This is a genomic window from Streptomyces sp. NBC_01497, assembly GCF_036250695.1.
Classification (GTDB): Bacteria; Actinomycetota; Actinomycetes; order Streptomycetales; family Streptomycetaceae; genus Streptomyces.
The window spans coordinates 5,872,539-5,928,469 of sequence record NZ_CP109427.1; the positions used below are offsets into that span (position 1 = coordinate 5,872,539).

The window sequence follows — 55,931 nt, forward strand, 5'->3', positions numbered from 1 at the left end:
GATCGGTGATGCCATGGGCCTGGACGACGAGGAGTTCGAGCAGACCCGCGCCAGTCTGCGCCGGCTCACGCGGAACGTCGCGGCGCACACGCGCTCACGCGACTGACCGGCCGGCCCCCGGCCTGCCCCATCCGGCACGGGGCGGTACGGACGCGCCCGAGCCGCCCTGCCGCCGAGCGGGGCACGTGGGAACCCCGGCGCGAAAGCGTGGGGCGCCCGGTGCGTCCGGCATGCCCGTGCACGCGGTCCGGTGGACCCGGTGGACCCGGTGGACCCGGCGGTCCGTGAGCGCCGGGCACGCCTCCCCTCAGGCGGTCCGCAGCTCCCCGAGCACCGCTTCCGTCAGCGGCGGCCAGACCTCGACGGCCCAGGGCCCGAAGTCGCGGTCCGTCAGTGCCACGCACGCGGCGCCCGCGTCCGGGTCCACCCACAGGAACGTGCCCGACTGGCCGAAGTGGCCGAAGGTGCGCGGCGACGACGAGGCGCCCGTCCAGTGCGGGGTCTTGGTGCCCCTGATCTCGAAACCGAGACCCCAGTCGTTGTGCCTCTGGTTGCCGTAGCCGGGCAGCACCCCGGACAGGCCGGGGAACTGCACCGTCATCGCCTCCGCGACCGTGCGCGGGTCGAGCAGCCGGGGTGCCTGGAGCTCCGCCGCGAACCGCGTCAGGTCGTCCACCGTGGAGACCGCGTCGCGCGCGGGAGAGCCGTTGCCCAGGAGAGTCGTCGCCGCCATGCCGAGCGGTTCGAGCACCGCCTCGCGCAGGTAGTCCGGGAAGGCGATCTCCGTGGCCTTCGCCACATGCTCGCCGAGGGCCTCGAAGCCGGCGTTGGAGTAGACGCGCCGGGTGCCGGGCGCGGACAGCGCCCGCCGCTCGTCCGGTGCGAGGCCGCTCGCGTGCGCCAGCAGGTGACGGACCGTGGCGCCGTCGGGGCCGGCCGGCTCGTCGAGCTCGATCGCCCCCTCCTCGTACGCCACGAGGACCGCGTACGCGGCGAGCGGCTTGGTCACCGAGGCGAGCGGGAAACGCCGGTCGCCCTGCCCGTGCGCCCCGGCCACGCTGCCGTCGGCGCGCACCACGGCGGCTGCGGCGTGCGGCACCGGCCACTTCTCGATCTGCTGCAAGGATTCCAGGCGCTCCATGCCCGCGACCCTAGTTCAGCGCCGGATCAGAGCAGCAGCCGCATGGCGGGGGCCCGCGTCGGCACGAAACCGAGCGAGGCGTAGAGCGGGGCGCCCTCGTCCGAGGCGTGCAGGTCGATCTTGGGCACTCCGCGCTCCCGGTACCAGCCGAGCAGCGCCTCCATGCAGGCGCGGGAATAGCCGCGCCGCCGCATCGCCGGGTCCGTCGCGACGCTGAACACATGGCCGCTCAGCCCCGCGTCGTTGCCGGGCGAGCCGAGCCGGTGCTCCACCGTGCCCACCACACAGGCCGCCAGTACGCCCGGCCGCCGTGGCGTGTCCACGACGAACGCGGTCAGGTCGCCGCCCGGCACGGCCAGCGCGCCGCGCAGGATGGCGACGCTCGCCGGCTGCCAGGAGTCGTCGCCGTGGGCGGTGTTCAGGGAGTCCAGCATGATCGCGCGGAGCCGTACGAGCTCCTCGGCGTCGGTGGGTACCGCCGCGCGCACGACGGGTGCTCGGCCTGACGCGGTCTGCGTGATCCGGTCCATGGCGCGCAGGGTAGGACGGAAGGGACCGGCGCGGTAGCGGATATCGCTTGCTTAGAGCGCACTCCAAGGAATTAGCGTGTCGGTCATGACGCTGACCGAGAGCACGCCGATAGGAGCCGACCGCACGGACAGCTGCGCCTCGGGGGCCCTCGGGCATCCGCGCCCCGAGGGCGCTGACCAGTACACGATCAGTGAGGTGGTCTCCTTCACCGGGCTCAGCGCGCACACGCTGCGGTGGTACGAGCGGATCGGGCTCATGCCGCACGTCGACCGGTCGCACACGGGCCAGCGCCGCTTCAGCAACCGCGACCTCGACTGGCTCGCCTTCGTCGGCAAACTCCGGCTCACCGGCATGCCCGTGGCGGACATGGTCCGCTACGCCGAGCTGGTCCGCGCGGGCGACGCCACGTTCGGGGAGCGCCGGGAACTGCTCGTGCGCACCCGCCGTGACGTCCTCGCGAGGGTCGTGGAGCTCCAGGACACCGTCGCGGTACTCGACTACAAGATCGGTTTCTACGCGGACGCCCACGAGGCGTCGGAGAGGTACTGACCCACCGATGAGCGACACCTCACAGCCCACCCGGATACGCCTGGGCGCCGAAGGCCCCGAAGTCGGCCCCCAGGGCTTCGGCGCCATGGGCATCAGCTTCGCCTACGGCCCCAGCGACCTGGACGAGTCCCGCGCCACACTGGAGCGGGCACTCGAACTCGGGGTGACCCTGTACGACACGGCCGCCGCCTACGCGGACGGCGAGAACGAGAAGTTCCTCGCGCCGTTCTTCGCCGCCCACCGCGACGAGGTCACGGTGGCCACGAAGTTCGGTCTCGGCATCGACCCCGAGGACCGCACGAAACGCCTCATCGACAACGACCCCGCGTACATCAGGCGCAGCGCCGAGGAGAGCCTGACGCGGCTCGGCGTCGAGACGATCGACCTCTACTACATGCACCGGCGGGACGTGCGGTTCCCGATCGAGGAGACCGTGGGGGTGATGGCGGAGCTGGTGCGCGAGGGCAAGGTCAGGCATCTCGGTCTGAGCGAGGTCACCGCCGGCGAACTGCGCGCCGCACACGCCGTGCACCCGATCGCCGCACTGCAGTCGGAGTGGTCGCTGTTCAGCCGGGACATCGAAGCCAACGTCGTCCCGGCGGCGGCGGAACTCGGTGTCGGTCTCGTGCCGTACTCCCCGCTCGGCCGCGGTTTCCTGACCGGCTCCTTCGTGAGCGCGGACACCGAGCTCGGCGAGGGCGACTTCCGGCGCCAGCAGCCCCGCTTCACCGGCGACAACGCGGCCGCCAACGCGGCCCTGCTGGAGCCCGTACGCGCCATCGCCCAAGGGCACGGCGCGAGCCTCGCCCAGGTGGCGCTCGCCTGGGTGCAGCAGCGGGCGGGTGCGCACGGCGTCGCCGTCGTGCCCATTCCCGGAACCCGCCGCCGCGCGCGGGTCGAGGAGAACGTGGCCGCCACGCGCGTCGTCCTGACGCCCGCCGAACTCGACGTCCTGGAGCCCATCGCCTCGCGCGTCGCGGGCGGGCGCTACGCCGACATGGCCTTCACCTCGGCGGGTCGCGAGTAGCACGCTCCACCCGGCGGGCCCGGGGGCGAGGGGGCCGAAGACGGCCGACGGGGCTGCCGCACCGGGCGTCCGCCGGCCCACCCGGCGCCGCACGCGCGGCACCGGGGCCGTGGTCACAGCTCCGCGAGCAACTCGGCCTTCTTGGACGTGAACTCCTCGTCCGTCACCAGGCCCGCCCGGTGCAGTTCGCCGAGCTGCCGGATGCGGTCGGCGACGGAGCGCGCCGGGTCGGCCGTCCCGGTGCCCACGACGGCGGGCGCCGGGGCGTGGGCGCGGGCCGCGTGGCCGCCGCGCACCGCCGCGAGGACCGCCGCCGCGAACGGCAGCGACTCGTGCACCGGGCCGTAGCCGACACCGAACACCACGGCCGCCGGGTCGGCGTCGGGCTGCGGGAGGCGCTCCGGGTCCTCGCCGGCGAGCCGGCCGGGGACGGCGACGTGGCCGGTCGCGGGAGCCGGGGCGCGGCGCACCAGCCGCAGGTAACCGTCGGGGCCCTCGGGGGAGCGCCACTCGACGCCCTGGAGGTCGCCGACGCGGAACGTCTGGTCGCCGGCCTTCCACTTCGCGGTCGACGCCCCCGTCCACGACCACCTGAACGACACCTGCCGGCCGTCGAACGCGGCCCTGCCGTCGTACGCCTTGAAGCCGAGCGGTGGCCCGGGCGCGGCCACGAGGTGGTGTTCGGTGGGCTCGGCCCGGACTCCGGCGCCGGACGCGGGGCCCGACACGGCAGCGGGCAGCAGACGCCGCAACTCCTGCGCGTAGTACTCGGCGAGCGTCTCCCGCCCGGCGGGCAGCACCAGCCGGTAGGGGTCGCAGCCCTCTTTGAGCTGGCCGGCCGCCACGTCCATCAGCGGATCGGCGCCCGGGCGCACCGTCGCGTGCAGGACCACCGTGCCGCGTCTGCCGGGGGAGACCGTCACCGATGCCAGCGCTTCGTGGGGGACGCGCCGTTCGCGCAGCACCTGGAACAACTTGGGTGTCCGTATGCCCCGTCCGAAGCGGATGAGCACGGAGTCGCCCTCGAACTCCCAGGTGGCGTGGATACCGGCCAGTACATCACCCATGTGCCACATGTTAGGCGGCGTTCGCCCGCACGTCTCCAGGCGAAGCACGGAAATCTACGCGCGTCGGGCGGCCCGGGGGGCGTGGATTCCGCCGTGGCAGACCGAATTGTCCCCCGCGCATGCCACGGCGTCGAAGTCACCGACGCCGATGTCGGCGAAGTTGTCCAGGCTCGCGGTGCCCGGCTGGAAGTAACCGGCGTGCCCCTGCGCGCCGGCCGCGGACACGACGCGCGCGCCGAAGGACGGGGACACCGGGTCGGCTCCGTGACCGAGACCGACGACGTCCACGTACGGGATGTCCTGGATCCAGTCGCCGGTGTCCCGCATCGCCCAGACGCGCGCCCGTGTGCGCAGCCCCCGTGCGCTGGCCACCCGCATGCCCGGGCTGCCGGCGACGGCCACGTCGGTGACCCGCTTCGGCAGGTTCCTCGCGGCGACACCGCACACCACGGAGCCGTAGCTGTGGCAGAACAGCGCGACGGGCGCGGTGCCGGGCAGGGCGTGCGTCAGGGCCGCGAGGCGTACGGCTCCGGCCTTGGCGAGTGTCCCTATGACGGCGTCCATGCCGAGGCCGGCGGGCGCGGTGTAGTCGGCCCACGCGATCACGGCCGTGCTGGTCGCGGGAGAGGCGGCGCGCTCCGCCGTGTACAGCGAGGAGCCCATGCCGGCCGGTGCGCTGTACCACTTGCCGGTCTTCTGGAACGTCAGTGTGTTGGTGTCCACGCCCGGCACGACGACGGAGATGCGCCGCGCGTGGGAGAGGTCCCCGAAGACCTCGGCCACCCGGCCGCTGCCCGAGGGGTCGAAGGCGAGGAAGTTGCGACCGGGCTCCAGCATCGAGTCGTACTGCTGCACCGTCTTCTCCGCCAGGTCCCGTCCGTCGGGCGAGAGGTCCGCGTCGTGCGCCCGGTGGCGCTCGGCGGCGGCCTCCTGGCGCAGCGAGAGCCGGTTGGCCCGGTAGCGCAGGTTCACGGGCGCGCCGTTGAGGTTGCCGATCACCAGGGGGTACCGGTCGGCGAGCCGTGAGCGCTCCTTGGCGGTGAGCGAGCCGAAGAACGCGGCGAGCCGGCGGGGCGAGGAGCGGGAGCTCGGCAAGTGCCGGTGCCCGATCGACCCCTTGCGCCAGGACGCGGCGGCGGCCTTGAGCGGATCGGCCGTGCCCAGGCCTCGTTGCACGGCCGTCCAGCCCGTGGTCGCGAGCATCACGAAGACCACGGCGAGGGCCAGAAGCATCCGCCACGTCATGAGCGCGGGCGAGGAGGCGAAAGGAATCACTGACTGTCCACCCTAAAAAGCACGTCGCCGGCGACACCCGAACGGGTGAGACAGGTCACGTGCCGATCACGTACAGGTCACATCTTGAGTCAGGCTAACCGACGGACATGTCATCGGGACACAGGTGCCGGTCCATCCGTGCGGCTGTCCGTGCGGCCGTCCCCGGTCGCCCACTCGCCACCCAGCGACGGGGCCAGGGCGTCAAGGTATGTCTGGGTGAGCGCCAGCAGGGATTCGATGCTGGTCTCGTGGCCCGGCGTGCCCCACACCCGGCCGGCCATCCGCAGCACCCCGCAGACGGCGGCGACGGCGGCACGCGGCCGCGGATCCCGTTCGACGTCCAGCGCCTCGCGCTCGGCGATGATCCGTACGATCTCCTCCTCCGTCTCACTCCCGCGCCGCATATGCGCCGAGAGCAGTGCCGGAGTCGATTCGATCATCTGATAGGCCTTCATGACCAGCTCCACGGAGGCGATGTCCTCGATCGTCCCGCTCGCGCTCTCCCAGCCGGCGCTGACGGCCCTGCGCATCGCGAGGACCGGGTCCTCGTCCGCGGGACGCAGCCGCAGCTGCTCGACGAACTGCCCTTCCACCAGCGAGACGATCCCGAAGGCGACGTCCTCCTTGCTCGCGAAGTAGCGGAAGAAGGTGCGCTGGGAGACCTCCACGGCGTCCGCGATCTCGTCCACCGTCGTCGCCTCGTACCCCTGGGAGGTGAAGAGCTCAAGGGCCACGCGCATCAGGTCGTCCCGGGTGCGCTGCTTCTTGCGCGCGCGCAGGCCCGTCGGCCGTTCCGTCGCTGTGTCGTGCCCGACGCTCACTGGGGGGTCCTCGCTCTGTTCCTGGTGTGTCCGTGGTCGTGGGGCGTGTCCGCGGGGCCGTGCCTCCCACGTTTCGCAGGTCACGCTCTCTCTCCACCGTAGACCGGGCGCTTGTGAGCTACGTGACAGTTACCGACTTGTGAATTGGTTTGTCAACTGTCAGTCGCTGACATTAGCGTAAGCGGTATGACAAGTCAGACCACCGTCGATCAGGCGCCCCCGACGACGGCACCGTCCAAGAAGGGGCTGCGCGGCCACCCCTGGCTCACGCTCATCGCCGTGGCCGTCGGCGTGATGATGGTGGCCCTCGACGGCACCATCGTCGCGATCGCGAACCCCGCCATCCAGAAAGACCTCGGCGCCTCGTTCGCCGACGTGCAGTGGATAACCAACGGCTATTTCCTGGCACTTGCGGTGGCACTGATCACCGCGGGCAAACTCGGTGACCGCTTCGGCCACCGCCAGACCTTCCTCATCGGCGTCGTCGGCTTCGCCGCCGCGTCCGGCGCCATCGGACTGTCGCACACCATCGCCCTGGTGGTCACCCTGCGGGTGTTCCAGGGGCTGTTCGGCGCTCTGCTGATGCCGGCCGCCCTCGGCCTGCTGCGCGCCACGTTCCCCGCCGAGAAGCTGAACGCGGCGCTCGGCATCTGGGGCATGGTCATCGGCGCCTCCACCGCGGGCGGTCCGATCCTCGGCGGTGTGCTCGTCGAGCACATCAGCTGGCAGTCCGTGTTCTTCATCAACGTGCCGGTCGGCGTCGTCGCGCTGGTGCTCGGCGCCTTCATCCTGCTCGACCACCGCGCTCAGAACGCGCCCCGGTCCTTCGACATCCTCGGGATCCTGCTGCTGTCCGCGGCCATGTTCTGCCTGGTCTGGGCGCTCATCAAGGCCCCCACCTGGGGCTGGGGCGCCGGTACGACCTGGACGTTCATCGGGATATCGATCCTGTGCTTCATCGCCTTCGCCCTCTGGGAGAACCGGGTCGCGGAACCCCTGATCCCGATGACCCTGTTCAAGTCCGTCCCCGTCTCCGCGGGTGTGGTGCTGATGGCGCTCATGGCCATCGCCTTCCTGGGCGGGCTGTTCTTCGTCACCTTCTACCTGCAGAACGTGCACGGCATGAGCCCGGTCGACGCGGGCCTGCACCTCCTGCCGCTGACCGGCATGATGATCGTCGCCTCGCCGGTCGCGGGCATCCTGATCACCAAGGTCGGCCCGCGCGTCCCGCTCGCGGGCGGCATGATCTTCACGACGCTCGCGATGCTCGGGATGTCCCGCCTGGACGTGGGGACCGGCACCGCCACCATGTCGCTCTGGTTCGCCATGCTCGGCCTGGGTCTCGCGCCGGTCATGGTCGGCGCGACGGAGGTCATCGTCGGCAACTCGCCCATGGAGCTGTCCGGTGTGGCGGGCGGTCTCCAGCAGGCCGCCATGCAGATCGGCGGCAGCCTCGGTACGGCGGTGCTCGGCGCGGTCATGGCCTCGCGTGTCTCCAGCGAACTGCCGGGCAAGTGGACGGGCGCGGGCCTGCCGCCCCTGAAGCCCGGTCAGATCGGGCAGGTGTCCGAGGCTGTCCAGGTCGGTACGGCCCCGGTGCCCAAGGGCACACCGGCCGGGATCGCCGAGAAGATCACGACCGTCGCGCACGACACCTTCATGTCGGGCATGACGCTGGCGTGCCTGGTGGCCGCCGCGGTGGGCTTCGTGGCGATCTTCGTCGCGCTGTTGACGAAGCGCGGCGAGAACGCGGACGCCGCGGCCGGAGCGGCACACATCTGACGTCAACGCACGGCTGACGTACCGTCAATTATCGAACGGGGAAGGCCCTGCCGGATCGTTTCGGCGGGGCCTTTTGCCTGTTCGGGGGGCCGGACCGGGGAGGCTGTCCGTACGACGCCGCGGCGAGTGCCGGGAGCGCGGACCGCGGTGCCGCGACCATGACAAAGACGATCACGGGGGTAATCGAGATGCGACGTGTGACGACGGCTGCGGTCGCCTTGCTGGCGGCGGTGGTGCCCCTCGCGGTGGCGGCACCCGCGGGGGCCGCCACCGCTCCGCTGCGGGGCGGCGACTGTGCGGCGGGCGAACTGTGCCTGTGGCCGGAGGAGGACTTCGGCGGCGCGAGGAGCACGTACGAACTGACGGGGGTGGGGATCGAGGACTGCGTCGCCCTGCCGGCCGGCGGATCGGCCCTCTCCCTGGCCAACCGCCTGGGACGGCCCGTGACGGCGTACCAGTCGGCGACGTGCGCGGACACCGGCGAGTTCGAGACGTACCCGGGCCACGGCACCTGGGCCCCCCGGGCGCCCTACCGGATCCGGGCCTTCAAGATCTGGGAGCACTGACCGCCGCCCCGGCGGCCGCCCCCTCCGGGGCGGTGGGCCGGGCCGTGTCTCACGGCCGGGGAACATGCGCGCGCCGAAGGGGGGTACGCGAACGGTCGAAGGTCCGAACAGGCCGGCAATTCCAGGAGGATGAGGAATCATGGCGGGCTTCGGCAGCAGTACCCGCACGCGCATGAGCCCCCGCTCACGCGGCCGGATGGGGCCGCGGAACGGGCCGGACCGCGCGACGTTCGGGATCATCGGGATCATCTGCGCGATCGCGGGGTTCTTCGTCCTCGGGATCGTGCTCGGCCCGATCGCACTGATCACCGGCTGGCTCTCCATGAACCGCCAGTGGTCCAACCGCCACATCCCGGCGGTGATCGCCGTGGTGCTGGGCGCCATCGACACGGTGCTGGCACTGATCACCCTGTTCTGACCCGGGCGGCAGCAGGGGGACAGCGGTCCTGCCGCCGTCCCCCACCGCCTCCCGCTCCGGCCGCCGTGGCGCGTTCGTGAGGCCGCGGGTGGACTCCCGCGAGCCCGACCGCGGTGGAACACCCGCTGGGGCAGCGCCGGTTCGGCGTCCTCGGAACACCACGCCGAGCCGGCCGGACCCCCGCGCGGTGTGCGCCATGACAACGGAGCGGGGCCGGCACCCTCAGGTGCCGGCCCCGCTCCGTTGGGCCGTGCCCGGCCCCGCGTCCTACGCGTCGCCGCCCGCCGCGCCCGGATCGGCCGCCGCCACGTCGAGCAACTGGTAGCGGTCCAGGGCCTGCTTGAGCGCGGACCGGTCGACCTTGCCCTCCTTCGCCAGCTCCGTCAGGACCGCCAGCACGATCGAGTGCGCGTCGATGTGGAAGAAGCGCCGGGCGGCGCCCCGGGTGTCGGCGAAGCCGAAGCCGTCCGCCCCCAGCGACTGGTACGTGCCGGGGACCCACCGCGCGATCTGGTCCGGCACCGCCCGCATCCAGTCCGACACCGCCACGAACGGCCCCCGCGCGTCGGCGAGCTTGCGCGTCACGTACGGCGTGCGCTGCTCCTCCTCCGGGTGCAGCAGGTTGTACTCCTCCGTGGCCACCGCGTCGCGCCGCAACTCGGTCCAGGAGGTCGCGGACCAGACGTCGGCCTGTACGTTCCACTCGTCGCCGAGGATCCGCTGCGCCTCCTCCGCCCACGGCAGCGCCACGCCCGACGCCATGATCTGGGCCGGGATCTCGCCCTTGTCGCCGGCGCGGAAGCGGTGGATGCCCTTGAGGATGCCCTCGACGTCGACATCCTCCGGCTCCGCCGGGTGCTGGACCGGCTCGTTGTAGACCGTGAGGTAGTAGAAGACGTTCGGGTCCTCGCCCGCGGTGGGCTCCCCGTACATCCTGCGCAGGCCGTCCCGCACGATGTGCGCGATCTCGAAGCCGTAACCCGGGTCGTAGGCGACGCAGCCCGGGTTGGTCGACGCCAGCAGGTGCGAGTGGCCGTCCGCGTGCTGGAGCCCCTCACCGGTCAGGGTGGTGCGCCCCGCGGTCGCACCCAGGACGAATCCGCGCGCCATCTGGTCGGCCATCTGCCAGAACTGGTCGCCGGTGCGCTGGAAGCCGAACATCGAGTAGAAGACGTAGACCGGGATCAGCGGCTCGCCGTGCGTCGCGTACGCCGAGCCCGCCGCGATCGCCGACGCCGTGCAGCCCGCCTCCGTGATGCCGTCGTGCAGCAGCTGGCCGGTCTTCGACTCCTTGTAGGACAACAGGAGTTCGCGGTCCACCGACTCGTACTGCTGGCCCTGCGGGTTGTAGATCTTGGCGCTCGGGAAGAACGAGTCCATACCGAACGTGCGGTACTCGTCCGGCGCGATCAGCACGAAGCGCCTGCCGATCTCCTTGTCGCGCATCAGGTCCTTGAGCAGCCGGACGAACGCCATCGTCGTCGCGATCGACTGCTGCCCGGACCCCTTCCTGACCGTCGCGTACGCCGTGTCGCCCGGCAGCGTCAGCGGCTTCGCCCGCACCACCCGCGTCGGCACGTAGCCGCCCAGCGAGCTGCGGCGGTCGTGCATGTACTGGATCTCCTCCGAGTCGCGGCCCGGGTGGTAGTACGGCGGCAGGCCGCTCTCCAGCTCCTTGTCCGCGATGGGCAGGTGCAGCCGGTCCCGGAACCGCTTGAGGTCGTCGACCGTCAGCTTCTTCATCTGGTGCGTGGCGTTGCGGCCCTCGAAGTTCGGGCCGAGCGTCCACCCCTTGACGGTCTGCGCGAGGATCACCGTCGGCTGCCCGCGGTGCGCCTTGGCCGCCGCGTACGCCGCGTACACCTTGCGGTGGTCGTGGCCGCCGCGTCCGAGGTGCAGGATCTGCTCGTCGCTCATGTTCTCGACCATGGCGCGCAGCCGGTGGTCGTCCCCGAAGAAGTGGTCCCTGATGTACGCGCCGGTCTCCGTCGCATACGTCTGGAACTGCCCGTCCGGCGTGGTGTTGAGCCGGTTGACCAGTACACCGTCGCGGTCCTGCGCGAGCAGCGGGTCCCAGGTGCGGTCCCACACCAGCTTGATCACGTTCCAGCCGGCGCCGCGGAACACCGACTCCAGCTCCTGGATGATCTTGCCGTTGCCACGGACCGGGCCGTCGAGCCGCTGGAGGTTGCAGTTGACGACGAACGTCAGGTTGTCCAGGCCCTCGCGGGAGGCGAGTGTCAGCTGCCCGAGGGACTCGACCTCGTCCATCTCACCGTCGCCGAGGTACGCCCACACATGCGATTCCGACGTGTCGGCGATGCCGCGCGCGTGCATGTAGCGGTTCATCCGCGCCTGGTAGATCGCGCCGAGCGGGCCGAGCCCCATCGACACCGTCGGGAACTCCCAGAAGTCCGGCATCAGCCGGGGGTGCGGGTAGCTCGAAAGGCCGTTGGGCGCTTTGGACTTCTCCTGGCGGAAGCCGTCGAGCTGAGCCTCGCTGAGCCGGTCGAGGAGGAAGGCCCGGGCGTAGATGCCGGGCGAGGCGTGGCCCTGGAAGTAGATCTGGTCGCCGCCCCGGTGGTCGTCCTTGCCGCGGAAGAAGTGGTTGAAGCCCACGTCGTACAGGGACGCCGACGAGGCGAAGGTGGCGATGTGGCCGCCCACGCCGATGCCGGGGCGCTGCGCCCGCGAGACCATCACCGCGGCGTTCCAGCGCGTCGCGTTCAGGACCTTGCGCTCGATCTCCTCGTTGCCGGGGAAGAACGGCTCGTCCTTGGTGGCGATGGTGTTGACGTAGTCCGTGCTGCGCATCTCCGGTACGGCGACGCGCTTCTCCCGCGCGCGCTCGATCAGCCGGAGCATCAGATACCGGGCGCGCTCGCGGCCCCGCTCGTCCACGGCGGCGTCGAGCGAGTCGAGCCACTCCTGGGTCTCTTCGGGGTCGAAGTCCGGGACCTGACTGGGAAGGCCGCCAATGATGATCGGGGTGCGATCTGATCCGGAAGCCACGCTTTTCCCTCGCTGTCTGTTCTGTCTGGGGGGTTCATGCGTCGCACCCATCGTGTACCGCGACGCACGCGGACGTCACCTCTACCGAGAGGTAACCGCCGGCGTCGAGCCGCCGTGCCGCGGGGCGCGGCGACGCGTCGCCGGGCCCGTCGCGGACGCCGTGCCGCGACGCGCGCGGTGCGCGAGTACCGTGCCCGTACGGCCCGGGCGGCGTACGCACACCGTCCTCGGGTCGCGCCGGCCCTTGGCCGCCGGTTCGCCGGGCATGGCGCGAGCCACGCCCGGCGGGGACCCCCTCTTACGGCGGTTCCTACCCGAATGGCGTAGCCGCACGGCATACCATGGCAAACATGGAGAAAAGAAGCTCCGGCCGTTACAGAGGGTCGCTGCCCGACCGCCCGGGAACGCGGGGAAGAGGCCCGGAACGTCACCGTTTCGGCGGTCTCGACCGCCGGGTACTTGCGCGATCCGTCGCGTCCGTGTGGACTACGGCCAATGCTTCGCGTGCGCGCGAAGCAGAAGCAGTTACCGAAACATGATCAGGAGGCAATCCGTGAGCGCGACCGCGGACCACGCGGAGGAGCGGACCAACCAGGCGGCTCGTCTGGGGTTCGAGCCCGGACAGGTGGTCCAGGAGATCGGTTACGACGAAGACGTCGAGCCGGAACTCCGTGAGTCCATTGAGGCCGTCACCGGCCAGAACCTCGTCGACGAGGAGTACGACGACGTTGCCGACGCCGTCCTCCTCTGGTTCAGGGACGAGGACGGCGACCTTACGGACGCGCTGGTTGACGCCATCGGTCTGATCGAGGACGGCGGCGTGATCTGGCTGCTGACGCCCAAGACCGGGCGCGACGGCTACGTCGAGCCGAGCGACATCAACGAGGCCGCCCAGACGGCGGGCCTGTCGCAGACCAGGAGTGTCAACGCAGGCAAGGACTGGACCGGCAGCCGGCTCGTGACGCCCAAGACGGCGAAGACCAAGCGCTGAACCCGTGACCCCGGCCCGGCCCCGTGGCGCTCCGTCGAGCGGGGGCCGGGACGGGGGGGACATGTCCCCCCGCCGTCGACGTGTACGGCGGGGGTTCACCCGTCCAGGCGTATGCGCCGATCCGTGCGTAGGCTGGTCGGTGTGCGGGCGGCCGGCGGGCAGAGGCCGCCCTCCGTGAAAGGACACGCCTCATGGCCGTCATGGTCGGCGCCACGGCGCCTGATCTCACCCTCCAGGACCAGAACGGCAGGACCGTTCGGCTCTCGGACTTCCGGGGACCCGACGGGCGCAACGTGGTCCTGGTCTTCTATCCGCATGCCTTCAGCGGTACCTGCACGGGCGAACTCCAGGAGCTCCGCGACCGTGCGGACGCCTTCGCCGAGCGGGGCGCCCAGCTACTCGGCTGCTCCGTCGACTCGGTCTACTCCCAGCGTGCCTTCGCCGACAGCGAGGGCATCGGCTTCCCGCTGCTGGCCGATTTCTGGCCGCACGGCGAGGTGGCCCGCGCGTACGGAGTGCTCGACGAGCAGCGGGGCCGGCCGGTGCGCGGCACGTTCGTGATCGACACGGCGGGCGTCGTGCGCTGGAGCGTCGTCAACCCGGTCCACGAGGCCCGGGACAGCGGTGCGTATCTGAAGGCCCTCGACGAGCTCTGACGAGCCCCTCCCCGTGTGTGTGGGGCATACACGCGTTCCGTGTGCATGGAACGCGTCAGGGCTCGCGCCGTCGGCCGGCGAAATCGCGCGGGTGACGGGAACCGGTCACTAGGATCCAAACGTTGATCCGAATGGCAACGCACCAGGGGGCGCGAGGCCCGCGGCAGCTGCCGCTGACCACGGCCGCCGGCCCCGACAACCAATGGGAGGACTCGTGGGAGTCAGCCTCAGCAAGGGCGGAAACGTCTCGCTGACCAAGGCCGCGCCCAACCTGACCGCGGTGACCGTGGGTCTGGGCTGGGACATCCGTACGACGACAGGGCAGGACTTCGACCTCGACGCCAGCGCGCTGCTGACGAACGCCGAGGGCAAGGTCACCCAGGACGCGAACTTCGTCTTCTTCAACAACCTCAAGAGCCCCGACGGCTCCGTCGAGCACACCGGTGACAACCTCACCGGTGAGGGCGAGGGCGACGACGAGCAGATCAAGGTCAGCCTGACCGCGGTCCCCGCCGACATCGAGAAGATCGTCTTCCCGGTCTCCATCTACGACGCGGAGACCCGCCAGCAGTCGTTCGGCCAGGTGCGCAACGCGTTCATCCGCGTGGTCAACCAGGCGGACAACAACGAACTGGCGCGGTACGACCTGACCGAGGACGCCTCGACGGAGACCGCGATGGTCTTCGGCGAGCTCTACCGCAGCGGCGCGGAGTGGAAGTTCCGCGCCATCGGCCAGGGGTACGCGTCGGGCCTGCGCGGCATCGCGCAGGACTTCGGCGTCAACGTCTGACCGTCGCCGGACCGGCGTCACCCGTTCCACCAGGCACGACAGCTCTCCGTCCGGCGTCGCACCTCATCCGTGCGGCGCCGGACGTGCTCTCGGCGGATACGGCGGAGGCCGCCCGTGCCACGGCCCGGTAACCGATTCGGGTCGAAGTGGCGTGAAGTGCATGAAGGACACCCCGATGGGCAGGACGTCAACGCGTCCTGCCCGCACGGGCGGCGCGCCCGTACCGGCCGTGCCGCCGCGCCACGGCAGCCCCGCACTGCCGTCTCGTACGCACCACCGGCACCACCCGTAGCACCGGCACCACCCGCACCACCCGCACTGCCTGTTTCACCGCATCGCAGCGGATCACTCTCGGGGAGGACAACACCATGGGCGTCACACTCGCCAAGGGAGGCAATGTCTCCCTCTCCAAAGCCGCACCGAACCTCACGCAGGTGCTCGTCGGGCTCGGCTGGGATGCCCGCTCCACCACCGGAGCGGACTTCGACCTCGACGCCAGCGCGCTGATGTGCCGCGAGGGCCGGGTCATGGGGGACGAGTTCTTCATCTTCTACAACAACCTCACAAGCCCCGAAGGTTCGGTCGAGCACACCGGTGACAACCTCACCGGTGAGGGCGAGGGCGACGACGAGACGCTGCTCGTGGACCTGTCCAAGGTGCCCGAGTCCTGCGACAAGATCGTCTTCCCGGTGTCGATCCACGACGCCGATAATCGCCGCCAGACCTTCGGCCAGGTCAGCAACGCGTACATCCGCGTCGCCAATCAGGCGGACGGCCAGGAACTGGCCCGCTACGACCTGAGCGAGGACGCCTCCACGGAGACGGCGATGCTCTTCGGCGAGCTGTACCGGCACGGTGGCGAATGGAAGTTCCGCGCGGTCGGCCAGGGGTACGCGTCGGGCCTTCGGGGCATCGCCCTAGACTTCGGGGTCAACGTTGCGTAAAGCAGTGCTCTGCACGGGGGAAAACCCGTATCACCGGATGGGGTAGCAGTGATCCTGAAAACCTTTCGCTGGCCGATGGTCATCACGGTCCTGGCGCTGGCCGCCACGGCCGTGTTCTGGGGGTGGGAGGCTTTCGGCGTCGTCCTGATCCTGTCGGTCCTGGAGATCTCGCTTTCCTTCGACAACGCGGTCGTCAACGCCGGTGTGCTGAAGAAGCTCAATGCCTTCTGGCAGAAGATCTTCCTCACCATCGGCGTGCTGATCGCCGTGTTCGGTATGCGCCTGGTCTTCCCCGTGCTGATCGTCGCCATCACGGCCAAGGTGAACCCCGTCGAGGCGGTGCGGCTGGCGGTCAACGACCCCAGCCGGTATGAGTCGCTGGTCACGGACGCGCACCCCGCCATCGCCGCGTTCGGCGGCATCTTCCTGCTGATGATCTTCCTGGACTTCATCCTGGAGGACCGCGACATCAAGTGGCTGGCCTGGATCGAGCGGCCTCTCGCCAAGCTCGGCAAGGTCGACATGCTGTCGGTCTGCGTCGCGCTGATCGTCCTTCTCGTCACGTCGCTCACGTTCGCCGTCCACGCGCACACCAGCGCGGGTCATGGCGTGGACAAGTCCTCGACGGTCCTGCTCGCGGGTGTCGCCGGCCTCATCACGTACCTGGTCGTCGGCGGTCTCTCCGGGCACTTCGAGAACAACCTGGAGGAGCAGGAGGAACGCGAGGAGGAGGAGCAGGAGAAGGCGCGCGCGGAGGGCCGCGCGATCTCGGCGGTCGGTATGGCCGGCAAGGCCGCGTTCTTCATGTTCCTCTACCTGGAAGTGCTCGACGCGTCGTTCTCGTTCGACGGCGTCATCGGCGCCTTCGCGATCACCAACCACATCTTCTGGATGGCGGTCGGCCTCGGCATCGGCGCCCTGTACATCCGGTCGCTGACGGTCTACCTCGTACGGCAGGGCACCCTGGACGACTACGTCTACCTGGAGCACGGGGCGCACTACGCGATCGGCGCGCTGGCCGTGATCCTCTTCGTCACCATCCAGCACGAGATCAACGAGGTGGTCACGGGCCTCGTCGGCGTCGTCCTCATCGGGGCCTCGTTCTGGTCGTCCATCCGCAGGAACAAGGCCATCGAGGCCCGCGGCGACGGCGGTGACGGCGGCCCCCAGGGCGGCTCCCAGGAGCGGGCGGGCGCGCAGGTCTGACGCGGGCGCGGTCCCGCGCCCTGCCCGGCGCGCATGTCGCACGGATATGCCCGTGCGCGACACGTGTGCGACTCCGTGCGACCCCGTGTGACCCGCCGGGGGCGGGTCGCGGGGTGTGCGGCGCGGCCGGGTGCGGGAACTCTTCCTTACGGGACGGTCCCGGGCGAAGCCCCGAGGACCGCCCGTGGTCTCAGGCCGGACGCACGAGGGTGGGAGTCAGCATGTCTTTCTGGGACGGTCTGCGGCCAGGGGGAGGGGCGGCGCAGTTCGATTCGGGCAGCGCCGCGAGCAACTCCATCGAACTGACCAAGCGGCATCCGACGGTGTCGCTGTCCAAACAGGACGCGGCGACGGGCAACCTCCGGGTCAACCTGTCCTGGCGGATGCGCACTTCGGACATCGAGGGCCGGTCGAAGCAGAGCGGGCTGCTGCGCCACCCGTTCAAGCTGTTCCAGCCCGAGGTGGTGCAGGCGCACACACAGGGCATGGTCAACGTCGACCTGGACCTCGGCTGCCTCTACGAACTGTCGGACGGCAGCAAGGGGGTCGTCCAGCCGCTGGGCGGCTTCTTCGGGGATCTCAACATCGCCCCGTACATCAAGCTGAGTGGTGACGACAGGTTCGGCGCACCGTCCGGCGAGACGATCTTCGTCAATCTCGACCACCGGGACGAGATCAAGCGCCTGCTGTTCTTCGCCTACATCTACGACCAGACGCCGGCGTTCGACCGTACGCACGCGACGGTGACCCTCTACCCGAGCAACGGCCCGCGCGTCGAGATCGAACTGGACGAGCGCGCGCCGGAAGCCAGGTCCTGCGCGGTGTTCTCGATGGAGAACGTGAAGGGCGACCTGCTCGTACGCCGCGAGGTCAAGTTCGTCTACGGCTTCCAGGCCGAGCTGGACCGGCTGTACGGCTGGGGCCTGCAGTGGGGCCGGGGGTACAAGACGAAGGCCTGAGGCGTCGGACCCGGCGCAGGAGCGCCGCGGCCGACCGGGGGAGGGACTCGGTCGCGCTGGGACCCGGTGCTGGGGGGCGAGATCATGGGGACCGGGGCCCGGAGCGGGGGTGGTTCCGGGGACCGGTCCACCTGAGGGAGAGCGTGGTCACGGAGGGCGGTCGCCTCGCGGCGGAAGGCTCCGTGGGGCTTCAGCCGAACGATCTTCCCCACGGGCGAGGGGTGGAGCCCGGGGACACTGTCCCCTCCGTGGCCACTCTCGCTCCAACACACCTGCCCGTCCCGGTGTTCCCGGGCCCCGCAGCAGCGCCGGACGGCTGCCCCGCACGCCTGCCGTGACACCGGCCCTCCCGACATCGCCGCCGGTCGCCGGGCATGGAAAACGCGCGAGGGGTACCCGGTCGTCATGAGAACCGCCAATCCGGATCCCGATCCGCTCACCACCACCGGGCTCGAACCCGGGGGCGGGGTGCCGCCCGGTGAGACACCTCCCGCGGAGGGCAGCACCTCCGAGGCCGGACCCCGGCAGGAGACGTCCCGGGGGTGGGCCGGGGTGCCCCTGACCCTGATCCTGGTGCTCGCCGGGGTGGTCGCGGCCTTCTTCCTGGCCTACGCCGTGGTCGTGTGAAGAGATCCCACCGCCGGGGCCGTTGACGGGCCGCCGACGGGGTGACGCCTTGGGCGGCCTAGGCGTCGCGCAGGAACTGCGGGCCCATCGGCGGGAGCCGGAAGGCCGGGTCCGGTGCGGGGGCCGCCGCAGCGGCGGGCTGGGGGTAGCCGTAGCCGTAGGGCGGGGGCGAGGCGGGCTGGGGATAACCGTAGGCGGGGTCCCCCGCGGGCACGGGCGGCGCCGCGTGCGGGTATCCGTAGGCCGGTGCGGGCGGCGCGAAGGGACTCGCCGGGCCGGCCGGCGACCCGTCGCCCGACGCGCCGGAGCCGCCGAGGTCGGCTCCGGCCGGACGGGCCGCGGCAGCGTGCGTCGCGTCCTCGTCGACGGCGCCTCCGGTGTCCGTCTCGTCCACGGAGATGCCGAACGCCGTGGCGAGCCCGACCAGGCCGGTCGGGTACCCCTGGCCCACGGCGCGGAACTTCCAGCCGTCGCCCCGCCGGTAGAGCTCGCCGCAGATGATGGCGGTCTCCTCGCCGGTCTCCGGGTGTACGTCGAAGAGCGCGACGGGATCGCCCTCGGGGTCCGCCGTGTCGTACAGCAGGATCCGCAGATCCCCTACGTGGCCGAACGGTTCGCCGTCCGACGATGCGGCGAGTACGACCTGGTCGACCGACGGGTCCAGTGCGGCGAGGTCGGCCTCCACCGCGTCGGTCCAGCCGTCGGACCGCTGCTTCTTCGGCAGCCGCCGCACGACGCCCGAGGGATGGCGCGGCTGGTTGTAGAAGACGAAGTCCTCGTCGGACCGCACGCGTCCGTCATGTCCCAGCAGCAGCGCCGACGCGTCCACGTCGGGGACCCCGGGGCCCGGGGTCCAGCGCAGCACGGCCCGTACGGCGCTCACGTCGAGCGGGACGTTGGAACCCTTCAGCATCGCGTGCGTCATGCGGGCCATCCTGCCTTCCCGGGCCGGAGCGGGACAACGCGGCGTCTGGAGAGCGCGGATCCGCGCGGTCCGCCCACGAGGTGCGCACAGTCCGGCCACGGATCGCGTACGGATCCCCTACGGCCCGCACGCGGGCGGCAGCGGCCGGGGCGGGGCGGCGAGGCGTGACCGGAGCGAGGCGGGGAAGCCGTCGGGGACCGGTGGGGGAGCGGACCTGGTGCGCGCGGGCAACGGCCGGGCGCCGTGAGACGGCAACCAGGATTTCACGAGCGGAGGGAACCGACGACATGGATTCATACGTACTATTACCGGCCATGTGAACGAATGGCGTGATCGGCGCTACAGGTAGTACGGGGGATAACGGATGCGGCATTTCGGGCATATTCCGCCGGAGGACCGGCAGCGGCTGTTCCACCGGCAGCCCGTGGAGTTCACCGGCGACGCGCCCGCCCGGCTGCTCTCGGCGGCCCTGGGCGCCACGCTCTACAGCCCCGCGACCAGGCCGCGCCTCGCGGACGACATCGTCAAGCAGACCGGCCTCGGGGTCCGCTCGATGGTGCTGTGCCTGGAGGACTCGATCGGCGACGGCGAGGTGGCCGTCGGCGAGGCCAACCTCGTGACGCAGCTCGGCGAGCTGGACACGCGGGACGTCGAGACCCCGCTGCTGTTCATCCGCGTCCGGGAGGCCGCGCAGATCACGGATCTCGTGCGCCGGCTCGGTCCCGCCGTGCGGCTGCTGTCCGGGTTCGTGCTGCCGAAGTTCACCTACGAGCGGGGCGAACCGTTCCTGGAGGCGCTGGTCGCCGCCGAGAGCGCGTCCGGACGGCGCCTCTTCGCGATGCCCGTCCTGGAGTCGCCCGAACTGCTGCACCTGGAGACGAGGGCCGGCACGCTCGCCGACATCGCGGCCGTCGTCGACAAGTACCGCTCCCGCGTGCTGGCGCTGCGACTGGGCGTGACGGACTTCTGCTCGGCGTACGGGCTGCGGCGCGCCGCCGACACGACGGCGTACGACGTGCAGGTCATCGCCCATGTCATCGCCGACGTCGTGAACGTGCTGGGCCGGGCGGACCGCAGCGGCTTCACCATCACCGGGCCGGTCTGGGAGTACTTCCGGCTGCAGGAGCGCATGTTCAAGCCACAGCTGCGCAGCAGCCCCTTCCTGGAGGGGCGCGCGGAGTCGCTTCGTACGACACTGATCGAGCACGACCTCGACGGGCTGCTGCGGGAGATCGAACTGGACCGGGCCAACGGGCTGCTCGGCAAGACGTGTATCCATCCGTCGCACGTGATCCCGGTGCACGCGCTGTCGGTGGTCAGTCACGAGGAGTACATGGACGCGCGGGACATCCTGCGGCCGGAGCGCGGTGACGGCGGAGTGCTGCGTTCCGCCTACACGAACAAGATGAACGAGGTGAAGCCGCACCGGGCGTGGGCCGAGCGGACGCTGCTGCGGGCCGAGGCCTTCGGCGTGGCCCGCGAGGACATCGGTTTCGTCGAACTGCTCGCGGCGGGGCTCGGCCGGTGACGGCGGTACAGGAGGAGCCGATGGGGCGCGGCGACGACCGCCCGGCGACGACCGGCCCCTGGTCGGGGACCTGGGTGTCCGACCGGCTCGGCGTGGCGCTCGACGGCGGCCCGGATCTGCCGGGCCTGCTCGGGCTGGCGCTGCGCGACAACCCCAAGCGCGCCCACCTGCTGGTCTCGAACGTACTCGGCAAGCACGTGCCGCAGAGCCCCGCCGTCGTGCACGGCACCGGTGTACGGCTCGGCGAGCGGGTGCGGGAACTGCTGGGCGACGCCGCGACCCGGCGGGCGGTGATCCTCGGGTACGCGGAGACGGCGACCGGTCTCGGCCACAGCGTCGCCGACGGCGTACGCGACGCCCCCTACCTGCACTCGACGCGACGGCCCGTGGCGGGCGTGGCACGAGCGGGCGGCTTCGAGGAGTCCCACTCGCACGCCACCTCCCACCTGCTGCTGCCGGAGGACCCCGCGCTGCTCGCGGGCGACGGGCCACTGGTACTGGTCGACGACGAGTTCTCCACCGGCAACACCGTGCTGAACACCATCCGCGCGCTCCACGTCCGCTATCCGCGCCCCTGGTACGTGATCGTGGCGCTGGTCGACATGCGCTCACCCGAGGACCGGGGCCGGCTCACCGCCTTCGCGGAGGAGATCGGGGCACGGGTCGACCTCGTGACCCTGGCGTCGGGCACGGTACGGCTCCCCGACGGCGTGCTCCGGCGGGGCCGGGAGCTGGTGGCGGCGCACGAGGGCGCGCAGACGCCGCCCTACGCGGCGCTCGCCTCGGCGCCCGCGCCCCGGGCCGCCGTACTCACCCGCGTGAGCCTTCACTGGCCGGACGGGCTGCCGGACGGTGGACGGCACGGTTTCGTCCCCGCCCACCGCCGGGTGCTGGACGCGGCGCTGCCCGGCATGGCGGCGAGGGTCGCGAGGGCCCTGCCGGAGGGGGCCCGGCGCGTGCTGGTGCTCGGTTTCGAGGAGCTGATGTACGCGCCGCTGCGGATCGCGGAACACCTGGAGACGGCGCTCGGCGCACCCGGCGCGGGCGGCCAGGCACGTGCCGCGGCCCCGGGGGCGCGGCCGCGTACAGTCACCGTGCCGGGCGTCGAGGTGCGGTACTCGACGACGACTCGCTCACCGGTGCTCGCGGTCGACGACCCCGGTTACGCGATACGCAGCAGGCTCGCGTTCCCCGCCCACGACACGCCGGCCTTCCCGGCCGGGTCGGCGGACGCGACGGGCCGCCGGTACGCCTACAACGTGGCCGGTGGCGGATTCGACGCCGCCGTCCTGGTGGTGGACTCGGCGGGCGACACGCCCGCACTGAGCGCGCCGGGCGGGCTGCTGGCGCAACTCGCGGCCCACGTGGACCGGGTGGTGGTGGCCGTGATCCCCACCTACGTACCGGAGCGAGCCGCGCAGTCGGGCTCACCGGCACCATCCGAAGAACCAGAGCGACCAGAGCGTCAGGACACGACCATGCTGCCCGAGCCACTGCGTGGCCCCGCCTTCTCCTCCTACGCGCCCCACGAGGTGGGCTGGCTCCTCCAGGACCTGTCGGACGTGGAGCTGGAGGCCCCCACGGAGGAGCGCGAGGAGGCCATCCAGAGCGGCGGCGCGCACTACGCCGAGTCGCTGCCGGTCGAGTACCAGCCGAGCGCCGCGTACCAGGAGCTGTTCCGGTCGGCGCTCGACACGTCCGCGGCGCGCATCGCGCGGGCCGTCGGCGCCGTCACCGAGACCGTCCTCGCCGAACGCTCGCCCCGCCCGGTGCTGGTCTCACTGGCGCGGGCCGGCACACCGGTGGGGGTGCTCATGCGCCGCTGGGCCGCGTACCGGCACGGTGTGGACCTGCCGCACTACGCGGTGTCGATCGTGCGGGGCCGCGGCATCGACACCGCGGCCATGCGGTGGCTCGCCGCGCACCACGACCCGGCGGACGTGGTGTTCGTGGACGGCTGGACGGGCAAGGGCGCCATCACTCGCGAACTGGCCGCCGCGACAGCGGAGTTCGACGGATTCAACCCGGAGATGGCGGTGCTCGCCGACCCGGGTGGCTGCGTGCGGACCTACGGCACGCGTGAGGACTTCCTGATCCCGTCCGCCTGCCTCAACTCGACGGTGTCCGGGCTTATCTCACGGACCGTTCTGCGGGCCGACCTGGTGGGGCCGGACGATTTCCACGGCGCGAAGTTCTACCGTTCCCTCGCGGAGGCGGACGTGTCCGCACTGTTCCTGGACTCCGTGTCCGCGCACTTCGGCGCGGTCGCCGAAACCGTCGACGCGGACGTCAAGGGGCTGCTGGCGGCGGACCGTTCACCGACCTGGGCGGGCTGGGCCGCCGTCGAGCGGATCAGCGAGGAGTACGGCATCCACGACGTGAACCTCGTCAAGCCCGGCGTCGGCGAGACGACACGTGTCCTGCTGCGGCGCGTCCCCTGGAAGATCCTCGCCAAGCGCGGCGCGGGCGCCGACCTCGACCATGTCCGGCTGCTCGCGCGCCAGCGCGGTGTGCCGGTCGAGGAGGTCGACGAACTCCCCTACACCTGCGTGGGATTGATTCACCCCCAGTTCACCCGTGGGGCGACGGGCGCGGACGGCAGGGCGGTGTCGGGGCAGTGACCGGCCGACGTGTGCTGGTCGCCAGCGACCTGGATCGCACTCTTGTCTATTCCGCCGCCGCACTGGACCTGAGCATGCCGGACGCGGCGGCGCCCCGGCTGTTGTGCGTGGAGGTCTACGGGGGCAAGCCGCTCTCGTACCTCACCGAGACGGCGGCCGCGCTGCTGGACGCCGTCGCCCGCGCCACGGTCTTCGTGCCGACGACCACCCGCACACGCGAACAGTACGCGCGGATCCATCTGCCGTGCCCGCCGCCGGAGTTCGCGATCTGCGCCAACGGCGGCCACATCCTGGTGAACGGTGTGTCCGACCCTGCCTGGCAGGCCCGGGTCACGGCGCGGCTCGCCGAGGAGACCGCACCGCTGGCCGAGGTGAGTGAGCGGCTGGTGGCATCGGCGGACCCCGCGTGGCTGCTCAAGGGGCGTGTGGCGGAGGACCTGTTCGCGTACGCGGTGGTCAACAGAACGCTGCTACCCGGAGGTTGGCTGGAGGAGCTGACCGAGTGGGCCGACGGGCGCGGCTGGACGGTCTCCCTCCAGGGCCGCAAGGTGTACGTGGTGCCCCGGCCCCTGACCAAGAGCGCGGCGCTGGCGGAGGTGGCACGGCGCGCGGGAGCGGACCTCACTCTGGCGGCCGGCGACTCCCTCCTGGACGCCGACCTGCTGACGGCGGCGGACCGTTCCTGGCGGCCCGGCCACGGGGAACTGGCCGACGCGGGCTGGACGGCGCCCGGTGTCACGGCGCTCGGGACGGCCGGGGTGCTCGCGGGGGAGGAGATCCTGCGGGCGTTCCTGGCCGAGACCGCGCTCCTCGCGGAGGCCGCGTCCTGAGCGGACGCGTGCTTGTGCGCGGGGGCCGGGCGGGAGATACGGGGACGGGCCGGGCGGGGGGTACGGAGACGGGCCCGGCCCGTCTCGGCGGGGCCCTGAACGGCACCGCCCGTAGCGCGGCCGGGGGGCGGACGCATAGCCTGCCCTTGCCGGCGCGTCCGGACCGGAAGCCCCCGTTCCGGGGAGCCGGCGACGGGCCGGTCGACGGATCGCCCCCAGCTCCGGCCAGCCCGTACCTCCTACCGCGACCCCCAGGAAAACATGACCGTGCCGCACGCCTCCGCCCTCTTCGACGCCGTCGACCCCGCCGTGCTCCGGCGCCGCCACAACACCAAGTGGTTCGGCGCGCCCGAGGACGTCCTCGCGCTGTCCGTCGCCGAGACCGACTTCGCCCCGGCCCCGCCCGTCATGGAGGCGCTGGAAAGAGCGCTCGCCGACGGTGACCTCGGCTACGCCCCGCCCGACGCGATCGGCCTGCCCGCGGCTTTCGCCGCGTTCGCGGGCCGGCAGTGGGGCTGGCACCCGGACCCGGCCGCGTTCGTGCCGGTGTCCGAGGTGATGGTCGGGGTGGTGGAGGCCCTGCGTGTCCTGACCGCGCCCGGTGACCGGGTGGTCGTGGAGACGCCCGCGTACGGCCCGTACTTCCGGGTCATGCGCGAGACGGGCCGCACGCTCGTCCCCGTACCCCTGCTGCACACCGCCGACGGCCGGCGCCGGGACATCGAAGGACTGCGCCGGGCGTTCGAGCAGGGCGCCACGGCGATGCTGCTGTGCCACCCGCACAACCCGACCGGGCACCTCGCCGACCGGGCGGAACTGGCGGCGGTCGCCGAGGCCGCGGCCGAGTACGGAGTCGCCGTCATAGCGGACGAGATCTGGGCGCCGCTGGTGCTGGACGACGCCCCCGCGGCAGGAGACGGCACCGATAACGGCGGGAGGGACAGCGGTGGCGACGGCGGCGGCTCGGCCTTCGTGCCGTACGCGACCGTGCCCCAGGGCCCCGGGGCCCGCACGGTCGTCCTGACCTCGGCGTCCAAGGCGTACAACATCCCCGGCCTCAAATGCGCCCTGATGCTCCCCGTCACGGACGGGGCCGCCGCCGCGCTCGGCGGGCTGCCGGAACTGCTGCCCTACCGGATATCGCTGCTCGGGGTGCTCGCCGCGCAGGCGGCGTTCGCACAGGGCGACGCGTGGCTCGCCGGCCTGCGCGGATATCTGCGCTCCAACCGCGACCTGCTGACCCGGCTGCTCGCGGAGCACGTGCCGGACGCGGGGGCGCGCCCCGGCTACGTACCGCCGGCCGCGACGTACCTCTCCTGGATCGATCTGCGGTCCGTGGTGCCGGACGGTGTTCCGGTCGCCGCGTACGTGGAGGAACGCTCCCGGGTACGGCTCTCGGACGGCGAGGAGTACGGCGCGCCGGGCTGGGCGCGGCTCAACTTCGGCACGAGCGCCGCGCTGCTTGAGGAATCGGTGCGCCGGATGGGCACGCTCCGAGACGGGCTCTGAGACGTGGGGGCCCCGGACACCGGGCCACGCGGCTCCGGTTGTCCGGGGCCGCCCGGCGCGGGGATCCGGGGCCGCGTGGCGGGTGGGGGCGGGGCCGCCGGCGCGCAGAGGCCCGGGTCTCAGCCGCAGCCGCAGGCACCACCGCAACAGCCGCCCCCGCCGCCCGCGGCGGGCGCGCCGCCACCCTGGGCCGCACCGCCCACGGAGACGGTCGAGAGCAGCTTGACGGTGTCGCCGTGCCCGGCGGGGCAGGGCGCGGGGGCAGCGGACTGGGCCATCGGCCGCCGGAGTTCGAACGTGGCGCCGCAGGTGCGGCAGCGGTACTCGTAACGAGGCATGGGCCGAGCGTATCCGGTACCGCGCCCCCGCGACCGGGTCCGGGCCCGGCCGCGCGGATCTCGCACCGCCCGCCTGCGCGAGGCGGACGGGAGGAACCCCGCCGAGGACTCAGCGGTGGAGGTGGCTGCTGCCCGCGCGTTCCTCGCGGATCTCCGTGACCACGCGGGCCGCCGTCTCGCGTACGGCCTCCATCTCGGTCAGGAAGTGCCAGTAGTCCGGATGGCGCCCCTCCAGGCCCGCCAGCGCGCGATCGACCCGCCCCACCGCGTCGTCCAGGGGCCTGGCGTGCCGCGGGTCGGGCGTACTGCGGCCCGCCATCGCCAGACGCTGGGCGTCGCGGACCGCGAAACGGGACCGGTCCACCTCCTGCTGCGGGTCCTTCTGCACGGCGTTCAGCCGCTGGAGGCGGTCGCCCGCCGCGGACACCGCCTCGTCCGTCTCGTTGAGCAGCGCCCGTACGGTGCTGAGCAGGGATGTCGCGTCCGGCCAGCGCTGCTCCTCGCGGGCCCGGGCCGCCTCGGCCAGCTTGGTCTCCGCCTGGCGCACGTTCTCCGCGGCCTGCGCGGGCACGGACTGGAGGTCCTGCCAGCACGCGGCGGAGAACCGGCGCCGGAGCTCGCTCAGCACCGGCTCGACCGAGCCGGCGCGGTTCGTGAGCGCCTGGGCGCGCGTACGCAGGGACACCAGCCGCCGGTCGATCTCCTGCGCCCGCTCCGGCAGGCGCTCGGCGTCCCGCCGCACGCCCTCCGCCTCGCGCAGTACGCGATCGGCGCGCTGGAGCGTCTCGCTCACGCCGTGCCGGCCGGCCCCCTCGTTGAGCCGGGTCAGCTCCGGCGAGAGGGCGGCGAGCCGGGCCGCGAGATCATCCGCCCGCAGTCCGGAGCCACGCACCGCATCGAGAGCGTTGCTCGCGGCGAGGAGCGCCTGCTTCGCCCGCTCCACCGCGGGGGCGAGACGCGCCAGCTGGGTCGCGGCACTGTCCAGCAGCGGCTCAAGCCCGTCGGCGAACCGGTTCAGCTCGCCCCGCACCCGGTCCAGCTCGTCCTTGGCCTTCGTCAGCTCGTTGTGCGCGCGGGTCGCCGTCGCGAGGTCGAGGTCATGGCGGTCCAGGTCGTGCGCGTCCACCGCGGTGATGTAGTTGCCGCTCGCCTCGTCGATCCTGCGGCCGATCGCGGCGAAGTCGTCGAGCGCCTTACGGGCCCGCGGAGAACTGTCGACCGCGCTGATCGTCTCGATGGAGATCCGCAGGTCGCGCTGGGCGGTGTCCAGCTCGTAGAACGACTCGGCCGCCGCGTCCTTCGCGGCCTGTGCCGCCGCCCGCTGCTGCTCGCTGCCGCCGCGACCACCGCCGAACCAGCGCCGGCCGCCGGCGTTCCCACCGCTCGCCAGGGCGGCCGGCAAGGCCGCGACCAGCAGCGGAACGGGCAACAGCACCAGCGCACACAGATCCCGCAGGCCGCCGGCGAACGACGCACGCGCGCCAAGAGAGCCGGTGCGGGCCCGGACGCCGCCACCATCGCCGCTGCCCCCCGGGTCATGGACGGCGTCCGCCCCCGCTCCAGAGCCCGCGGAGTCCCCAGAGTGCGGATGCGCGTATGTCACATGCCTCTCCCGTGCCGGTTTCGCCCTGCCGGTTCATTGTCCCACCCGGCAAGGACGAACACACGGGTCGGTCAGTTCGCAGCTCGCACAGAAATCTGACCGTTGGAGGTGTGGGCCATCACCGAGTGCGGACTCGCGTCGTCGCGCGGCACCCCGATGTCGATGCCGCCGTTGCTGCTCCCGGCGTCGACCGCGTACGCCGTGTGCCCCTTCGGCAGGTTGATCCGCACCTGCCCGTTGTGGCTGTCCACGTCGACGTGGTCCGGCACGGTGGAGAAGCCCAGGCGGATCGCGCCGTTGCTGGTGGTCGCCGAGATCCTCTTGCCGGTCAGGCCGAGCGCGGTGAGCGAGCCGTTGTCGGAACTCAGGCTGACCGGGCCGGAGCTGTCCCGGACCTCGGCGTCCCCGTTGGAGGTGCGCAGCGAGACGGAACGCGTGAAGCCGGAGGCGGTGACCTTGCCGTTGCCGCTGCTGACCGTGACGTCGACATCACGCGGCACGGTCACCTTGTGCAGGGCGGAACAGTCCGTCGCCAGGCCCGAGCACTTCACCTTCAGCTTGAGCGTGTCCCCGTCCAGCTCCCAGGTGGCCTTCGGGCCGGTGCCGAGGAACACCCAGCCCTCGACCTGCCGCTGCACATGAACCCCCGTGACGTCGCCCGGCACGACCTGGACGCCCGAATCGTCGGCGTCGATGGTGAGCTTCTTACCGGTGAACGCAAAGGTGTGCTTCTGTACGGGCGCGCTCGACGGATCGGCACCGCAGGCACCGACCGTGGCGGCGATCGCCACGACCCCGCAGACGGCGAGGACGGCACGGGTGCGGCTGCGTGGGCGCGGGTGTGGGTGTGGGTGTGGGTGTGGGTGTGCGGCGACGGTGGTCACAGTGATCGTTCCCCCAGGTTGGACCGTCCCTCGTCGGGCGGTGCCCCCACCGTAGAAGCCAGGACCCCCGGCGCCGATCCTGCCGCCCACCGTCTACGGGGTGGGGCTAACCCCCGGTCCGGCCGGCGCCCCGGGCACCTCCCACCCACTGCGCCTGCCCGTCAGGGCGCCCTCCGTGCCACCGGACCTCCCTGCCCGGCCGCCTCCGTGCCCGCCGACCTCGTGCCTGCCCCCTCCGTGCCGGCGCCCTCGGTACGTGCCCTCGGTCCCCGCCGACCTCGGTACGCGCCGCGTCCGTTTCGCCCCAGCCACGGGCCCGGCCCCGGACCGCTGGCCGGGTCCCCCATCCCGCCCAGGTCACGGCGTTTGCCGCCGGGGCCCATGGGCCATGTACCCTGATGCCTCATCCACGGGTGCGTAGCTCAGGGGTAGAGCGCTGCTCTTACAAAGCAGATGTCGGCGGTTCGAAACCGTCCGCGCCCACCAGCACAAAGGCCCCCGACCGATCATGGTCGGGGGCCTTTGACATCTGGTGGGAGCCTTCGCCATCCGGATCCCGGACCTGATGAAGCGCACTCGGTGCATCTTGATCATTGACTCCGTCACGGACATTGAAGTCGCGCGCAGCACAGAGCTTCGCAGTCGGCCGCGCCAACAAGCCGGGCGAGGCCGCTGCGTTCTTGCACGCGGGAGCAGATGCCATCAACGGCGATGTGCGGGCCGCTGCCAGCGAATCGAGTCGCTCCGCAATGAGCGCGGGAGCTGTTACGGGTTTCCTTACCTCATCAAGCCCCGGCTGTGCTCGGCTCCGCCGGGTGCGCTTCGCTCCTGCCTTCGGCCCGCGCCGCCCGCGCTGCGCCGACCCGCGCCCACAAGGGATAGGGCGAGGCCATGAGTCGAGACCCGAAGGTGCAACGGTGGCTCACCGACAAGGACATGCCTCCGGCGGGGGCGCTCATGTGTCCGGGATGGGAGGGCCCGTCCTGCGGCTGCTGGCATCGTCGCGGTTGTCGTGGGGGCCCATCCCGACCACCTTTGACCCAGGCAGAGCCGAGCAGACGCGGCCCAGGGCGTCAAGGTCGTTCGTACAGTGGTGCGCTCCACCTTGACGCCATGAACCACGCCCGCTCCACTACGTGTGGGCCGAAGGCGGACGGGAGGGGAGCACAGGAAAGTGGGGGCTGGCGATCGGTAGGGTTGTGTAACCCCCGGAGGGATCACCTGTAGATAGCAAGAATATCTAGCATCAGGGCAGGGCCTTCGAGGTACTGGTCTTCTTCACCTTCCTTGGGCTTCGTTCGCTCCAGGGCGCGTCTTTGCTCGCGTGAGATAAGAGACGACCCAGGGAGGGCAAGGAGAGGCTTCCATTGCCCCTCTCCCCAGCGCTTTGAGACCTTTCCGGTGATTCGAGCGGTTCCCTCCATGTCGCCCTTCACGTTGCCTGATTCGAGCTGCCCGGCGATACGCCAATTCGAGGAGTCAAGGTCGCCAACGACTAGCGCCTTTCCTCCAAGGGCTCCTACGAACCCCCTAAACGCATCGCGTTCGTCCTCACTGGGCAGCCCCTGAGCTGCGGTAGCATCGAACATGCTCACGAAGGGGAGCAGTGCATCCAGCTTATCGAGAGCCTCAACAAGCCCCCCGTCCGGAGTCAAGGCCTTAACGATTTCCGGGACGTAGATGTCACACTCGATATCGATGAGCGCACCTACTCCGATATCCTGAAGATCAATATCCGGGTCCACAACATCAACCCAGCCTGCTATTTTCGGTTCGGTTCTGGCAAGTTCCATTAGGCGCTCAAATTGAGCCTGTGGAGTATCGGTAAAACTAGCAGATTCCTCTGTGCCGCGCGTTCGGCCGATAGCCGCCTCAACGACGCTGGCTTTCACGCCACCACTCGCATTTTTCCCTGTCGATGTTTTCCGCTCAAGGGATTCGCGGATTCCGCCCTCAAGGGCACTCACGTAGTCCGCCAACGTCGTTGCGTCGAGGTACAGGAAGCGCTTCAGCATGCGTAAATCTTATGAGTTGAGCCATCGGATGTCAGGTGAGTTGCGAAGTTCGTCCGTACCCGTCTGGTTGGCGTGGCCGGCGACACTGTGCAGTGACCCAAGCTTCCCGTTGCTGCCGACTCGGCGGCACGTCGGCCTTGGTTAGCTCCGCGACCTTGGGCCAGTAGAGCTCGACCTCCCGCCGGAGGGCCACCTGACATCCATTGCTGACATCAACGGCGACGGATTCCGGCGGCCGATCTGGGACGGCCATGTCAGCGCTGTCGTTGATCGTTGGAGGGGAACCAAGCACCTCGATTGAGCTTACAAGGCAGGAGTCATCGTTGGGATGCGTGCCAGATCCGTGCCAGATCGAGCGGTCAACCACGGTCACTTGAAGTCCTCGACGGCGCAGAAGCCCGTAGCGAGGCCCGCAGCACGAAACGCGGCGTGGCCAGCTCAGACGCGCCGACGAGGGGCGCCAGGCTTACAAAGCAGATGTCAGCGGTTCGAAACCGTCCGCGCCCACCAGCACAAAGGCCCCCGACCGATCATGGTCGGGGGCCTTTGACATCTGGTGGGAAGCCTTCGGTACCCGGATCTGACATCAACGCGCACGGTCAGCCGCGATCGGGACGCCTCTCAGTATCCGGTCGGGGTGGCTCACAGTGTGAGTTCCCGCTGCATCGCTCGGGCTGATGAAACCGCACCCGGTGCATCTTGATCAGTGGCTCCGTCACGGCCATTGAAGTCGCCCGCAGCACAGAGGATCGCAGCCGTCCGCGCCAACAAGCCCGGCGAGGCCGCTGCGTTCTCGCACGCCGGAGCAGATGCCATCAACGACGATATGCGGGCCGCTGCCGACGAATTGAGTCGTTCCGCAATGAGCGCGGGAGTTGTTACAGGTTTCCTTACCTCATCAAGGCACCCGGCTGCGCTCTGGGCGCCGCTGCCGCCTTCGGCCCGCTCCGCCCGCGCTGCGCCGACGCGCGCCCCCGAGGGGAAGGGGCCGAGGCCACGAGTCGAGACCGAAGACGCCACGGCAGCTCACCGGCAAAACATGCTTCCGGCGGGGGCGCTCATGCGTCCGGGGTGGGGCCCGTTGTGCGGGTGCCGGCATCGTCGTGGTGAGCGTGGGTGGCTCCGATCCCGGTCCCAGGTCACTTCTTCGGCTTCTGATCCGACTGGGCTGGCTGCTCAACCGGGGGCCCCGCGTCGCGCATGTCCGCCGCGCGCCGCCGAACGTAGCCGTCGAAGTCCCGCTTGATGCCTTGCACGTCCTCGATGGGGATGCGCACGGGATCGCAGTAGCGAGCGTCGCAGTTTCGAGGGGAGGAGCCGTCGATGAGCGACACGCCACCGAGCACCAGTCCTGCGACGTCATCAATGTCCGTGCACAAAACCGGGTGAAAGAAGCAGTCCTCGTAGATGTCCCCCACGCGGATGCCGGCAGGGTTGCGAGGGTCGGTGGCTGACTCCATGCGCTCAATCTGCCAGAGCCGACATGACCGGCGCATGCAGGGGCAAGGCGGGCCGGTTGTCAAACCGCGGGCGCCAGACGACATCAACGGCTCACACCAACAGCCACGATCACCGCCGGTCGGTCGCTGACGTCGATGCTGGCTCCACCTGGACGACGCGAGCGCCGACCGGCACCAGGCCGGCCTGTTGACCGACCTGATAAAGATGAGGCCACACCTTCACGCCTGCGGCCGGGCAAGACGAGGACGCCAGTTTGGCGCGCTGTGGAAGACCTCGTGCCTCAAGATCGTGGACTAGGCCTGGGGCAGAGCTGGATGCTCGTACCCGAGGATGTCGTAAATCCAGCGGTCGAAGTACCGGACTTCGGCCTCTCGGTCACCCTCGATGGTCAGCCACTCACGGGCGGCCGCGACCATGCGCGTCTCGGCTTGATCCGTTTCCGCAGGCCGGAGCTCGACCCAATCGGTCAACGCGCCCCAGACGAGTTGGAGCGAAACGCACGCTTCGTCACCGTCATCGCCTGGCCACTGACGCCCAGCAAGAGCCCAGATCTCCAACGCCGCATCATACGGTGAAGACTTGCCATTCAAGATGACTGCCGTATGCGCTCTGACCGCGGCGCGAAAGGCTTCCGAGTCCTCCACGATCTCAAGGATAGGGGGCACGACCCGGGCACGACCCGCCTAGCCTGTAAGGCGCAGAAGCACAGCAGCCTCGGCGACCGCACGCGATGGTCCCAGTGCGAATGTCCGCGCTGACGCCAGCCAGACCTCAGAGAGTTGCCCGTATCGAGGAGGCAGGCGCAGTCATCGGGCCATGCCACTCTCGTGCCAGAACGTTCGGGGACTCACGGGGAACCGGGGCACAGAGCGAGCTGTTCGGCCGCACAACGCCAAACCAGGAAAGCCGCAGCTCGGGCCCGCGATCGCCCAACCTCACTGCTAAAGCGGTGGTCCACACCCGGTGAATGAGATCATCCATGGATGCCAGACGCGCGACTACCGCCAGGGTGGACCCTTCAGCAGATCGCCGACGTATCCGGGGACCACGAGGCTGTTGTCCTCGACCCAAACAGGGCGGTGAAGTGGGTCGCCTTCGACGGAGCCGACGAGGTACTGCAACCAGAAATCGTGCTCGGCTTCCATAGTTTGTGCCTCGTGAAGCCAGTCCAAAACGACGACTGGTACATGGGCAGCCTGTACGAAGACGGCAGCATCGACTGTTGGACAGCCTATGGCGACCTGTACGAGGCACTCCGCGGCCTGTAGAGGCACAGGCCGATTATCTAACTGCGCTACCACTACCCCGTACCGACGCGGACATCCGCGGACTCGGGCGAACAGGCCACACAATTCAAGCCCATTGAGCCGCAGCTCCTCGGGTCGGACGCATTGCTTCGGGACGAAGCGAGGGATGGGTGGAGTGAGGCGCCGTCGGCCTGGAGGGCTTGGTCTTCAAGCGGCTCACCGAGCGCTATCCGGCCGGGTTGGCGGAAGTACCGGGCGCGCGCGTCCACCGAGGCCATCGTCGGCATCGTGACCGGTGCGCTGCATCGGCCGGCGTTCGTGCTGCTTGGCCGGCTCGACGATGCCGACCGCCTCCAGTATGCGGGTCGGAACATGCAACTGGCGCGCCAGGCCGGCGAACACCTCGGGGCGCTCTTGGCGCCCGCCCCCGCCGGAAGCCCATCGCAGCGCTGGACGTTCTCAGCGGCGTGGGGATCGCGGGAGAAGCTGGACGTGAGGCTCGTCAGTATGAGCCACGTCGTCGAGGTGAGGGCCGACGTCGCATTCGACAGTTCGGGCCGGTGGCGGCATCTGGTCCGACTCCTGCGCGTCCGGGCCGACATGGCACCGGGTGACGTGCCGCGGGCCGGAGGGTGACAGACGAACGGCCCTCCGAGGGACGGCCGGTTTGCGGGGCCGGAGTTGAACCGACGTCGACTGGGGACAAGCCCGTCTGCTCTCTACCCATTGAGCTACCCGCCTGCGTGCCAGTGTCTCAGGCGACGACCAGCGCATAACGTGCGACTACGCGTCCTTGCGCGCTGCTCTCTGTGTCGCCAGTAGCAGTTCCTTGTATTGCCCCAGCGCGCTCTGCCGTCGCGGTTTGCCGAGGTAGCAGGTCTGCGTACCGCCACGCTTCACGGCGAAGCGCCCACGCTCTGCTGAAGTCGCGGGCCCTGAGGGCCACGCCGATGCCGACGATCGCCGGGCGTCTATCAGACGCCACCCGACGATTACTTCGTCCCCATCGCTGCGTCACAGCTTGGCCACGACCGGAGTGATCCACTCATCCACTGTCAGACCCGGGCGCTACGGTCATCTCTCCACAGACCTGGGGGGTCTATATGAGTTGGGACAACCAGCAACAACCGCCGATGCCGCCGCAGGGAGACCTGCAGCAGACGGCCCAGTGGGGACCGCCGCTGCCCGCGCCGCCTCAGCGGGACTACGGCCGGCGCCCGGGCTGGACGCTGAAGCGCTATGTCATCCCGGGTGCCGCAGTCCTGTTCTTCATCGGCGTCATGATCGGTACGGCCGGTAGTGGCGACGGCACCACGACGGTCGCCGACTCGAAGTCCGCTCCCGCGCCAACCGTCACCACAACCGCGACGGTCACCGACAGGCCGGCAGCAAAGGTGGCCAAGGCGAAGCCGGCGCCGACGGTCACCGTGACGGCCACGGCTACGAAGACGGTGACAGCGAAGGCTCCCGCCGTGACCGCGAGCGGCACGTCCGTCCCGAGCTTCCTGGGCATGGGGCTTCAGGACGCACAGGACAAAGCCCAAGCCGTAGGGTTCTACCTCCTGAAGTCGCACGACAGCACCGGGGCCGCCCGCTTCCAGATCCTCGACCGGGACTGGAAGGTGTGCACCCAGAACTTCAAGGCGGGGAAGAAGATCCCCACAAGCACACTGCTGGATTTCGGAGCCGTGAAGCTCGGAGAGCCCTGCCCCTAGGACACCCCAGAAACGAAGAAGCCCCCACCGCCACGCCTTCCATTCTGGTGGTCGTCGCAACACCCCAGCTCAGGGATGCCATGAAGTTCGAAGCGCGGAAGGACCGGAGGCCCAGGGGCGCAAGAAGCTGCACGCTGAGGGGGAGGCATGCCGCGCTCGTGCCGCACGCCAGGAACCGCGAAGACGCCTGCCGGGCGTTGGGAGTCGATGAAGACATGCTGTGGCCCCGCGCCGTGATCAACCGGGTGAAGACCGGCAATGACCGCGAGATCGTGCACTCGTACCCCTATCGCAGTGCGTGCCCCTCTCAGGTGTGGAGCGAGCTGGTTGCTCGCACCTCCGGGGACCTGCTTCTCGCCGGATACACGAACTACTTCTTCTTCACGCAGTTGCCGAACTTCACCGAGACACTCCGGCGGAAGGTGGATTCCGGGTGCCGGGTCCGGTTCCTCCTGGGTGACCCCGACGGTGAAGTGACCCGCCAGCGCGAGGTGATCGAAGACGTCGCGCTCACTGTGAGCACGAGAATCAAGATCACCATGGAGAACCTGGCGCACCTCGGCCAACTCGACGGCCTGGAGGCGCGTTTCAGCGCCGCCGAGGATGCCGTCAACCACGTCAGCCTCAGCGTCTTCCGCTTCGATGATGACGCACTCGTCACGCCCCACCTGGCGCGTCTCGTCGGGCACGACAGCCCACTCCTGCACCTTCGCCGAGTCGGTGACGCAGGGATGTTCTTCCGCTTTGCCGAGCACGCAGAGGAACTCTGGTCCCGGGGAGTGCCCGCTCGGTAGAGCGTGTGCCGGACACGCCGAAGCCCACGGCAGCATGTCGCTGAACCGCGCGCTGATGGCCGCCGGAGTTGTGCGCGTCGGAGATACTCCCCTTGGCGTTCTGCACCTTTGCGCTTCCGTGCGTCCTCCGACGCGCCTGTCGCAGCCTCTCGCTGGACGGGACTCTGTTTCCGGTCGAGCAATGCTCGTGGAGCTGATGCCCGGGGAGGGGACATGGCGGAGTGGAAGCAAGGTAAGTGCGGCTGGCCCACGAAGGCCGGAGGCAGATGCCAAAGGCTGACGAAGAAGGGAACATCTCGGTGCTTCGAGCACCAAGGCGAGTGGACTGCCTACGCAACTCAGAGGCGTAAGAAGGCGGAACAGAGCAAGGCCATCAAGCGCCGCAAGAGGTGAGTGAGCTGATGTCCGGCTGTCTCCGCGCAGCGCATGCCGCACGACGACGACCAACGGTGACAACCGTCGACGGCTCAGCGCACGTCGTCGCGTGGTTGCTTGGGGGCCCCGGGTGTTTCCGAGTCGATGGCTGATGGGACCAGGAACCGCGCGGCATGGTCGTGGACGGGCAGGCCGCGCGGGCGCTGATCGTGAAGGAGATCGAGGCGCTCTGATCCCGCCGAGGTGCTGCCTCCCTGGCGCGCAGGCGGCGGGGCGCGCGCGGGCCGGGGAGCCGGGTGTGCGGGCCGGCCGGGGCCCCGGCGCCGCGTGCGGGCGATGCGCCAGGTGGTGGTTGCGGCCGGCTCACCGTGTCCTGAGGACCGCTGGGGCGTTGTGGAGGGCATGATCTCCACTCGACACTTCGCCACCCTCCTCGCGATCGCCGCCGGCGCCTCCGGTCTCGGTGCCTCGTCCGCCGCCGCCGTGGAACCCCTGATGCAGCCGCAGAGCGTCAGTGTGACCGACACTCTCAACGACCTTTCGTCCGCCGGGATGCCCGCGGACCAGAAGGGGCAGGTGCCGACGCTCGCCTCGCAGCTCCAGGGCCTCAACCAGGTCAACCAGCTCCAGCAGCTGACCGGTCTGGCCGCGCCCGCCACCGGGCTTCTCCCCAGCCTCGGCTGAGACGCCCCTGGTACAGGGCCGCGCGCGAGGCAGCAGGGACTCTCCTTCGCGCGGGCCCTGGGAGCGTCCCGGGTCGTCCGGCGTAGGACGGTGGCCCGACCGGGCGCCGGGGCCGCCGGGGCCGCCGGGCGAGACCCAGGTCACACCCGGCCGTGTCACATCCCGCCGAGCCGTTCCGTCATGTCCGTGTAGGCATCACCACGACGGAGGAGTTCACCATGGGTGCCCGTTTGAACATGTTCGAGGGCCAGGCCGCGGCCAAGGTCTGGAAGCACATCATCGCGGCGGGCAGGGCGCTCGCGGACTCGTCGCTGCCGCTCGCGACGCAGGAGCTCGTGAAGATCCGCGCGAGCCAGATCAACGGGTGCGCCGGCTGCCTCGACATGCACGTCAAGGAAGCCGCCGCGGCAGGTGAGACCGCGGTGCGCCTGAGTCTGGTCGCGGCGTGGCGCGAGGCCACTGTCTTCACCGAGGCCGAGCGCGCCGCGCTGGAACTGGCGGAGCAGGGCACGCGCCTCGCGGACGCGGCCGGAGGTGTCACCGACGAGGCGTGGGCGAACGCGGCCAAGCACTACGACGAGGACCAGCTGGCGGCGCTCGTGTCCTGCATCGCCGTCATCAACGCGTTCAACCGCGGGAACGTCATGATCCAGCAGCCGGCCGGCGACTACGTGGTGGGCTCGCTCGGATAACGGGGGCACTCCGTCCGGGGGCCGGGGCCGGGGCCGGGGGCCGGGGCCGGGGCCCGGGGGAGCGGCCCCGGCCCGGGGCGGGGAGGCCGGGGTACGCGCGTACCGCCTGCCCGGGCTCCGGATCCGGGCCCCAGGGCGCCGGTCACGGGGACGTCATGTCGCGCCGGCGGCATCGCCCTCGGTGACGGCCGGCGTCGCCGCGTGGGTGTCGTAGCGCCGGAACGGGCGTACGGCGAGGCCTCCGACGACGACCAGGACGAGGCACAGCACGGCGCTGCCGGACCAGGCGATGCTGAGCGTGGTGGTGGCGGCCATGGCGCCCGCGCGGAGGTCACCGAGGCGGGGGCCGCCCGCCACGACGACGGTGAAGACGCCCTGCATCCGTCCCCGCATGTCGTCGGGGGCGTAGGTCTGCAGGATGGTCTGCCGGTAGACGGAGCTCACCAGGTCGGCGGAGCCCGCGAGGGCGAGGAGGACGACCGCGGGCCAGAGGGTGTGGGCGAAGCCCGCCAGGGTGATCGCGGTCGCCCAGCCGGCCACCGCGATGGTCAGCGCGACGCCCTGGCGCCGTACCCGTCCGATCCACCCGCTGCACAGGCCGCCCACGACGGACCCGATCGCGATCGACGCGTACAGCAGGCCGACCCCGCCGTGGAAGCGCGCGGCGGCGGCCTCGGGGAAGAGGGCCCGCGGCATGGCCAGGACCATGGCGGCGATGTCGACCCCGAACGACATGAGCAGGACGGGGTTGCGGCTGATGAACCGGAGGCCGTCGAATACGGCGAGCACCCCGCGCCGGGTGGAGGTGCCCACGGGCCGGATGGGCGGCAGCCGGAACGTCGAGTACAGCGAGATGGTGAACAGCAGGGCGTCGGCGCCGTAGGAGTAGGCGAAGCCGTGCGGGAGCGATACGAGGAGACCGGCGACGAGCGGCCCGAGGACCTGGCCGACGTTGCCCACCGTGAAGTTGAGGGTGTTCGCCGCGGGGACCAGTTCACTCGGCACGATGCGCGGGATGATGGCACCGCGGGTCGAGGATGACGTGGCGAAGCCGGCGCCCTGGACGGCGACCAGGGCGAGGATCAGCGGCACCGACCGCACGTTCAGGAGCGTCTGGACGAGAAGCGCGAGGGTCACCACCCAGGTCACGAGCGAGGACCACAGGTAGAGCAGACGCCGGTCGACGGCGTCCGCGATGGCGCCGCCGTACAGGCCGAAGATGACGATGGGGACGAACCCGGCGAGACCCGCGAGGCCCACGTAGAACGACGAGTGCGACAGGGCGTAGATCTGGACCGGGATGGTGACCCCGGTGACCATCGTCCCCACGAACGAGGCCCCTTGGCCCACGAGGACGCGCCGGTAGATAGGGATGGCGAGCGGACGCGTGTCGAGGGCGACGCGGCGGAAGCGGTCCGCGACGCCCTTGCCGGTTCTTACCGGCTGCGGGGACGGCTTGTCGGTCGATGTCACCGGGCTGCCGCGCCCGGTATCGCGCGCCGTGCGAAGAGGCGGGGGCGCGGCCGTCGTTCCGCGATGCTGTGTGCTGTGCTCATGACCCTCACGGTGTCATGAGCACCCTCGCGCACGGCAGAGCGGGTCAGGGCGGGCGTGGTACGCCTACGCGGGACAGGCGCCATGCTGCTACGGGTACGGGTACGGGTACGGGTACGGGTACGGCGCGGGCCGGGAAGGCGGCCGGGGGTACGGGCCCCGGGGTCTCAGTCCGCGAGGGCGCCCACCAGGTCGGTCAGGCTGTCCACGCACCAGTCCGCGGTCTTCACGACGGCCGGGTCGTCCGCCCAGAAGTAGCCCCAGGGCCCGCGCCGCAGGTGCGCGGTGCGAAAGCCGGCTGCGTGGGCGGCGAAGATGTCGTGCGCCGGGTGGTCCCCGACGTGGACCGTCTCGTGCTCCTCGACGCCGGTGGCGTCCCGTACGCACCGGAAGAACTCCGGATCGGGCTTCGCGTGCCCCCAGTCCCCGGAGGTGGCGATCACGTCGACGGGCAGGTCGAGGCCGCGCAGGAACTCGCCCGCGCGTGCGGTCTGGTTGCCGGCGACGACGACCCGCAGCCCGCGTGACCTGAGTTCGGCGAGCGCAGGCCGTACGTCGGGGTAGAGGTCGCTCTCGTCGAGGAACTCGCCACGGCCCGCCGCCTCGCGCGCCGCGTTCGAGGACGCGACGTCGATGCCGGGGCTGACGAGACGCAGCGCGTCGGCGTTGTCGCGTCCGTCGGCGACGACCGCGCCGACGAGGGCGGACACCGTGTGGCGCGGTACCTGGAGCCAGGCGGCCCAGGCGCCCCAGTACCGGTCGTCGCGGACGAGGGTCTCCCCGATGTCGAGAACTACTGCGCGGATCATGCCCGGCATCGTAGGACGGCGTGGGGGCGCGGGCGGGGACCGTGGCCCTTGTGCCCTGCGCATGTCGTCCGGGTCGGGGCCCGCTACGCGTGTGGGAGATTGGGGGCATGGATACCGCCAAGCTCGAACTCGCAGTCCAGCGTTCCCGGGAAGCGGAGGTGGCGCTGGAGGCCGCACGTGCCGACGTACGGGCGGAGGCCCTCGCCGCGCTCCAGCAGGACCCCGGGCCCGAAGCGCTGGCCGAGGTCGCCCGCGTCACCGGGTGGAGCGCCGGGGACCTGCGCGGGGCGGCGGGCGCGCAGGGCTGACATCGGGTGGTCCGGGTGGCCGCGGTGGAGCCGCCGGTTCGGCCTGGAATGCGGGCCCCGGTGGCTCGGCCCCCAAGACGGGGACCCCGGCGCCCGGGGCTCGGCAGGCCGGTCCTCGCGGACGTCCGACCGTCGTATGAGCACATCGCCGCGGCCCCGGTCCTACGGTCACCACGTCACCCCGCCACCGGATCGCTGGATCAGCCCTTCCAGACCAGGGCCTTGACCACCGCCGCGGTCACCTTGAGCGGCGTCTGCTGGAACGCCTTCACGCGGATGCGCATACCGTGGCCCGCTGGGAGATGGTTCGTGATCGGGACCGTCGCGAAGGTGCTGCCCTCGGTGGCGATGACCTCGGCGATGGGGTGGTCGAGGACGTACGTCCCCTTCGCGTCCACCTCCGACTGGCGCACCTGGATCTGCGTGCCCGCCGTCGCCCCGTCGACGACGAGGCTGACCTGGCCGGTGAAGCGGGCCGCGCCGCGCACGAACACGCTGCCGTCGGTGGCGTGGTCACCGGCCTCGTCGGTCCACTCCTTCGTGAACTCGATGGCGTCCCAGTCCTGGCCGGGGGCGATGGTGTAGGGCTCGGCCAGGCCGAGGTTGACGTACTGGGGCATGTCGTCCTCCGGGGCGTCGGTGCCCGCGGCCCACGCGCGCAGGGCGGTCGCGGACAGGTAGCACAGCGACCTGTCCAGGGGGGTGCTCGTGAACTGCCAGATGAGGGGCGTCACTCCGGACGGGTGCGGCTGCGGCGCGGCCTCGGCCTTCGCGTACGAGGCCGCCGCGGTGCCCCAGGTGTACGCGGGGTACCAGAGCGGTACGCCGCTCGGCAGGTGTCCCTTTGCGAGGTCGTCGCCCGAGGTGTAGACGCCCACCCGCTGGCCGGGGAAGGCCTTGCGCACGGTCGCGACCCACGCCGTCGCGTATGCCTTGATCTGGGCCGCGGAGCGGCCCGCGTAGTTGCGGCCGTCGCTGTAGCGTTCCAGGTCGAGCCAGTGGCAGAACCCCTTGCCCGCGTGGGGCTTGACGGCGGCGATGTAGTTCGCCGCCTCCACGGACACGGGCTGGTTCGGCCAGCCGAAGTGGTAGCCGCCGGGTACGAGCCCCGCGGCCTTGATGCCGGCGATGTGCGTGGCGAAGCGGGTGTCGTGCGTGTGCTCGCCCTCGCTCGCCTTGGCGAACGCGAACACGACACCGTCGTTCTTGTGGGCGGTCCAGTCCTGGACGCCCTGGTAGGCGGATACGTCGACCCCTCGACTGGTGGCGGCCATCCGGTCTCCTCCGGGCACCGTGCGGCTTCACTGCGTGCGGACTCACTGCGTACGGACGGGTGGCTCCCACCGTCGTCCTGTGTACGTCATCCGTACCAGACGCTGTGCTCCGCTGGGGAGTCGTCCTCTCCAACTGTGCGGAAGATGCCCGCTCCTGCCCGACGTCGATCGCTGCCCGCCTGGATATGGGGGCGCGAACGTCGGGTAATGGAGGGCGCCTTACCCCGCGCACCGGCGGCGCGTGCCCGAAAGCCCGCGTGCGGGCAGGCACCGGGCAACGCGCCGCCGGGGTGCGGGAGGTGTCAGGGCCGCTCCTCGACGGTCACCGTGACGGCGGCGTGCAGTGCCCGCGTGTGGTCCACCTCGCGCACCGGACCGGTCAGTTCGGCCGCCGCGCGCAGCCGTACGCCGCTGTCCGCGGCCGACGTGGCGAGCCGCAACTCCAGCGCGCCCGGTTCGACGATCCGCCGCCCTTCGGTGCCCGTGAAGGACGCCAGGTCCGCCGGTACCCGCATCTCGACCCGCGCCCGCTGGTCCGGTTCCAGGGTGAACCGCGCCCAGCCGATGAGGCGTTGGACGGGGCGTACGACGGAGGCGACCGGGTCGTGCAGGTAGAGCTGCGCCACCTCGGTGCCCGGGCGCGCGCCGGTGTTGCGGACGGTGAAGGACAGCGCGAGCTCTCCGTCGGTCGCCGCGACGGGGGTGCGAAGCGCGAGGCCGGACCAGGTGAAGGAGGTGTACGTCAGCCCGTGGCCGAACGCGAACGCCGGGGTGGGGTCGATGCTCGACACACTGCTGGGGCCCGCGAGCGGTGCCGCGAGGTAGCTGGAGGGCTGAGCACCCGGCAGGCGCGGCACGCTCACCGGCAGCCGCCCGGACGGGTCCACGCGGCCCGAGAGCACACCGGCGATCGCCCGCGTGCCCTCCTGGCCGGGGAAGAACGTCTGGACGATCGCCGCGGCCTCCTCCACCGCGCGCCCCAGTGCGTACGGCCGGCCAGCCAGCAGGACGGCGACGACCGGGGTTCCGCAATCCAGCAGGGCGTCCAGCAGGGGCTGTTGGGCGCCGGGCAGGGTCAGGTCGGGTGCGTCGCAGCCCTCGCCGCTGGTGCCGCGGCCGAACAGCCCCGCGCGGTCGCCGAGCGCCGCGAGCACCACGTCCGCGTCCCGCGCCGCCGCGACCGCGGCCGCGATGCCGTCCGTGCCGGGGGTGTCCACTCCGCAGCCCTCGGCGACGATGATCTCGGCATCCGGGAACTCCGCCGTCAACGCCTCGCTCAGGGTGGGCAGTTCGATGCCGGGAGCGAGGTCCGGGTGCTGGGCCCCGATGTGCACGGGGAACGAGTAGCAGCCGAGGACCGCGGTCCGGCTGCCGGCCTGCGGCCCCACCAGCGCGATCCGCAGCCGCGGCGGAGCGGCCGGAGAGTCCGGAGCCGCCGGGGTACCCGGCAGGGGCAGTGTGCCGTCGTTCGACAGCAGGATCACCGATTCCTCGGCGAGCCGGCGAGCGATGGCGCGGTTCGCGGGCCGGTCGAGGTCGACGGTCCCGCGCAGCCGCTCCACCGCGTCGCCCTCGGTGTCCGCGTCCGCGAGCGCGGGCGGCACCGGTGACCAGTCCTCGTCCAGCAGGCCCAGTTCGGCCTTCTGGGTGAGGACGCGGGTGAGCGCGCGGTCCACCGTCTCCTGCGGGAGCCGGCCCGAGGCGAGGGCTTCCCGCAGGGGAGCGCCGAAGGTCTTGACGGTCGGCAGTTCCACGTCGACCCCGGCCGTGAGCGCCGTCGCCGCCGCGTCGCCGTCGTCCGCCGCGACCCCGTGCAGGGTGCGCAGGAACTCCACCCCGAAGTAGTCGGCGACGACCGTGCCGGAAAAGCCCCACGTGTCGCGCAGCAGACCGGTCAGCAACGCGCCGTCCGCCGCGGAGGGGACCCCGTCGGTGTCCGTGTAGGCGTGCATCACGGAGCGTGCGCCGCCCTCCCGTACCGCCATCTCGAACGGCGGCAGCACCACGTCGGCCCGTTCGCGCGCGCCCATGCTCACCGGCGCGAGGTTGCGGCCGGCGCGGGAGGCCGAGTAGCCCGCGAAGTGCTTGAGCGTGGCGATCACCCCGGCGGACTCCAGCCCCCGCACGTACGCCGTCGCGACGACACCGACGAGGTACGGATCCTCGCCCGCGGTCTCCTCGACCCGGCCCCAGCGGGCGTCGCGTACGACGTCCAGAACGGGCGCGAGGCCCTGGTGGACGCCGACGGCGCGCATGTCGCGGCCGATCGCCGCCGCCATCTGCGCCACCAGGTCCGGGTCGAAGGACGCGCCCCAGGACAGGGGCACCGGGTAGGCGGTGGCGCGCCAGGCGGCGAAGCCGGCCAGGCACTCGTCGTGGGCGAGCGCGGGCACACCGAACCGGTTCTTGCCCGCGATCAGCGCCTGCGTCCGCATCAACGACAGCGCGCCGAGCGCGGGATCGACCGGCGCGGTGCCGAACGGGCGGGTCAGTTGGCCCATTCCGTTGGGCAGCAGCTCCTCCAGTCGCGGGGGAGTCTCCATCTCGTGCTGGTACGGGGCGACTTCGGCGCCGTCCTGGGAGGCGCCCGCCCACAGCCCGTACAGCTGCGCGAGCTTCTCCTCCAGGGTCATCGCGGAGACCAGCTCCGCCACCCGCGCGGCACGGCGGGCCGCGCGGTCCGCGTGGTCTTCGGAGACCATGTTGTCGTTCACTTTCCTCCGACTCCCATGAGGCCCTGGACGAGCGCTCTGCGGGCGAACAGGTAGATGAGCAGGACGGGCACGGTGGACAGCACCACGGCGGCGAGCAGCGCGGGGATGTCCACCCCGTACTGGGTCTGGAAGTTGTACAGCCCGAGGGTGAGCACCTTGGAGTTCTCGGACTGGGTCAGCACCAGCGGGAAGAGGAAGCCGTTCCATGCCTGCAGCGCGGAGAAGACCACGATCGTCGACAGGCCGCCCTTGGACAGCGGCACCACGAGCTGGAAGAAGACCCGCTTGGTGTCGGCTCCGTCGATGGCCATCGCCTCGAACAGCTCGCCGCCGATGTCCCGCATGGTGCCGGTGAGGATCAGCGCGCACACCGGCAGGCAGAAGGCGGCGGTCGGCAGGATCACCCCGATCAGGTTGTCGTAGAGCCCTGCCTTGCTGATCAGGTAGAACATCGGCACGATCACCGCCTGCGCGGGCACCGCGAGTCCCAGCAGGAACATCCGGAAGACGGTGGACGTCGCCCGGCCCCGGTTGCGGACGATCGCGAAGGCCAGCGGCGGCACGAGCAGCAGCACGATCGCCACGACGCTCGCGGTGACCGTGATGGTGTTGAGGAAATAGCGGCCGAAACCGCCCTGGAAGTCCCGCACGAAGTTGTGGAACGAGAACGTGCCGGGCAGCGACAGCGGGCCGCCCGCCGTGTAGTCCGGCCTGGTGCGCACCGTCGCGCCGAGCATCACGTAGACCGGCAGCCCCACCACGCACAGCCACAGGAACGCGCCGATACCCGCGAGGTAGTTGGGGCGTACGCCGACGGCGGTCCCGGTCGTCGCCGCGCGCCGTGTCGTGCGCGAGGCGTTCCTCCCGTCCGCCGGGGAAGGACGTACCACTGTGGTCATGACAGCCCCTCCTGTGTGCCCGCCATCCGGTCGTAGCCCGACAGCCGCACCACGACCAGCGAGATGGCCGTCGCCACCACCACGAGCAGCAGCGCGACCGCCGCGCCCGTGCCGTAGTCGAAGCTCTTGAACGCCTTGTCGTACATGTAGTACGCCGTGATGGTGGTGTCGGTCCCCGGCCCGCCCTCGGTGAGGATCAGCACGGAGTCGAAGGTCGTGAGGCCGCCGACGATCATGAGGATCACCGACGTGACGACCGCGTTGCGCAGCTGCGGCAGCGTGACGTGGAGGAACTGCCGTATCCGGCCCGCCCCGTCGATCGCCGCGGCCTGGTAGAGCACCGCCGGGATCGCCCGGGTCGCGCCCTGGTAGATGAGCGAGTGCAGCGGCGTGTACTGCCAGGCGCTGACGAACACCAGCACACCGATCGCGCCGGTGCGGGACCCGAGCAGGTTGCCGTCCCCGAACAGCCAGTGGGCCTGCGCGGGAACCCCGAAGTTCGGGTCCAGCAGCGCCCGCCAGAGCACCGAGACCGCCGTCACCGACAGCAGCAGCGGGATGAAGAAGATCGCGGAGAGTACGGCCCGCCCGCGCTGGCGGCCGGCCGCCCACACCCCGATCAGGATCGACAGGGGCGTCTGCACCAGCACACCGAGCCCGGTGAGCAGCACGCTGAGCCACAGGCTCTGGATCATCACCGGGTCGTGGAACAGCTTGGTCCAGTTGGCGAGCCCCGCGAAGGACGGCGAGCCGAGCCCGGTCCAGCTGGTGAACGAGAGCACGGCCACCAGCACCAGCGGGACCAGCGCGAACAGGCCGAAGAACACCACAGCGGGCAGTGCCCAGAGGATGCCGGGCCGGGCCGCGCCCCGGGCGCCGCGGCGGGCGCGGGCGCGGACCGCCCCGGCCGGCGGCGCCGGGGGCGCGGCCGTGGGGGGCGGGCCCGCCGGCGTCGTGCCGGCGGGGGAGGCTGCGGACGTCATGTCTCTTCCGTCCCCGCCCGTCAGCTCGCGTCCAGGGCCTGCATGGCCTTGATGAAGCCGTCGGCGTCGCTCTTGCCGTCGGTGAACTCCTGGATGGCCTGGTAGATCGGCGTCATCTGCGACGGCGGGTAGGTCTGGTCCCAGGAGATCTGGAAGGACGGCGCCTTGGAGACCAGGTCCAGCTGGTACTTCGCGTACGCCGGGTCGGAGCTGGTGCCGAGGAACGTGCTGGTGTTCGTCGTGGTGGGCAGGTTGCCGATCGACAGCTGCGCCTTGATGAACTCCTCGGAGTACATGAGCTTCAGGAACTTGGCGACGGCCGCCGGCTGCTTCGTCTTCTTCATGACGGAGTAGAAGTTGTTGGTGTTGCCGACGAGGTCGTTCGGATCACCCTTGCCGCCCTGCACGCTCGGGAAGGTGGTGTATCCGAGGTCCTTGGCCGCGAAGCCGGGGCTCGCCTGCTTCTGCGTGGAGTACTCCCACGACCCCATCAACTCGAACCCGGCCTTGCCGGACGCGAGGAGCTGGGCCGAGCCGCCGCCGGTCCACTTCACGGAGTCGAAGTTGCTGCCGAACGCCCCCGCGTCCACCAGCTGCCGCACCATGGACAGCGCCTTCTTGCTGTCGGGGCTCGACCACGCGCTCTTGTCGCCCGCCACGGCCTTCTCGAAGAGGCCGGGGCCCGCGATCCGGTCGTAGAGGTACTCGTACCACATCATGGTCGGCCACTTGTCGCCGCCGCCGAGAGCGATCGGGGTGACGCCCTTCGCCTTGAGCTTCTTCACCGAGGCCAGCAGCTCGTCCCACGTCTTGGGCTGCGTGACACCCGCGTTCGCGAGGACCTTCTTGTTGCTGAACAGCAGGACGGGCTGGGTCCCGCGCATCGGGATGCCGTACGCCTTCCCGTCGATCTTCGCGGTGTTGTAGACCGACGGCAGGAAGTGGTCGCCGATCGTCGGGTCGTTCGTGAAGACGTCGTCGAGCGGCATCAGCAGCCCGGCCTTGACGAACGGCTTGATGGAGCCGCCGCCCCAGTTGTAGAAGACGTCGGGCGCCTGCGGCGTGTTGATGATGGTCTGGAGCTTCGTCTGGTAGTCGGCGCCGGGGATCGTGTCGAGGACGGCCTTCACCTTCGACGTCTTGTTGAACTCGGCCACGATCTGCTTCTCGACCGTGTTGCCCGCGTCGCCGTAGACGAGGACGTGGAACTCCTTGGCTCCGCTCGCGTCGGAGCCGCTGTCGCACGCGGTCAGCGACGTGCCGAGCAGGAGGGCGGCGCCGCCGCAGGCGACGGTGCGTACGAGCCGGACCCGTGGCGGCGCCGCGCTGCCCGGGGTCCGCTGCGACGCGGTCTCCACCGCTGTTCGCGTCCGTTCCGCTCCCCGCTTCGCCCCCGACGTCGCGGCCCGCCCCGCCGCCGGCGTCGATCCCCGCGACATCCGCATCGATATCCGCATCGCGTCCCCTTCGAAAGTGTCGGCAAGATTACCGAAAGCTCTATGGGTCGCGACCGTAGAGTTGGGGTGCGATGCCGTCAACAGCCCACCCTGCGAAGAAGCGCTGCGCAATCAAACTGTTACCCAACGGCCTTGCTCTATCCTTCAGCCATGGCAGATGACAGGAGCGCGGGCAAAACCACGCTGGCCCAGGTGGCGACGCAGGCCGGAGTCTCGCTCTCGACAGTTTCGAAGGTGCTCAATGGGCGGCCCGACGTCTCGGCCCCCACGCGCATCAAGGTCGAGGAGCTGCTCGACGAACACGGCTACCGGCGGTCCTCGCCGACACCGCCCGAGGCCCCGCTCCTGGAGATCGTCTTCCACGAACTGGACAGCATCTGGTCGATGCAGCTGATCAGAGGCGTGCAGAACATCGCCCAGCGCAACGGCATGAGCGTCGTGCTCACCGAGACCGGCACCCGCCACTCACCCGGTGCCGACTGGGTCGAGGGCGTGCTGCGCCGCCGCCCCCTCGGAGTGGTCCTGGTGTTCTCGACCCTGCCGGACGAGCTGAAGAAGAAGCTCTGGTCGCGTGCCATCCCGTTCGTCATCGTCGACCCGGCCGGCGACCCCGAGCCCGACGTCCCCTCGGTCGGCTCGGCCAACTGGGCCGGCGGCCTCGCCGCGACCCGCCACCTCGTCGACCTCGGCCACCGCAGGATCGCCGTGATCACCGGTCCCGAGGACATGCTCTGCTCGCTCGCCCGGCTCGACGGATTCCGCTCCGCGCTCGGCATGGCCGGCCTGACTCCCGACCCCGCGCTCGTACGGTACGGGGACTTCCATGTCGCGTCCGGGCGGGAGCACGCCCTCGACCTGCTGCGCGGGCCCGACCGCCCCACGGCGATCTTCGCGGGCAGTGACCTGCAGGCGCTCGGGGTGCTGGAGGCGGCGCGCGTGCTGGGCCTCCAGGTCCCCCAGGACCTGTCCGTCGTCGGCTACGACGACATCCCGCTCGCGCAGTGGTCCAGCCCCGCGCTGACCACCGTCAACCAGCCGCTCGTACGGATGGCGGAGGAGGCGGCGCAGATGCTCCTGCGGCTGCGCGCGGAGCGCGCCGCGGGGCGCACGGACGAGCGGGGCGCGGGCCGCTCCGACGCCCGCGCCGACCAGGCCGGCCCCGAGACCCGGATCGAGCTGGGCACCCGCCTCGTCGTACGGGACAGCACCCGCGCGCCCGCGGCCCGGCCGGAACCGGCCGGGCCGGGCCGCTGACCCAGGCGGTCACCGCGCGGCACACTGGAGGCATGTGCCGCAGCATCAAGACCCTCCGTCCACCCGCGCTCCCCGAAGAGGCCACCGAGGAGGAGATCACGGCCGCCGCGCTCCAGTACGTCCGCAAGGTGTCCGGCTTCCGGGCCCCGGCCGCGCACAACCGCGAGGTCTTCGACCGGGCCGTCGCGGAGATCGCCGCCTCCACGGCGAGGCTCCTGGCGGACCTGGAGGTACGGGGAGCCGCAGCGCCCCGCGCCGAAGCCGGGGAGCCGGCGGCGGCGAGGCGCTGAACCCGCCCGCCGAAAGGCCTAGGCGGCCTGGGTGGCCACGGCCTCCGGGGCGGGGGCCTGCGCCGGGTCGCAGCCGATCAGTTCGACCGGCGCCACCGCGCCCGCGGCCGCCCTCGGGCGGCGTACGACGTACGCGGCCACGCCGCCCGCGCCGAACAGCGCCAGCACGGAGAGCACCGTGCCGACCCAGCTCGCGCCGAGCCACTGGCCGCCGAAGTAGCCGAGACCGACGCTGTACACCGTCCAGGCGGCACCGGCGAGCGCCGACCAGGGGAGGAAGTCCTTCGTCCTGCGCTGCGAGGCGCCCGCGCCGAACGACATCACCGAGCGGCCCGCGGGTGCGAACCGCGCGACGACGACCAGGACGCCACCGCCCGCGGCGAGTGCCCTGCCGAGGCTCTCGTGGGCCTTGGTGAGGCGGCGGGAGCGGGTGATGGCGGAGGTGAGTCTGGCGCTGCCGCTGCGCGCGATGCTGAAGGCGACCAGATCGCCGAGCACGGACGCGGTGGTGGCGCAGAGGCCGAGCAGCAGCAGGGAAGGGATCTCGTGCGGGAGCCGGCCCGTGTTCGACATCCTGTCGGCGGCGTGCGCCACCGTGGTGGAGGTCGCGGCCGTCGCCGTCGCGGTGGCCGCCGTCACGACGATCACGCCGCTCGGCAGGACGGGCAGGAACACGTCGAGCAGGACGGAGAGCGCCACGACGGCGTAGATCCACGGGCTGCTCGCAAGCGACCCAAGACTCTCCAGCACGGTGCCCGGTCCCCGATTCCGTCTCGTCCTCGGACGCCGTCCGATGTGCCGCGTGGTGTGCGCCCTGATGCGCGGCCGCCCGTCGTCGCGGGGGAGCGAGGAAACCGGCCTACCAGCTATACAGCGTACGCCCGCTTGCTGTGGGCCGGTCGCGCGCCGTGCGTGATGTTGTCCACTTCGAGATGTTCGCCGTTCAACAAGCGCTCCCCCGGGGGACTCGCGGGTGACGGAGCGTCACGCGGCGCTCGCGACCGGTCGCCAGGTGTGACCGATGGGCCGGCCGGGAGAGGTGAGGCAGGCGGCCGGCGCGCCGCCCCGCGCGGGCCCCGGCCTCCCTCTTCGGCCGGTCTCCGGCGGTCAGTGACCGCCGGAGACCGGCGCGGCACCCATGCGGCGGGGCCGGTCCCGCCGTGCTGGGAGGGGCCGGCCCCGGCCGGGGACCCGGTGCGTCCCGGCGCTCAGCGACCGCCGCTCGTCAGCGTCCGCTCGTCCACCGTCACCAGGTGTGCGGTCCCGTCCTGCCGCGCCCGGCTCTGGTCCAGGCGCAGATCCGCGCGGCGACCGTCCAGCGTCAGCGTCATCAGCTGGTTGCCGAACCAGGGCCCGCCCGTCCGATTCCATGCCACGGGGGCGGGGCCGAGCCGGCCGTGCCACCGCAGAGCCCGCCCGATCCACCGGCCGAGACCGGCCCAGCCCACCCGGAAGGTGACCTTCATGTAGCCCGGGACGGAGTTGTGCACGGGTGAGCACGTCAGCTGCGTCACCCGTGCGGTGACCGGTGCGGCCGGCCGGCCTTCGGGCCACGCGGCCTCCGCGATGTACGCGTGGTGCACGTCGCCCGAGAGCACGCAGACCGTGGCGGGCGCCCGCTCGGCGCTGCCGACCTCCGCTATCAGGTCCGTGAGCTCCTCGAAGGAACGCGGGAACGCGGCCCAGTGCTCCAGGTCGGCCCGCCGCCGCAGCCGCTCGCCGAGCCGCGCCCAGCGCGGTCCCCGCCCGCCGCCGCACAGCACCGAGTCCCAGCTCTCCAGGTCATGGATCATCGGGGGAAGCAGCCAGGGCAGCGAGGTGCCGAGCAGCAGGTGGTCGTAGGAGCCGGGAGCGTCGAGTGCCTGCTCCCGCACCCACCGCGTCTCCTCCTCGTCGACCATGGCCCGCCGGTCCTCGGCCAGGACACGCGCGGCCCGCGAGTCCACCACCAGCAGTCGCGTGCGGCCGAAGTCACGCCGGTAACTCCACCGCGCGCACGCCGGATCGCGGTCCGCGCGCCGCGCGAACTCCCGTACCAGGGACGTCGCGTCGCTGCTGTGACGCACCGCCGCGTACAGCTCGTCGCGCTCCAGTTCGGCCGGCGCGAGGTTGCCCAGGTGCTGGTAGACCCAGTACGACATCAGGCCGCTCACGATGCGCTCGTCCCACCAGTTCGTCGCGCGCATCTCGGTGAGCCAGGCGTCGCTCGTGTTCCAGTCGTCTATGACGTCGTGGTCGTCGAAGACCATGCAGCTGGGCACGGTCGACAGCAGCCACCGCACCTCCGGGTCGCCCCACGACTCGTCATAGAGGTGGGAGTACTCCTCGTAGTCGGCGACCTGCGTGCCCGGGGGGCGCGACAGGTCCCGGCGGCCGCGCAGCCACTTCTGGGTGTCCGGTGAGGTCTCGTCCGCGTACACCTGGTCGCCGACGAGCAGCAGGACGTCAGGGCGCTCCGACTCGTCGGCGGCGGCGAGCCGGAGCGCCAGGGTGTCCAGGGCGTCGGGGCCGATCGGGTCGGGCCCGTCCTTGGCGGGCCGGGCCCACCGGCAGGAGCCGAACGCGACCCGTGCCCGCGTCAGGGCGCTGGCCTCCCCGGTGCCGGGCGTGTCCGCATCACCCGGGCCGGGCGTGCGTATCGTGCTCGGCGGGAAGCCCGCGCCCTCGCGCGGCCACACGGCTTCCCCGTCGAGCCGGACCTCGTAGGCGGTGGACGTGCCGGGCGTCAGCCCGTCGACCTGTACCAGCGCGTAGTGGTGGCCCGCCACCTCGAACGTCGGTGCCGACCCCGACGCCCCGTCCGCGCACCGGACTTCGGCGGTGCTCGCCGCGCCGGCCTCCACCCATACGGTCGCCGTTCCCGATCCGTCCCACGCGACGTGCCGCAGCACGGGCCCCAGCCGAAGCTCGGTCATTCCAGCAGCCTCCTTCAGTTCGCCCGTACGGTACGGACACCCTGCCTCCTGCCCCACGGCGGGCCCCCGAGCGCCCGGCGGGGCCCCGACATCGCCCGGGCGCGACCCTGACTTCTCCCGGACCGGGGCCCGGACACGGTACGAATGGGCCCCATGCGACTCACCGACGAAGAGGCGGCACGCAGGCTTCGCGCGGCACGGGTGCTCCGGCTCGCCACGGTGGGCCCGGACGGGGCGCCCCACCTGGTGCCCGCCACCTTCGCGTGGTACGAGGGCCCGCACGGCGACCGGATCGCCATCGCCGTCGACCACAAGCCCAAGCGCCACCGGAACCTGCGGCGCCTGCGCAACATCGAGGCGCGGCCCGCGGTGTGCGTCCTGGCCGACGAGTACAGCGAGGACTGGGCCCGGCTGTGGTGGGCACGGGCCGACGGGACGGCGCGGGTGCTGGCGGGCGAGGGCGAGGGCGACGGCGAGGGCGACGGCGAGGGCGCGGCCCGGGCCGGTGGTGGCGGGACCGGAGCCGGCACCGCCGAGCGGGCCGGGGCGCTGGAGCGGCTGGCGGCCAAGTACCCGCAGTACGCGGAGCGGCGACCTGAGGGGCCGGTGATCCTCATCGAGGTGGAACGCGTCAGCGGCTGGGCGTACACCGATCCGGTCGGGTAGGTCTTGTGGAGGCGCCGCGGGTCGGCAACGCCCTTACGGCGCACCGGGAATCATGGCGGGCGATGGCCCCCGACGCGACGGGCGAGAGCCCGTTCGACACCCTGTTCTGCGGTCTGCTGCCCCGGCTGTACCGCAGAGCCGTCATGCTCGCCGGCACCCGCCAGGCGGCGGAGGACGCGGTGCACGAGGCGTACCTCAAACTGGTGGCGCGGCCGGAGAAGCTGCTGGGCCATCCCGAGCCGTACGCCTATGCCTTCAGGGCCATGCTCAGTGCCGTGCACGACGCGCGCAGGAAGGAGACGCGGCAGGTGCCGACCGACGCGCCCGACACCGTCGGCGACCGGGGCGCCGGCGGCTGGGACGGCGGACTGGAGCAGCGGCACGGCGAGTTGGAGGCGGTCCGGCTGCTCGGCGGCCTCTCCGCGCGGCAGGCGGCCGTGGTGATCCTCATGGACCTCGACGGCTACACCCTCGACCAGGCGGCCCGGATCATGCGGGTGCACCGGGGTACCGCCGCGCGGCACCGGACCCGAGCGCTCGGCGCGCTGCGCGCCGAACTGACCCGGGCGGACGCGGAGGGCGGGCCGTCATGACCGCGCCCGAGGTGCACGGCTCCGGCGAGGAGGGGCGCCCGGCGGCGTCGCTGGGCGAGCGGCTGCGCGCCGTGGACGGCGCGATCACCGTCCCGCGCGGCCTGTGGGAGCGGGTGCGCGAGGCGCCCGATCCGGCGCCCCCGCGCCGCCGGTTCGCGGCCCGGCCGGCCGTCCTCGCCGGGGTGGCGGCCGTGGTGGTCGTCGTGGTCGCCTTCGGGTCGTGGCTGCTCGTACGGCCGGACGGCGCGCGCGGGCCCGTGCCGCCGGCCGGGTCCACACCGGTGACGATCACCGTCTACAACGTGGAGCGCTCCTGCCAGGGGCCCCGCACGGCCGACTGCGCGCTGCGGGTCGCCGTGGACCCGCACGCCCGCTACGCGGCGCCGGACAACCGCGCGGGCGCGGTCTGGAACGGCGACCGGCTGACGGCGAGCTGCGCCGTGGAGGGCACGGCCGTACGGGACGAGGCGGGCCACGCGTCCGCCCGCTGGTACCGGGTGCGCGGGCCGGGCGGCCTGACGGGGTGGCTGCCCGGGGTGCGCACGCGTGACGCGGGCGCGGTCCCCGACTGCGTGTGAGGATGTGTGTGACGCACGCCACATGGCGGGGTGTCATACGGGAGGCCCGGCCCTGACGTGTACCGCGCGACCGGGCCGTACGGCCCGCACGACAGAAACGGGGTTCCCATGATCCGTCCCTTCGGCCACCCGCCGGCCCGCCCGCGCAGGACGGCGGTTCTCACCGCCGCGGCCGTCGCCTGTGCGGCGGCGCTGCTGGTACCGGCCGCCTCGGCCTCCGCGAGTCCGTCCCAGGCCGATCCCGGTGTGCCGGTCACGGTCTGGGCGAGCAATGTGCGGCTGCACAACGGGCCGCACGTCTCCGCGCCCTCGCCGGCCGAGTTCGGGCCCGGCACGCTGATCGACATCTGTCAGACCCCCGGCGACACGGTCACCGAGCCGCAGGGGACGAGCAGTTGGTGGTCGCTGGTCGAACTGCCCAGCGGCAGCGACGCGTTGTACATGAGCAACGTGTTCATCAAGGGCGGCGCGAAGATCGCGGGCGTACCGGACTGCTGATCCGGCGCCGCCGGCGTCGCGCGGGACCCGGGTGACCTCCGGGCGCTCGCGTCCCCGGCCGCATCCGTGCGGCCGGGTGCCGGTTCGCACCGGGTGAACGGGACCGTCCCGGCCCTCGGGCCGCCGGGCGGCCAGGGGGAAGGCGCCGGACCTCGTCGGGGGCCGGCGTCGTCCGCCTCCCCGCCCGAGCGGTGACGCACCGGGTGGTGGCGCACCGGGTGGTGGCGCGCCTCTTCGACCACGGGGGTGCCGAAGGGGCGTGCCATGAACGGTGTCTCAGCAGCGGCTGTTGAAGGCCGCCCGGGGCCGGTGCGGCCGGCCCCCGGGCGGCCCGCCTGCTTCGGCCCGGGCGGCCCGCCTGCTTCGGCCCGGGCGGCCCGCCTGCTTCGGCCCGGGCCGCCCGCCCGGCTCTCCCGGCGTCCCGCCTGCTCAGCAGCCGTTCAGGATCCCCTGGAGCGCCGTCTTCTCAGCCGAGTCGACGGACAGGTCGTAGTAGTGCTTGACCTGCACGTACATCCGCGCGTACGTGCAGTGGTACGAGGCGGTCGGCGGCAGCCACTCGGCCGGGTCGCGGTCGCCCTTCGACTCGTTGACGTTGTCCGTGACCGCGATCAGCTGCGGGCGCGTCAGGTCGTTGGCGAACGCCTGCCGCTGGGCCGTGGTCCAGCTGCTGGCGCCGGACTGCCAGGCCTCGGCGAGCGGGACCACGTGGTCGATGTCCACGTCCGACGCCGCCGTCCAGGTGGCGCCGTCGTAGGCCGAGTGCCAGGACCCCGCGGTCGGGGCGCAGGCGGAGTCGGTCGTCACGCCCGTGCCGTCGCGCTTGAGCACCACCTCGCGGGTGTCGCACGTACCGGACTGGGTGATCCAGTGCGGGAACTTGTCGCGGCTGTAGCCGCTGGTGGAGCCCTCGGTCTTGACCGTCAGCTCACTCAGGTAGGTGCGCGCCGTGGACGCGGCCACCGGGGTGGGCGGGGCGGCCTGCGCCGCGGGGGCCGTGAGCAGCCCGGCGGCGGCCGCGAGCGCCGCGGCGGCCGCGGCGAGGCCGCCGCGGGACATCAGGAGCCCGAGGGGCCGGGTCCGGGAGGGCTCGGTGCGGGCAGCGGGACGGGCGGGATTCGTGTGACGCGCGTAGACCTGCGGCATGTGCGTACTCCCTCGGTGGGGGTGCGAAGGACAACTCCGGTACCAGCGTGGCGAAGTGGGGTGTCCGCGAAGCGGTCGCCGGATGACAGCTTGGGGTCGTGTTCACGTCAGGACAAGAGGGCCTGCGTGATCCGTGCCACCCGGGACCCCTCGGCCGTACCGGTGCCCCGGGCGGTGACGTAGGGTGGCGGATGCAGAAGGGGAGTAGCTCTACGCCGGACCGTCGACATACTGCTGGGCCCAGGGATCCGTCCCTGACCTGGCCGGCGCCCGGAGACGACCGGTAACCCGGTGCGTCAGCGAGACCTTCGGCCGCAGTGATTCGTAGACACACCACCGGCGCGTATGCCGGGGGTCCGACGACGCTGCCGTGCCGACGTGTCGACCCTTTGTGCGGTTCGCCTCTCGGC

General features: G+C 71.5%; 53 protein-coding genes and 1 tRNA gene (1 of these 54 only partly in view). 31 read left to right on the forward strand and 23 right to left on the reverse strand.

Features of this window, described 5'->3' with window-relative positions:
• On the forward strand, positions 1-106 hold the end of the coding sequence (locus tag OG310_RS24725) for a MarR family winged helix-turn-helix transcriptional regulator (protein ID WP_443078725.1). The gene continues 410 nt to the left of window position 1, outside the view; 106 of the gene's 516 nt are visible here — the last part of the coding sequence; the start codon falls outside the window, past its left edge; the stop codon is at positions 104-106.
• 201 nt (positions 107-307) lie between these two features.
• On the opposite strand, the gene OG310_RS24730 is transcribed toward OG310_RS24725, so the two are convergent.
• Entirely contained in the window at positions 308-1,141 is an 834-nt protein-coding gene (locus OG310_RS24730; protein ID WP_329458055.1) for a serine hydrolase domain-containing protein, read from the reverse strand.
• 26 nt (positions 1,142-1,167) lie between these two features.
• The gene (locus OG310_RS24735) at positions 1,168-1,671 is read right to left on the reverse strand and encodes a GNAT family N-acetyltransferase (RefSeq protein ID WP_329458056.1); all 504 of its coding nucleotides are present in this window, start codon (positions 1,669-1,671) and stop codon (positions 1,168-1,170) included.
• A gap of 85 nt (positions 1,672-1,756) precedes the next feature.
• Here OG310_RS24735 and OG310_RS24740 point away from each other — a divergent pair, with 85 nt between their 5' ends.
• On the forward strand, positions 1,757-2,221 hold the full coding sequence (locus tag OG310_RS24740) for a MerR family transcriptional regulator (RefSeq protein ID WP_329458057.1): 465 nt from the start codon (positions 1,757-1,759) through the stop codon (positions 2,219-2,221).
• Positions 2,222-2,228: 7 nt separating this feature from the next.
• Complete coding sequence (locus OG310_RS24745; protein ID WP_329458058.1) at positions 2,229-3,248, forward strand: aldo/keto reductase; 1,020 nt, start codon at positions 2,229-2,231, stop codon at positions 3,246-3,248.
• A 113-nt stretch (positions 3,249-3,361) separates the two neighbouring features.
• Here the strand turns inward: OG310_RS24745 and OG310_RS24750 are convergent, their stop codons facing one another.
• The 3 genes from OG310_RS24750 to OG310_RS24760 form a co-directional block, all read right to left on the reverse strand.
• Positions 3,362-4,315: a DUF4429 domain-containing protein gene (locus OG310_RS24750; RefSeq protein ID WP_329458059.1), complete on the reverse strand. Its 954-nt coding sequence runs from the start codon at positions 4,313-4,315 to the stop codon at positions 3,362-3,364.
• 54 nt (positions 4,316-4,369) lie between these two features.
• Entirely contained in the window at positions 4,370-5,590 is a 1,221-nt protein-coding gene (locus OG310_RS24755; RefSeq protein WP_329458060.1) for an alpha/beta hydrolase, read from the reverse strand.
• 110 nt (positions 5,591-5,700) lie between these two features.
• Positions 5,701-6,411 carry a TetR family transcriptional regulator gene (locus tag OG310_RS24760; RefSeq protein ID WP_329458061.1) on the reverse strand — a complete coding sequence of 237 codons (711 nt, stop codon included), beginning with the start codon at positions 6,409-6,411 and terminating at the stop codon, positions 5,701-5,703.
• A gap of 186 nt (positions 6,412-6,597) precedes the next feature.
• On the opposite strand from OG310_RS24760, the gene OG310_RS24765 reads away from it, so the two are divergent.
• The 3 genes from OG310_RS24765 (at position 6,598) to OG310_RS24775 (ending at position 9,177) form a co-directional block, all read left to right on the forward strand.
• Entirely contained in the window at positions 6,598-8,193 is a 1,596-nt protein-coding gene (locus OG310_RS24765; RefSeq protein WP_329458062.1) for an MFS transporter, read from the forward strand.
• A gap of 188 nt (positions 8,194-8,381) precedes the next feature.
• A complete protein-coding gene (locus OG310_RS24770; protein ID WP_329458063.1) occupies positions 8,382-8,759 on the forward strand; it encodes a peptidase inhibitor family I36 protein in 378 nt (125 codons plus the stop codon).
• A 139-nt stretch (positions 8,760-8,898) separates the two neighbouring features.
• Positions 8,899-9,177 (forward strand): small hydrophobic protein, encoded by a 279-nt coding sequence (locus OG310_RS24775; protein ID WP_329458064.1) that lies wholly within the window; start codon positions 8,899-8,901, stop codon positions 9,175-9,177.
• A gap of 267 nt (positions 9,178-9,444) precedes the next feature.
• On the opposite strand, the gene aceE is transcribed toward OG310_RS24775, so the two are convergent.
• The gene (gene aceE / locus OG310_RS24780; protein ID WP_329458065.1) at positions 9,445-12,189 is read right to left on the reverse strand and encodes a pyruvate dehydrogenase (acetyl-transferring), homodimeric type; all 2,745 of its coding nucleotides are present in this window, start codon (positions 12,187-12,189) and stop codon (positions 9,445-9,447) included.
• A gap of 553 nt (positions 12,190-12,742) precedes the next feature.
• Here aceE and OG310_RS24785 point away from each other — a divergent pair.
• The 7 genes from OG310_RS24785 (at position 12,743) to OG310_RS24815 (ending at position 18,362) form a co-directional block, all read left to right on the forward strand.
• Positions 12,743-13,180, forward strand: a complete 438-nt coding sequence (locus OG310_RS24785) for a DUF3052 domain-containing protein (RefSeq protein WP_329458066.1) — start codon at positions 12,743-12,745, stop codon at positions 13,178-13,180.
• Between the two features lie 191 nt (positions 13,181-13,371).
• Positions 13,372-13,836: a peroxiredoxin gene (locus tag OG310_RS24790; protein WP_329458067.1), complete on the forward strand. Its 465-nt coding sequence runs from the start codon at positions 13,372-13,374 to the stop codon at positions 13,834-13,836.
• A gap of 214 nt (positions 13,837-14,050) precedes the next feature.
• The gene (locus OG310_RS24795) at positions 14,051-14,626 is read left to right on the forward strand and encodes a TerD family protein (protein ID WP_329458068.1); all 576 of its coding nucleotides are present in this window, start codon (positions 14,051-14,053) and stop codon (positions 14,624-14,626) included.
• A gap of 368 nt (positions 14,627-14,994) precedes the next feature.
• On the forward strand, positions 14,995-15,570 hold the full coding sequence (locus OG310_RS24800; RefSeq protein ID WP_329458069.1) for a TerD family protein: 576 nt from the start codon (positions 14,995-14,997) through the stop codon (positions 15,568-15,570).
• Between the two features lie 48 nt (positions 15,571-15,618).
• The gene (locus tag OG310_RS24805; protein WP_329458070.1) at positions 15,619-16,776 is read left to right on the forward strand and encodes a DUF475 domain-containing protein; all 1,158 of its coding nucleotides are present in this window, start codon (positions 15,619-15,621) and stop codon (positions 16,774-16,776) included.
• Positions 16,777-16,997: 221 nt separating this feature from the next.
• Positions 16,998-17,735 carry a TerD family protein gene (locus OG310_RS24810; protein ID WP_329458071.1) on the forward strand — a complete coding sequence of 246 codons (738 nt, stop codon included), beginning with the start codon at positions 16,998-17,000 and terminating at the stop codon, positions 17,733-17,735.
• Positions 17,736-18,140: 405 nt separating this feature from the next.
• Entirely contained in the window at positions 18,141-18,362 is a 222-nt protein-coding gene (locus tag OG310_RS24815; RefSeq protein WP_329458072.1) for a DUF6480 family protein, read from the forward strand.
• A gap of 58 nt (positions 18,363-18,420) precedes the next feature.
• Here the strand turns inward: OG310_RS24815 and OG310_RS24820 are convergent, their stop codons facing one another.
• Complete coding sequence (locus tag OG310_RS24820; RefSeq protein WP_329458073.1) at positions 18,421-19,296, reverse strand: TerD family protein; 876 nt, start codon at positions 19,294-19,296, stop codon at positions 18,421-18,423.
• Between the two features lie 355 nt (positions 19,297-19,651).
• Here OG310_RS24820 and OG310_RS24825 point away from each other — a divergent pair, with 355 nt between their 5' ends.
• The 4 genes from OG310_RS24825 to OG310_RS24840 all read left to right on the forward strand — a co-directional run bounded on the left by OG310_RS24825 (position 19,652) and on the right by OG310_RS24840 (position 25,775).
• Positions 19,652-20,815, forward strand: a complete 1,164-nt coding sequence (locus OG310_RS24825) for an HpcH/HpaI aldolase/citrate lyase family protein (protein ID WP_329458074.1) — start codon at positions 19,652-19,654, stop codon at positions 20,813-20,815.
• A 20-nt stretch (positions 20,816-20,835) separates the two neighbouring features.
• A complete protein-coding gene (locus OG310_RS24830; RefSeq protein WP_329458075.1) occupies positions 20,836-23,436 on the forward strand; it encodes a phosphoribosyltransferase in 2,601 nt (866 codons plus the stop codon).
• Positions 23,433-24,266, forward strand: coding sequence for an HAD family hydrolase (locus OG310_RS24835; RefSeq protein WP_443078726.1), 834 nt, complete (start codon positions 23,433-23,435; stop codon positions 24,264-24,266). The genes OG310_RS24830 and OG310_RS24835 overlap by 4 nt, the downstream gene beginning before the upstream one ends.
• Positions 24,267-24,527: 261 nt before the next feature.
• The gene (locus OG310_RS24840; RefSeq protein WP_329458076.1) at positions 24,528-25,775 is read left to right on the forward strand and encodes a MalY/PatB family protein; all 1,248 of its coding nucleotides are present in this window, start codon (positions 24,528-24,530) and stop codon (positions 25,773-25,775) included.
• 119 nt (positions 25,776-25,894) lie between these two features.
• Here the strand turns inward: OG310_RS24840 and OG310_RS24845 are convergent, their stop codons facing one another.
• The 3 genes from OG310_RS24845 to OG310_RS24855 all read right to left on the reverse strand — a co-directional run bounded on the left by OG310_RS24845 (position 25,895) and on the right by OG310_RS24855 (position 28,507).
• Positions 25,895-26,113, reverse strand: coding sequence for an FmdB family zinc ribbon protein (locus OG310_RS24845; RefSeq protein WP_329458077.1), 219 nt, complete (start codon positions 26,111-26,113; stop codon positions 25,895-25,897).
• Between the two features lie 109 nt (positions 26,114-26,222).
• Positions 26,223-27,569: a hypothetical protein gene (locus tag OG310_RS24850; protein WP_329460362.1), complete on the reverse strand. Its 1,347-nt coding sequence runs from the start codon at positions 27,567-27,569 to the stop codon at positions 26,223-26,225.
• Positions 27,570-27,787: 218 nt separating this feature from the next.
• Positions 27,788-28,507: a DUF4097 family beta strand repeat-containing protein gene (locus OG310_RS24855; RefSeq protein WP_329458078.1), complete on the reverse strand. Its 720-nt coding sequence runs from the start codon at positions 28,505-28,507 to the stop codon at positions 27,788-27,790.
• A gap of 504 nt (positions 28,508-29,011) precedes the next feature.
• Here OG310_RS24855 and OG310_RS24860 point away from each other — a divergent pair.
• Positions 29,012-29,086: transfer RNA gene (locus OG310_RS24860), tRNA-Val, on the forward strand.
• A 731-nt stretch (positions 29,087-29,817) separates the two neighbouring features.
• On the opposite strand, the gene OG310_RS24865 is transcribed toward OG310_RS24860, so the two are convergent.
• The 3 genes from OG310_RS24865 to OG310_RS24875 all read right to left on the reverse strand — a co-directional run bounded on the left by OG310_RS24865 (position 29,818) and on the right by OG310_RS24875 (position 32,720).
• Positions 29,818-30,615, reverse strand: coding sequence for a DUF6414 family protein (locus OG310_RS24865; protein ID WP_329458079.1), 798 nt, complete (start codon positions 30,613-30,615; stop codon positions 29,818-29,820).
• Positions 30,616-31,754: 1,139 nt separating this feature from the next.
• Positions 31,755-32,075, reverse strand: coding sequence for a hypothetical protein (locus OG310_RS24870; RefSeq protein ID WP_329458080.1), 321 nt, complete (start codon positions 32,073-32,075; stop codon positions 31,755-31,757).
• Between the two features lie 294 nt (positions 32,076-32,369).
• Entirely contained in the window at positions 32,370-32,720 is a 351-nt protein-coding gene (locus OG310_RS24875; protein ID WP_329458081.1) for a hypothetical protein, read from the reverse strand.
• Positions 32,721-33,059: 339 nt separating this feature from the next.
• Here OG310_RS24875 and OG310_RS24880 point away from each other — a divergent pair, with 339 nt between their 5' ends.
• The 6 genes from OG310_RS24880 (at position 33,060) to OG310_RS24905 (ending at position 37,583) form a co-directional block, all read left to right on the forward strand.
• Positions 33,060-33,344 (forward strand): hypothetical protein, encoded by a 285-nt coding sequence (locus OG310_RS24880; RefSeq protein WP_329458082.1) that lies wholly within the window; start codon positions 33,060-33,062, stop codon positions 33,342-33,344.
• Between the two features lie 267 nt (positions 33,345-33,611).
• Positions 33,612-33,959 carry a hypothetical protein gene (locus OG310_RS24885; RefSeq protein ID WP_329458083.1) on the forward strand — a complete coding sequence of 116 codons (348 nt, stop codon included), beginning with the start codon at positions 33,612-33,614 and terminating at the stop codon, positions 33,957-33,959.
• A 467-nt stretch (positions 33,960-34,426) separates the two neighbouring features.
• Complete coding sequence (locus tag OG310_RS24890; RefSeq protein ID WP_329458084.1) at positions 34,427-35,038, forward strand: hypothetical protein; 612 nt, start codon at positions 34,427-34,429, stop codon at positions 35,036-35,038.
• Positions 35,039-35,253: 215 nt separating this feature from the next.
• Complete coding sequence (locus OG310_RS24895; protein ID WP_329460363.1) at positions 35,254-35,832, forward strand: XRE family transcriptional regulator; 579 nt, start codon at positions 35,254-35,256, stop codon at positions 35,830-35,832.
• A gap of 777 nt (positions 35,833-36,609) precedes the next feature.
• Positions 36,610-36,891, forward strand: a complete 282-nt coding sequence (locus OG310_RS24900) for a hypothetical protein (RefSeq protein WP_329458085.1) — start codon at positions 36,610-36,612, stop codon at positions 36,889-36,891.
• A gap of 218 nt (positions 36,892-37,109) precedes the next feature.
• Positions 37,110-37,583, forward strand: coding sequence for a carboxymuconolactone decarboxylase family protein (locus OG310_RS24905; RefSeq protein ID WP_329458086.1), 474 nt, complete (start codon positions 37,110-37,112; stop codon positions 37,581-37,583).
• 153 nt (positions 37,584-37,736) lie between these two features.
• Here OG310_RS24905 and OG310_RS24910 read toward each other — a convergent pair whose 3' ends face one another.
• Complete coding sequence (locus OG310_RS24910) at positions 37,737-39,056, reverse strand: MFS transporter (protein ID WP_329458087.1); 1,320 nt, start codon at positions 39,054-39,056, stop codon at positions 37,737-37,739.
• A gap of 248 nt (positions 39,057-39,304) precedes the next feature.
• The gene (locus OG310_RS24915; RefSeq protein ID WP_329458088.1) at positions 39,305-39,946 is read right to left on the reverse strand and encodes an HAD family hydrolase; all 642 of its coding nucleotides are present in this window, start codon (positions 39,944-39,946) and stop codon (positions 39,305-39,307) included.
• 107 nt (positions 39,947-40,053) lie between these two features.
• On the opposite strand from OG310_RS24915, the gene OG310_RS24920 reads away from it, so the two are divergent.
• The gene (locus OG310_RS24920; RefSeq protein ID WP_329458089.1) at positions 40,054-40,254 is read left to right on the forward strand and encodes a hypothetical protein; all 201 of its coding nucleotides are present in this window, start codon (positions 40,054-40,056) and stop codon (positions 40,252-40,254) included.
• A gap of 200 nt (positions 40,255-40,454) precedes the next feature.
• Here the strand turns inward: OG310_RS24920 and OG310_RS24925 are convergent, their stop codons facing one another.
• From OG310_RS24925 to OG310_RS24945, 5 genes are all read right to left on the reverse strand, one after another.
• The gene (locus OG310_RS24925) at positions 40,455-41,528 is read right to left on the reverse strand and encodes a glycoside hydrolase family 25 protein (protein ID WP_329458090.1); all 1,074 of its coding nucleotides are present in this window, start codon (positions 41,526-41,528) and stop codon (positions 40,455-40,457) included.
• A gap of 302 nt (positions 41,529-41,830) precedes the next feature.
• Positions 41,831-44,230 (reverse strand): beta-glucosidase family protein, encoded by a 2,400-nt coding sequence (locus OG310_RS24930; RefSeq protein ID WP_329460364.1) that lies wholly within the window; start codon positions 44,228-44,230, stop codon positions 41,831-41,833.
• An 8-nt stretch (positions 44,231-44,238) separates the two neighbouring features.
• Positions 44,239-45,141: a carbohydrate ABC transporter permease gene (locus tag OG310_RS24935; protein WP_329458091.1), complete on the reverse strand. Its 903-nt coding sequence runs from the start codon at positions 45,139-45,141 to the stop codon at positions 44,239-44,241.
• Positions 45,138-46,124 (reverse strand): carbohydrate ABC transporter permease, encoded by a 987-nt coding sequence (locus OG310_RS24940; protein WP_329458092.1) that lies wholly within the window; start codon positions 46,122-46,124, stop codon positions 45,138-45,140. Before OG310_RS24940 ends, OG310_RS24935 begins: the two co-directional genes overlap by 4 nt.
• Positions 46,125-46,144: 20 nt before the next feature.
• Positions 46,145-47,581: an ABC transporter substrate-binding protein gene (locus OG310_RS24945; RefSeq protein ID WP_329458093.1), complete on the reverse strand. Its 1,437-nt coding sequence runs from the start codon at positions 47,579-47,581 to the stop codon at positions 46,145-46,147.
• 150 nt (positions 47,582-47,731) lie between these two features.
• On the opposite strand from OG310_RS24945, the gene OG310_RS24950 reads away from it, so the two are divergent.
• On the forward strand, positions 47,732-48,835 hold the full coding sequence (locus OG310_RS24950) for a LacI family DNA-binding transcriptional regulator (RefSeq protein WP_329458094.1): 1,104 nt from the start codon (positions 47,732-47,734) through the stop codon (positions 48,833-48,835).
• Between the two features lie 32 nt (positions 48,836-48,867).
• Complete coding sequence (locus OG310_RS24955) at positions 48,868-49,125, forward strand: DUF2277 family protein (protein ID WP_329458095.1); 258 nt, start codon at positions 48,868-48,870, stop codon at positions 49,123-49,125.
• 18 nt (positions 49,126-49,143) lie between these two features.
• Here the strand turns inward: OG310_RS24955 and OG310_RS24960 are convergent, their stop codons facing one another.
• Positions 49,144-49,875, reverse strand: a complete 732-nt coding sequence (locus OG310_RS24960; RefSeq protein ID WP_329458096.1) for a DedA family protein — start codon at positions 49,873-49,875, stop codon at positions 49,144-49,146.
• A gap of 458 nt (positions 49,876-50,333) precedes the next feature.
• On the reverse strand, positions 50,334-52,040 hold the full coding sequence (locus tag OG310_RS24965) for an alkaline phosphatase D family protein (protein WP_329458097.1): 1,707 nt from the start codon (positions 52,038-52,040) through the stop codon (positions 50,334-50,336).
• Positions 52,041-52,193: 153 nt separating this feature from the next.
• On the opposite strand from OG310_RS24965, the gene OG310_RS24970 reads away from it, so the two are divergent.
• The 4 genes from OG310_RS24970 to OG310_RS24985 all read left to right on the forward strand — a co-directional run bounded on the left by OG310_RS24970 (position 52,194) and on the right by OG310_RS24985 (position 54,375).
• Complete coding sequence (locus tag OG310_RS24970; RefSeq protein ID WP_329458098.1) at positions 52,194-52,706, forward strand: TIGR03668 family PPOX class F420-dependent oxidoreductase; 513 nt, start codon at positions 52,194-52,196, stop codon at positions 52,704-52,706.
• 62 nt (positions 52,707-52,768) lie between these two features.
• On the forward strand, positions 52,769-53,299 hold the full coding sequence (locus tag OG310_RS24975) for an RNA polymerase sigma factor (RefSeq protein WP_329458099.1): 531 nt from the start codon (positions 52,769-52,771) through the stop codon (positions 53,297-53,299).
• The gene (locus OG310_RS24980; RefSeq protein WP_329458100.1) at positions 53,296-53,877 is read left to right on the forward strand and encodes a hypothetical protein; all 582 of its coding nucleotides are present in this window, start codon (positions 53,296-53,298) and stop codon (positions 53,875-53,877) included. The genes OG310_RS24975 and OG310_RS24980 overlap by 4 nt, the downstream gene beginning before the upstream one ends.
• Before the next feature lie 108 nt (positions 53,878-53,985).
• Positions 53,986-54,375 (forward strand): peptidase M23, encoded by a 390-nt coding sequence (locus tag OG310_RS24985; RefSeq protein ID WP_329458101.1) that lies wholly within the window; start codon positions 53,986-53,988, stop codon positions 54,373-54,375.
• A 429-nt stretch (positions 54,376-54,804) separates the two neighbouring features.
• Here the strand turns inward: OG310_RS24985 and OG310_RS24990 are convergent, their stop codons facing one another.
• Entirely contained in the window at positions 54,805-55,434 is a 630-nt protein-coding gene (locus OG310_RS24990; protein WP_329460365.1) for an HNH endonuclease family protein, read from the reverse strand.
• Positions 55,435-55,931: the final 497 nt, after the last annotated feature.

What these genes read in the sequence shown, in the direction of transcription:
- OG310_RS24865 (WP_329458079.1), bottom strand. Translation starts at nt 30,615, where the DNA reads ATGCTGAAGCGCTTCCTGTACCTCGACGCAACGACGTTGGCGGACTAC.
- OG310_RS24775 (WP_329458064.1), top strand. Translation starts at nt 8,899, where the DNA reads ATGGCGGGCTTCGGCAGCAGTACCCGCACGCGCATGAGCCCCCGCTCA.
- OG310_RS24810 (WP_329458071.1), top strand. Translation starts at nt 16,998, where the DNA reads ATGTCTTTCTGGGACGGTCTGCGGCCAGGGGGAGGGGCGGCGCAGTTC.
- OG310_RS24870 (WP_329458080.1), bottom strand. Translation starts at nt 32,075, where the DNA reads ATGGAGTCAGCCACCGACCCTCGCAACCCTGCCGGCATCCGCGTGGGG.
- OG310_RS24900 (WP_329458085.1), top strand. Translation starts at nt 36,610, where the DNA reads ATGATCTCCACTCGACACTTCGCCACCCTCCTCGCGATCGCCGCCGGC.
- OG310_RS24940 (WP_329458092.1), bottom strand. Translation starts at nt 46,124, where the DNA reads ATGACGTCCGCAGCCTCCCCCGCCGGCACGACGCCGGCGGGCCCGCCC.
- OG310_RS24970 (WP_329458098.1), top strand. Translation starts at nt 52,194, where the DNA reads ATGCGACTCACCGACGAAGAGGCGGCACGCAGGCTTCGCGCGGCACGG.
- OG310_RS24965 (WP_329458097.1), bottom strand. Translation starts at nt 52,040, where the DNA reads ATGACCGAGCTTCGGCTGGGGCCCGTGCTGCGGCACGTCGCGTGGGAC.
- OG310_RS24920 (WP_329458089.1), top strand. Translation starts at nt 40,054, where the DNA reads ATGGATACCGCCAAGCTCGAACTCGCAGTCCAGCGTTCCCGGGAAGCG.
- OG310_RS24800 (WP_329458069.1), top strand. Translation starts at nt 14,995, where the DNA reads ATGGGCGTCACACTCGCCAAGGGAGGCAATGTCTCCCTCTCCAAAGCC.
- OG310_RS24880 (WP_329458082.1), top strand. Translation starts at nt 33,060, where the DNA reads ATGCCAGACGCGCGACTACCGCCAGGGTGGACCCTTCAGCAGATCGCC.
- OG310_RS24925 (WP_329458090.1), bottom strand. Translation starts at nt 41,528, where the DNA reads ATGGCCGCCACCAGTCGAGGGGTCGACGTATCCGCCTACCAGGGCGTC.
- OG310_RS24895 (WP_329460363.1), top strand. Translation starts at nt 35,254, where the DNA reads ATGCTGTGGCCCCGCGCCGTGATCAACCGGGTGAAGACCGGCAATGAC.
- OG310_RS24990 (WP_329460365.1), bottom strand. Translation starts at nt 55,434, where the DNA reads ATGTCCCGCGGCGGCCTCGCCGCGGCCGCCGCGGCGCTCGCGGCCGCC.
- OG310_RS24730 (WP_329458055.1), bottom strand. Translation starts at nt 1,141, where the DNA reads ATGGAGCGCCTGGAATCCTTGCAGCAGATCGAGAAGTGGCCGGTGCCG.
- OG310_RS24890 (WP_329458084.1), top strand. Translation starts at nt 34,427, where the DNA reads ATGAGTTGGGACAACCAGCAACAACCGCCGATGCCGCCGCAGGGAGAC.
- OG310_RS24770 (WP_329458063.1), top strand. Translation starts at nt 8,382, where the DNA reads ATGCGACGTGTGACGACGGCTGCGGTCGCCTTGCTGGCGGCGGTGGTG.
- OG310_RS24815 (WP_329458072.1), top strand. Translation starts at nt 18,141, where the DNA reads ATGAGAACCGCCAATCCGGATCCCGATCCGCTCACCACCACCGGGCTC.
- OG310_RS24735 (WP_329458056.1), bottom strand. Translation starts at nt 1,671, where the DNA reads ATGGACCGGATCACGCAGACCGCGTCAGGCCGAGCACCCGTCGTGCGC.
- OG310_RS24935 (WP_329458091.1), bottom strand. Translation starts at nt 45,141, where the DNA reads ATGACCACAGTGGTACGTCCTTCCCCGGCGGACGGGAGGAACGCCTCG.
- OG310_RS24950 (WP_329458094.1), top strand. Translation starts at nt 47,732, where the DNA reads ATGGCAGATGACAGGAGCGCGGGCAAAACCACGCTGGCCCAGGTGGCG.
- OG310_RS24765 (WP_329458062.1), top strand. Translation starts at nt 6,598, where the DNA reads ATGACAAGTCAGACCACCGTCGATCAGGCGCCCCCGACGACGGCACCG.
- OG310_RS24745 (WP_329458058.1), top strand. Translation starts at nt 2,229, where the DNA reads ATGAGCGACACCTCACAGCCCACCCGGATACGCCTGGGCGCCGAAGGC.
- OG310_RS24945 (WP_329458093.1), bottom strand. Translation starts at nt 47,581, where the DNA reads ATGCGGATATCGATGCGGATGTCGCGGGGATCGACGCCGGCGGCGGGG.
- OG310_RS24750 (WP_329458059.1), bottom strand. Translation starts at nt 4,315, where the DNA reads ATGGGTGATGTACTGGCCGGTATCCACGCCACCTGGGAGTTCGAGGGC.
- OG310_RS24985 (WP_329458101.1), top strand. Translation starts at nt 53,986, where the DNA reads ATGATCCGTCCCTTCGGCCACCCGCCGGCCCGCCCGCGCAGGACGGCG.
- OG310_RS24975 (WP_329458099.1), top strand. Translation starts at nt 52,769, where the DNA reads ATGGCCCCCGACGCGACGGGCGAGAGCCCGTTCGACACCCTGTTCTGC.
- OG310_RS24830 (WP_329458075.1), top strand. Translation starts at nt 20,836, where the DNA reads ATGGGGCGCGGCGACGACCGCCCGGCGACGACCGGCCCCTGGTCGGGG.
- OG310_RS24840 (WP_329458076.1), top strand. Translation starts at nt 24,528, where the DNA reads ATGACCGTGCCGCACGCCTCCGCCCTCTTCGACGCCGTCGACCCCGCC.
- OG310_RS24905 (WP_329458086.1), top strand. Translation starts at nt 37,110, where the DNA reads ATGGGTGCCCGTTTGAACATGTTCGAGGGCCAGGCCGCGGCCAAGGTC.
- OG310_RS24740 (WP_329458057.1), top strand. Translation starts at nt 1,757, where the DNA reads ATGACGCTGACCGAGAGCACGCCGATAGGAGCCGACCGCACGGACAGC.
- OG310_RS24955 (WP_329458095.1), top strand. Translation starts at nt 48,868, where the DNA reads ATGTGCCGCAGCATCAAGACCCTCCGTCCACCCGCGCTCCCCGAAGAG.
- OG310_RS24820 (WP_329458073.1), bottom strand. Translation starts at nt 19,296, where the DNA reads ATGGCCCGCATGACGCACGCGATGCTGAAGGGTTCCAACGTCCCGCTC.
- OG310_RS24930 (WP_329460364.1), bottom strand. Translation starts at nt 44,230, where the DNA reads ATGGTCTCCGAAGACCACGCGGACCGCGCGGCCCGCCGTGCCGCGCGG.
- OG310_RS24980 (WP_329458100.1), top strand. Translation starts at nt 53,296, where the DNA reads ATGACCGCGCCCGAGGTGCACGGCTCCGGCGAGGAGGGGCGCCCGGCG.
- OG310_RS24790 (WP_329458067.1), top strand. Translation starts at nt 13,372, where the DNA reads ATGGCCGTCATGGTCGGCGCCACGGCGCCTGATCTCACCCTCCAGGAC.
- OG310_RS24845 (WP_329458077.1), bottom strand. Translation starts at nt 26,113, where the DNA reads ATGCCTCGTTACGAGTACCGCTGCCGCACCTGCGGCGCCACGTTCGAA.
- OG310_RS24825 (WP_329458074.1), top strand. Translation starts at nt 19,652, where the DNA reads ATGCGGCATTTCGGGCATATTCCGCCGGAGGACCGGCAGCGGCTGTTC.
- OG310_RS24915 (WP_329458088.1), bottom strand. Translation starts at nt 39,946, where the DNA reads ATGATCCGCGCAGTAGTTCTCGACATCGGGGAGACCCTCGTCCGCGAC.